A 53949-nucleotide genomic window follows, 5' to 3' on the forward strand; every position below is an offset into this window, starting at 1 on the left:
AAAACGCGCATCGGGCAACGCGCGCACCCCACCGAACGTTGCTCAGCTAAGCTGCTCGAACGCCTCGAACGCCACCTGATCCAGCGCGATCCCATCAGGGTCTTCGTTGGTGATCACCACACCCACGATGTCGCGCTGATCGCCTTGCCGCCGAAACGCATAGGAGATTTCGGCCAGCGGTCCGACCAAATGCGTGTCAATCACCTCGCCCCCTCGGTTGAGGAAAACCACTGTCGCATAGCCGCCCTCACCGCCGCGCAGGTCGAAACCGATACCGGGCTGACCCTCATCGAACATCACCGCAATCGCCCCTTCGCCGGTGGCGGAATGATTGGGGTAGCCGGTGGGGCCATAGCCGCTCAGTACATTGGTATCAGCCAACCGGATTATCGTGAGATTCTGGGATGTTACGCCGGGCCTGATTGTCAGTGGCTCAAGCGCCCGCCCGGTCACCCGGTCGAAATCATCCACCCGGTCAAGCGTTTGCCCAGCGAAATGTTCACCAAATGACACGCCATCCATGCGGATCACATCCGGCGCAGGTCGGCCCGGGCCATAGCCGCTTGCCTGATCGTCAAAGGTGACGATACGGGCAAACGCAACAGTCTCTGCCCCGACCTCGCAAACCGGTCGATCGCAGGCCTGCGCCGCCATGGGCAGGAACATAAAGACAAGCCGCCACATAAGTCGCAGCTTATCACAGGTTTTTCAGGATGCGCGAATTATTGAATCCGGAAAGAGGCGGAATCGCCCGCGCCCTGATCGACAGTAAAGCGGATGCTGTCGCCGCGCACCTCGACCAACTGGCAGTTATAGGGGATCGGGTCACCGCCCCAAGCCAGTTCACGGCAGAAATAGCCATCCTGCCAGGACCAGGTCCCGACGATATCCCAGCCGATCGCAGATCCCTGAATCTGCCCATTATTCAAGACGTTAAGGCGTACGCCATAAAGGCGGTTGCGCAGCAGTTTCCCATCGACCAACGACAGAAACGTCGTTTGATCGGCGACGGGCACATAGCTGTCAGCCGCCGCAGGGGCCGCCGAAAGCGCAAGGGTAAGAGCAAGAACGAGCCGTTTCATAAGGCACCTCCGTTGTCCAAGATTACCCTATATACGCGCCAACCACTGTTTTGGTTCAATCCGTGAGCGGCTAAAGGCCCAGCACATCCATCATGTCATACTCACCCGGCGCCTTGTCTTGCCCCCATAGCGCGGCCTTCAACGCCCCGCGCGCAAAGATGGACCTGTCGGTCGCCATATGCCGCAGCACGATCCGTTCGCCGGGGGCAGCAAAAAGTACGTCATGTTCGCCCACGATGTCGCCCGCGCGGATCGCCGTGAAGCCGATATCGCCCTTCTTGCGGGCGCCGGTGATGCCATCGCGCCCGCTGTCGCGCACGTCTTTGAGTGTCACGCCACGGCCCTCTGCGGCGGCCTCGCCCAGCATCAGCGCGGTGCCGGATGGGGCATCGACCTTGTGGTGATGATGCGCCTCGATCACTTCGATATCAAAATCCTCGTCCAATGCGGCGGCCACCTTTTTTGTCAACTGCACCAGCAGGTTGACGCCCAGCGACATGTTCCCGGCCCGCACGATCACCGCATGACGGGCCGCGGCGTTGATGGCTTTCAAATCGGCCTCGGTCAGGCCAGTTGTGCCAATGACATGGACAGCACGCGCCTGTGCGGCGAGCCCTGCAAAATCGACGCTTGCGGCGGGCGAGGTGAAATCAATCACCGCCTGCGCCTTGGCAAAGACCTCAACCGCGTCATCGGTGACATGCAGGCCAGCAGGCTGACCGCCCATCATGGTGCCGACATCCTGCCCGATCCAACCGTGCCCTGGCCGTTCCAGCACGCCAACCAGCCTGCATTTGTCGGATGCCAGCACCGATTTGATCAGCATCTGCCCCATTCTGCCTGATCCGCCAGTGATCACGATGCCGGGTAAATCTTTCATGGGACTGTCCTTTCACTTCCGCGACGTTCTTAGCGGGGGTTTGCCCCGCGCGCAAAGCCTTGCTTGGCATCAGGGCCAACGGGGCGTAAATGGAAGGCATGGCAAAGAATTCAAACCGTGACGGCAAGGCCCCCACCCAGCGTATGCTGCGTGTGGGCGAACAGTTCCGTCGTATCCTGTCAGAGGTGTTGCAGCGCGGCGACGTGCATGACGACGATCTGGCGCGCATGTCCATCACCGTGGGCGAGGTGCGGATGACCCCGGACCTGCGCATCGCGACGGCCTTTGTGCTGCCGCTTGGTGGGCAGGGGAAAGAGGAGGCGCTGGAGGCATTGCGCCGCAACCGTCACGAGATCAGACATCTGGTGGTCAAGGGTGGCACGATGAAATTCGCCCCCGAATTGCGTTTTGAGATCGACGGAACCTTTGATCAGATGGATGCGACCCGCGCCCTTCTGGCGGAGGATCATGTAAGGCAGGACCTCGACGACTGATGCGCTGGCTTTTCGTTGTACTGCTTTGGGCGTCGCCCGCCGCTGCCGTCACCTGCGCGGATGTGGATTACGAAGGTAATAGCTACACAACCTGCACTGTGAACCTGGACACTGATGCGCTGCGCCTGTTTCATACCGATGATGATGGCAATGTGCTGGGCAGCTTCAGCGCAATTGAGGCAACGCTGGATGTCGAAACACTGACCTTTGCGATGAACGCAGGCATGTACCACGATGATCGGGCACCGGTGGGCCATTACATTGAAAACGGTGTTGAGAAGATGCGGGTCATCACCAATGCCGGGCCGGGCAATTTCGGGCTACTGCCCAATGGTGTGCTTTGCATCAACGAAGGCAGCGCCCGCGTTTACGAAACACTGGCCTATGTTGACCAGGCGCCTGTATGCCGGGATGCGACCCAATCCGGCCCCATGCTGGTGATCGACGGGGCGCTGCACCCCCGGTTTCTGCCGGATGGCACATCGCGCTTTGTGCGCAACGGGGTGGGCACAACGGCGGATGGCAAGACGGCCATCTTTGCAATTTCAAACGACCGGGTGACGTTCCACGAATTCGGCAGTTTCTTTCGGGATCATCTGAAGATGCCCAATGCGCTTTACTTCGACGGCAAGGTGTCGCGGCTGCACGCGCCCGCGCTGGGCCGGTCCGATATAGGGTTTCAGCTGGGACCGATTGTGGGTGTGATCGAATAGGGGCGATGGGTTAAAACCCATCTGACGTCGTGGCCAGGTCGATCATCTCCTCGACATGTTCGCTACGGTCCAACGTGGCGACCCTCGCAATCTCAATCCATTCCGCATGGCTGACATCATCCGATGGCACAGGTGTGCCGCGTTCATAGCGACACAATACCGCCACCAGAAGAAAGTGATGCGCGACCACGCCGTCCCCGTCCCGCATGATGATATCAAGGTTTGTCAGATATCGTTCCGGCGTCGCCACCACGCCCGTTTCCTCGTGCAACTCTCTCGCCGCTGCGGCCAGCGCCGTTTCACCCCGTTCCACATGACCGCCCGCAAAGCCCCATTTACCGGCGTCCGGCTCTTTCTTGCGGCGGACCAACAGGACACGCCCTTCGTGAACCACAACGGCAATCGCGCCAAGCACGGGTCGGGTGGGGAGTGTCTTGCTCATGGCTGGAGGCTAGGGGCCCCTGCGGCGACGGTAAAGCGCGAATACCCCTTGGCGTCGGCCCCTGTTGCGCACATATAGGGGCCAAGCTCAAAGAGGAGATGACAATGCTGGAACTTGGCGAAACCCAATCCACCCCCGCCGCTGATCTGGTCATTGATGGAACAGACGGCACCTTTGCAACCGACGTGATCGAGGCATCGCAGACCGTGCCTGTGATCGTGGATTTCTGGGCGCAGTGGTGCGGCCCGTGCAAAACACTTGGCCCCGCGCTTGAGGCGGCCGTGCAAAAGGCTGGTGGCCGCGTCAAGATGGTCAAGATCGACGTGGATGCCAACCAGATCTATGCAGGGCAACTGCAGGTACAGTCGATCCCCACCGTCTATGCCTTTTACCAGGGGCGTCCCGTCGACGGTTTTCAGGGCGCGCTGCCCCCGTCCGAGATCGGCGCCTTTGTCGAAAAAATCGCGGCCCTTGGCGGTGATACCGAAGCCGAAGGGTTGAGTGCGGCAATCGAAGCCGCCAATCAGATGCTGGACGAAGGGGCGGCCACGGACGCCGCCGAAACCTTTGCCGCTATTCTGCAGGAAGAACCGGACAACGCCGCCGCCTATGCCGGTTTGGTCCGGTCCTATCTGGCCTTGGACGACGTGGATCAGGCCGAGGCAATCCTGAATGGCGCTCCAGCCGAAATTTCAACCGATCCGCTGCTGGAAGCAGTGCACGCCCAGATCACACTGGCGCGCGAGGCGGCCAATGCTGGCCCCGTAGCTGAATTGCAAGCCACGGTCGAGGCCGAGCCGGATAACCATCAGGCCCGGTTTGATCTGGCGATTGCCCTGCACGCCAATGGCAAGGCCGAAGAGGCGGTGGGTGAACTGCTGGAACTGTTCCGGCGTGATCGGGAATGGAACGATGGCGCCGCCAAGACCCAGCTTTTCACGATTTTCGACGCGCATGATCCAAAGGATCCGCTGGTCCTGAATGGCCGCAGAAAACTGTCGTCACTGATATTTGCCTGATCGCCGTGGCGGGCTAGATCGTTGGTCATGATATCATCCACCGACCTGCCAGACACCATTCCGGTGTTTCCCCTGCCGGGCGCGCTGCTTTTGCCGCGCTCGCGGCTGCCGCTGCATCTGTTTGAACCGCGCTATCTGGCGATGCTGGATGATGTGCTGAAAACCTCGAACCGGTTGATCGGCATGGTGCAGCCCTATGATGCGCCGGGGGCGTCCGGCAAGCTGCACAGCATCGGCTGCGCGGGCAAGCTGACAGCATTTTCAGAAACCGAGGATGGGCGCTATATGATAACCCTGTCCGGCGCGTCCCGCTTCCGGATCGTGGAAGAGGTCGAAGGGTTCACACCCTACCGTCGGTGCAAGGTCAACTGGCAGGGGTTCGAACGCGATCTGGGAGCCGTCGAAAAGGATCCGCATTTTGACCGGCCTGCCTTCATGGACGCCCTCAACCGGTTTTTTGAGGATCGGGGCCTGTCCACCGATTGGGACAGTCTCGGCGAGGCCGAGGATGAATTGCTGATTAATTCGCTCTCCATGCTCTGCCCGTTTGATCCCGAAGACAAGCAAGCGCTGCTCGAGGCCCCATCGCTCGCCACGCGGCGCGAGACGCTGACCACCCTGATCGAATTCGCCCTGCGTGGTGGCAATGGCGAAGAGGTCATGCAATGAGCGAAACAGCTTTCGACCCCAAAATGCTCGAAGCGTTGGTCTGCCCGATGACGCAGGCGATCCTCAGCTATGACGCTGAAAAGCAGGAGCTGATCTCAAAACCCGGCAACGTGGCCTTCCCCATCCGCAACGGCATACCAGTGATGCTGATGGACGAGGCGCGTCAACTGGACTGATCAGTTGCGGGAACAGGCTTTCGGCGGCGCAGGCTCAGCAAGACAAAGATAAGGCCGATGGCGAGCGCAATGATAGGGACGCTGCTCAACGCGCTGCCAAAAATGACCGAGCCCAACTTTTCCATACTTTGGGCCTCTGCATAGCTCGATTGGAACCCTCCCCAAATCCCGACCAGTACAAGGGACCCACCCGCCACCAGCAACAGGCCGGACAGGAACAGGCCGCGAAACAGCCCGCCCTTTGATTTCGGTGTAAAAAGTACGGCCAGAAAAACGACAGCGGCGACGACAAGAAGGGCCTGAACCATCTCCGCATCGGTCCTGTCCCGGCTGACGGCCCAGTCGCGCCAGGTTGATTTCTTCACCGAAGTCGATTGGCACGAGCAACATACATTGCTGAAGGCCGCCTTCAGCCCTTGTGCGCGTGGGAAAAAAGGGATCAGGGGCTGGATTGGGCTAATGATCAAATCAAAAGCACACTATGGCATGACTGTAGAACTTCGTCTTTCGTATATAGCAATCAACTCAAAGAGTTATGAGCATGCCGAATGCGGCCGTTGTAATAGTTGCCGCGAACGACAGCAGTGTCAGCTTGTGAGTCTGTGATCATCGCATGCCTGGCAGGCGCGCGAACGTCCGGTTCGACGGACGCACTGCTGGATCGCTTTAGAAGGGTGAAGGTCCGATTTGGGCCGTCCCCGGCTGGGCAGATATTGCACACTCGGTGCATGCTGTACCAGCGTTGATGGTGGCTCTGGGCCCAAACTCGCAAATGCAGCGAAGGTCCTGAAGGGCAGCTTTGGCGTGCCCTTATCCTCCGACATAAAGAACGACGGAAATACCCTTCGCGCCCGTTAAACGCTTATCCAAGCACCAGGAGGGTATCATGAAGACACTCGGCACCACGCTCGCTCTGACGCTTTTGACCGCCGGTGCGGTTCAAGCGCATGTTACGATCACAGTGGATGGGGATCAGCGCTGTATTACATCCGATGGCGTGCCCGATCACGATACCGGCCCATGGCGGGCCGGCGCTACTGTGCAAGAGCAGGAACATAGTTTTTGTATGGATGCGACGCCCGAACTCACGGAAACCATCACCCGGCGTGTCCGTATTTCGGGAATTACGCTAACCGGCATTCCACTGCGTCCGGGCACTGCGGAATACTTTGATCCGTCTACTGAGCGGGGGTATTCGCGCGATCCGTCTTCGGGATGGAATGTGGAAGGCGTTGGCGGGCTTATCATGGACGCGCAGAATGCGCATGTGGACGGTGACGGGATGTATCACTATCACGGCATTCCGTCTGCAGTGACAGGCGAGCTTGACGGTACACTCTTTGGCTATGCCGCGGACGGGTTCGAAATCCACTATGTAGGTGACCAGGCACAATCGTCCTGGCAGTTGAAAAGTGGTGCGCGCGCATCCGGTCCAGGTGGCGCACATGACGGGACTTATGTGCAGGATTACGAATTTGTTGCAGGCTCTGGAACTCTGGATGAATGCAACGGGGCCATGATCGACGGGCAATACGTCTACTTCGCGACCGATACCTACCCGTTCTTCCCGCGCTGTTTCAAAGGAACAGTGTCTAACGACTTTATCGGCGGGCGGCCCCCACCCCCGGCCGGGTGACGACGGCTGATCTGAAATAAACCGAAATTCAGAAAGCTGCCTGTGGTTTTTTCGAGGTCGTGCGATACCCTCAGCGTATGACTGCAACAAACCCTAAACACCGCATTCACACATTAACCGTGCGCTGCCTTAACCCCGCAAATCGCCGCTCAGGGGTCCGACGCAAGTCCGACGTTTTGCCGATGCGATGCCGACCGCGCATTTCCCAGTAAAATAAGCTGTTAACCCACGATTCGTCCCGAACAACAGAAACCACCGTACGGTGGGGGGCACGCAACACCCTTTGGCCTGACCAAAAAGCCACATTATTGCCGCCCCCGTTCCCTTGTTCTGGACAGCGCACCACCCTGCGCGCTAGTTTGATCAAAAGCGGGGCGAAATGATCCCGCGAATTGAGGCAGTTATGGTGTTTCCCGAGCGGTTTTCGAACCTCCCGGTTGCGACGTGGCCACGTCTGCGTGCGTTACTCAACGTACCCAGCAAGGCGTCGGACGTGATCAATATGACGATTGGCGAACCGCGCCATGCGTTTCCTGCCTTCGTGGGCGATATCCTTGCGGCCAATCTGGCCGGTTTCAACAGCTATCCGAGCAATGAGGGGCTGGACGATCTGCTGACCGCGATGGGCGGATTTCTTAATCGTCGCTATGGGTTAGACGTGTCCAACGACCGGATCATCGCGCTGAACGGCACGCGCGAGGGGCTGTATAACGCGGCCATGGCGCTGTGCCCGGAAACCAAGAACGGCAAGCAGCCCGTCGTGCTGACGCCAAACCCGTTTTACCCTGTTTATGCGGTTGCGGCCTTGTCCGTGGGCGCCGAACCGGTCTATGTGCCCGCGACCGAAGCCACCGGCCATCTGCCTGATTTTGCTTCACTTTCCAGCGAAACCCTGGACCGCACTACCATCGCCTATCTCTGCTCGCCTGCCAACCCGCAAGGCGCTGTGGCTAATGAGGCCTATTGGCGCGACCTGATCACACTTGCCGAAAAGCATGATTTCAAGATTTTCGCCGACGAATGCTATTCCGAGATCTACCGCGACACACCACCCCCCGGCGGGCTTGAGATCGCGACCCGGATGGGCGCGGATCCGGACCGGGTTCTGATTTTCCAATCACTCTCGAAACGCTCCAACCTGCCCGGCCTGCGCTGTGGTTTTGCTGCGGGTGGTGCGAAATCCATCGCCCGGTTGCGCCAGTTGCGCGCCTTTGCAGGTGCGCCGTTACCTGGCCCCTTGCAAGTAGTCGCAACAAAAGTCTGGGCGGATGAAGGCCATGTGGAAGAAAACCGCAGCCTCTATCATCGCAAATACGACATCGCCGACGATATTCTGGGGCATGTGCCCGGCTATATGTCCCCGCAAGCCGGATTTTTCCTTTGGTTGCAGGTGGATGACGGCGAACAGGCGGCGCTGAAACTCTGGCAGGACACCGGCGTGCGCACGCTGCCGGGCGCCTATCTCAGCCGCGACGTGGCGGGTGAAAACCCCGGCAAAGGTTACATCCGGGTCGCCATGGTGGCCCCAACACAAGAAATGCAGCGCGGTCTGACCCTGATCCGCGACTGTCTCTACGGTTAAGGAACGAGCAGAATGGCATCATATCAGACACGGCAGCGCGATCCGCTTTTGGACAGCACGACCCAAGCCGCCATCGAAAAACGCGGCAAGGAATTGCTGGGGATCGGTCTGGTCTTTGCGGGCCTGCTGATTGCGGCGATGGTGGGCAGCTATTCCCCAGATGATCCCAGCTGGATCTCGGCCACGGATGCCCCGGTGCAGAACTGGCTTGGACATATGGGTGCGTCACTGGCGGCCCCGTTGATGATGATCATCGGTCTTGGCATCTGGGTTTTGCCCGTCATCCTGATCACATGGGGCGCACGTTTCATCACCCATCGCGGGCAGGAACGTGCCATCGGGCGGCTGGTCTTCGCGCCCGTCGCCATCGTGCTGGCCTCGGTTCATGCCGCAACGCTCACACCGGGGGCCGACTGGCCAGCCAATTTCGGTCTTGGCGGATTGTTTGGCGATACCGTGCTTGCCGTCATCCTGACCATTGTGCCCTTCGGGACGATCTTTGGTGTCAAACTGCTATCGCTTCTGTCCTTCGGGGCGCTGTTGGTGCTGATGGCCTTTGTGCTGGGCTTCACCAAGCCAGAGGTCAGGACCGCCCTGCGTTTTGTCATGCTGGGCACCATCATGCTCTATGCGCTGATCCTGAAAATTCTGGGCCGCGGTGCGGCTCTGTCGGCCCATGCGGCCCAGGGTCTGACCGAAACTGTGCAAACGCGCCGGGCAAAAGCGGCCGATGCACGATCCGCCCGTGACGCCGTTTTGACGGAAGAGGCGCAGGCCGAACGCGCCGTGCCGGTGCCGGATTTCAAGGCAAGGGCCGCCGCTGTTGTGCGCGCAAACCCGGCTGTGCCCACGCAGGAACCACCCCTGACCGCGCCCAAAATGCCACCGGCTCCGCCGCTCGCCGCGCCCGCCCGTGCAGCGGCAGAGCCGCAACAAAGCGGCGGCTTCCTGTCCGGCCTGCTCAAGCGGAACGAGATGCCGGAACCGGAACTGGTCACACCGGAGCCAACGGCAGAAGAACCACCCACCGGCAGTAGCGACCGTGTCAGCGCGCGCATTGCCGACGCGATCAAGAACCGGTCCGTGCCGCCATCACCGACTGGCGTACGCATCGAACCCTCATTAACTGCCGGGCGCGGCCCCAAACCGCTGATCTTTGATCCGGTTGATGATGTGGCCAGCGATATCGATGCGGTGTTCGAGGATCCGAATGCGCCGCGCATGGCCGAACCACACATGCCGATCCCTGCGCCGCACATACCCACCGCCCCCACGCCAGAGCCGCGGAGCGTCGTAAGACACCCGCCGAAAAAGGCCCCGCAGCCCTCCACTCAGGCCAAGGCAGAGGCGCAACCGACGCTGAAATTCGAGGACCAATATCCCGGCTACGAACATCCGCCGCTGGGCCTGCTGATGAACCCGATCGAAATCCAGCGGCATCATCTGAGCGATGAAGCACTGGAAGAAAACGCGCGCATGCTGGAAAGCGTGCTGGACGACTATGGCGTCAAGGGTGACATCGTATCGGTCCGCCCTGGCCCTGTTGTCACGATGTACGAGCTTGAGCCGGCACCGGGCCTCAAGGCCAGCCGCGTGATCGGCCTGTCGGATGATATCGCCCGGTCCATGTCGGCGCTGTCGGCCCGTGTGTCCACCGTGCCGGGCCGGTCGGTCATCGGGATCGAACTGCCTAACGAGAACCGCGAAAAGGTCGTGCTGCGCGAAATCCTCAGCCACCGCGACTTCGGCGACGGCAACCACAAGTTGCCGCTTGCATTGGGTAAGGATATCGGGGGCGAGCCAATCATCGCGAACCTTGCCAAGATGCCCCACCTGCTGATCGCAGGGACCACCGGGTCCGGTAAATCCGTGGCGATCAACACGATGATCCTGTCGCTGCTTTACAAGCTGACACCGGAGGAATGCCGGATGATCATGATCGACCCCAAGATGCTGGAACTCAGCGTCTATGACGGCATTCCGCACCTTCTCTCCCCCGTTGTGACCGACCCGAAAAAGGCGGTCGTCGCCCTGAAATGGGTCGTGGGCGAGATGGAGGAACGCTATCGCAAGATGTCCAAGATGGGCGTGCGCAACATTGATGGCTATAACGGCAGGGTCAAGGATGCCCTGTCCAAGAACGAGATGTTCAGCCGCACTGTGCAGACCGGGTTTGACGATGAAACCGGCGATCCGATTTTCGAGACCGAGGAGTTCCAGCCAGAGGTGCTGCCCTATATCGTCGTGATCGTCGATGAGATGGCCGACCTTATGATGGTCGCGGGTAAGGAGATCGAGGCTTGCATTCAGCGCCTGGCCCAGATGGCGCGTGCGTCCGGTATTCACCTGATCATGGCCACACAGCGCCCGTCGGTGGACGTGATCACCGGCACGATCAAGGCGAACTTTCCCACCCGGATTTCGTTTCAGGTGACATCGAAGATCGACAGCCGCACGATCCTGGGTGAAATGGGGGCCGAACAGCTCCTGGGCATGGGGGATATGCTTTACATGGCAGGCGGGTCCAAAATTACCCGTGTCCATGGCCCCTTCGTGAGCGATGAAGAGGTTGAGGAAATCGTCAACCACCTAAAAGGGTTTGGCCCGCCCGAATACATGTCCGGTGTCGTTGAAGGGCCTTCTGATGATGCCGAAAGCAGCATCGATCTGGTGCTAGGTCTGGGTGATGGATCAGACGCCGAAAATGCGCTTTATGACACGGCGGTCGCCATCGTGATCAAGGATCGCAAATGTTCGACCAGCTATATCCAGCGCAAACTGGCCATCGGCTATAACAAGGCCGCGCGTCTGGTTGAGCAGATGGAGGAAGAAGGCGTGGTGAGCAGCGCCAACCACGTGGGCAAGCGCGAGATCCTGGTGCCGGAACAGCATTGAGGCCCAGCGGCCGGCAACCAGACTACAACAAGGCGTCAAGTAATGATCGTGGATAGCCAACGCGCCAATCAAGCTTTTGCATCTCGGTATCGCATTTCACCTTAGCAATGATACGCTTTTCGGAGTATTTCTTGCTTATCTGTCGTAGCACACGCTTGACACCAGAGTTCGGCCTAGCCGATCGATTGTAAAACTCTGCGAACAAGTGAGGATCAGCCGCAGGTTTCCGGTGTCGTTTCTCCCATTCTTCTTTGAATTTGAAATCTGTCGAGATTAGAATGCCGAATAAATGGTGGAGCCAGAAGTATGGGTAGGGGCGTGCAAGCTGCGGCTCGAACGGCGCCATGATCGCAGAAGGGTCATCTGGCACAAACAATGGTTGTCCTGGCTCTTGCAGGGGATCCCTTTTTACTGACCAATAATGCAGTGTTGCCTCATACCATTTGCGAATAATTAGAGCATCGTGTTTCGCGGCCAAGAACCATGAGGACATAGGAAGGACAACCCCTTCTCGTTCATATGCAAAAAAGTCAGATTTGTCTGCCGCTTCCGGGAGCCAAGAGCTGAGCGGCTTGATTGGAAATACGGATGCATCCACCCAGATGCCGCCATGCCGTCGCAAGATGCATAGTCGGATGATGTCGGATTGAGCCTGTAATGACAGGCTTGCAGGATCAATCGCTAAATCATCCAGGTATGTTGCCGAAGTTTTGGCATCAAGAGTGATGACGTCATAGTCGGGATTGAGTTCAATCCACCGTGTCAGATTCCACCGAACCAAACACGGCGCATTCTCGACTCCTTGAAACCAAAGAAAATAGATTTTTCTTGGAAATGCGACCAGATCAGTCATATCTAACCTTGCTCAAGCGCGTCTCGCAAAGAGCATGAAAAACCGTCGCCGACAATCATAACCATTTTTTTCAAGAGCCTTTTGAAGATCATCAATTGGGCTTTCGCCATTTCTTTCAGGACTCGCGTCAATTGCAATTTGCCGCGGGCGCAGATCGCCTAATCCTTCAAGCACTTCAAGTTCTACTCCTTCCGCCTCAATCTTCACAAAGTCGGGAGATGCTTTCTGGCCGTTGAAGTAGGTATCCAACCGTCGGACCTTGATGGTCAGGCTTTCTATGATGCCGCCTTCATCTGGTTGCAACAGAGAATGCTCTACGGCAGAGGAAGACAGGTTCAGCACCATCTCCTTGTCCTCCGAGAAGAGCCCACATTCATTGACGACTATATTGGTACTTTGTGAAAAGTTTTGTCGGATTGCTGACGCGTTGGCGGCGCTTGGTTCAAATAAGTGAACTTCTTCGGCTATTCTGGCCGCGCTCAGGCTGAAACCGCCCACGAAGGCACCACAATCCACAACAATGTCATTCGACGCAACTTCGACGAAACCTGGTAAAGAATATTTACGCTTGAGAATTTCTTCATAGCCAAACGCCACATGCGAATATTTGATTAACGGCATTGGTCGGGGAAAAGCAATTGTCCGACCTCTTTGGACAACGTCGACAGTCTGGCCGTTTAGGGCAAAACGACTTGGTTCCAGGCCAGGCATCCATCTCGTAAAATGACCGTAGACCGCCTGAAGCTTTTCTTCGGGTAGGTTGGCGCAGCGTTTTCGCAAGCTGTTTTCGATACGTCTCAGCCGTCGGGAGCCCATCGGGAAATAGTCGTGTTGCACTAAACGTTCCCTTGTCTCGGTCCCTCTTTCCAAAGGACCGACGTGGCGGCTCAAGAAAGCAGTACTTTACTGTGCAGGAAAAGCGATATCTGATCAACAGCGCTACAGTTATATCCGGCTCAAATCCGCGTTGTATTCCTCGTAAATCGTCGGATTGAAGATCGAGTTCACTTCCAACTCCCGCCTTGGCTTGAGGTCCGTGGTAAAACTCTGGGCGGCGGCGAAGCTTTCGGGTGTCAGCGAACGCAGCCCGTCGGGTAGTGGCCCGAGCGTGCCGTCAGGCTGTTTGCTGGCCATGTGGAACCCCCAGATGCCGAAAGATGGGATCGGGGTGTTGTAGCTGATCACATCCGGAAACAGCTCTTCCAGTGTAAGTGCGACCGTCCAGTAGGAATGCGGCGCGAAGAAGGGAGAGGAGCTTTGGGTGACCAGCGTCCCCCCGTCCTCCATGATGGCGGATACCATGGCGTAAAATTCGACGGAATATAGCTTGGACAAAGCCTCGTTATGCGGATCGGGGAAATCGATGATGATCCGGTCATATTTTTGCTCGGCGTCTTTGACGAACACAAAAGCATCCTGATTGTAGACGGTCAGGATATCGGACTGCATGCTGCCGCCATTCAGACGCACCAGCGGGGCAAACTCCGACCCCAGCCGCGTCATTTCCGGGTCCAGATCGACCAGATCAATTTGGGTCACCGATGGATGCTTGAGGACCTCGCGGATCGCCAGACCGTCACCGCCGCCCAGGATCAGCACACTTTCTGGCGCATCCCCCCAGGCCAGCACGGGATGCACCAGCGCCTCGTGATAGCGGTATTCATCAGTTTCGGCGAATTGCAGATGGCCGTCGATGAACAGACGGATGTCGTTCGTTTTCCAGGTATTTGTGACGACAAGGTTCTGATATTGGGATTGATCGCGCCAGACGACCCGGTCGAAATACAAGTGATCCTGCGCAAAGCCGGTGATCTTGGACGCGGACAAGGTCAGCACGAAAAGCAAAACGATCGTGGCAATCGCATAACCCAGCATCCGGTGGAAGTTATCCAAATAGGCCCGCAGCCAGAAGATGTTCAGCAGTGCGACGGCCGCGTTGGTCAGGCCGATGGCGAAGGACGCGGTGATCAGGCCGAGCGATGGCAGCAGCAGGATGGGAAAGGCGACAGAGCCGACGAGCGCGCCAATATAGTCCAGCGACAGCACGTCAGAGATGGACTGCCGGGTGGTGGAGCGTTCCGACAGGATGCGCGTCAGGATCGGAATTTCGAGGCCGACCAGAAAGCCGATGGTCGAGATGAAGGTGAACATGCCCACCTGATAGAACCACGGGGCATAGGGAAAGAGCATGAAAAGCGAGATGCTGCACATGCCGCCCACAAAGGCGAGGATCAGTTCGACCCAGACAAAGGCCTGGACCAGATTGCCTTCGATAAAGCGGGACACGTAAGATCCCACGCCCATCGCGAACATGAAAAAGCCGATGGTCAGCGAAAACTGATAGACCGAATTGCCCAGAAGATAGCTGGATACGGTCCCGATGATCAGTTCGTAAACGATGCCGCACAGGGCCACGACCAGGATGGACCCCAACAGGACGACCGCCTGTTTCTGTGGAAGATCGGTGTAGCTGTATTCGCGTTTTGCCACGGGAAACCTATTGAGTTGAAACAATAAAAAAGGCCCAGCACGCGCTTGGCGTCACTGGGCCCTGATTGTCTATGCAGGCTTACTTGCCAGAGCGTGGACCACCTGTGCGCGCGCTGGATGGCGGGCGGTAGTTGCTGCGTGGCGTCGCCGTGCGGTTATTGAAGCTGGCAGCACTGATGCCTGCGCCGCGCTGGCGGCTGATCAGATTGCCGATCAGCGCACCCGCCAGGAAACCGGTGCCCGAGAATTGCAGGCCAGAGGCGTTGCCGGCAACGTCAGTGGCGATCAGGCGACGGTTCGCCTCATCGATTTCAACGGTAAAGACCTTGCCTTCGTCAGTGTCCTGTACGCCATTTGCGTTTTCGTCCGCAAATCCAAGGAATGTGGCGTCTGGCATGACCTCAAGACCAAGGGTCTTGCCATAAAAACGCGGTTCGCTGTTCAGAACGATTGTATAGAATTCTGTGAATTCAGCCATTTGCTGGTCGGTCACATCGGTAATCCCGCTTTCGCCCAGATAGCCCTGATACTCGGTCAGGACGAATTCGGTGCGGTCAAGAACCTGCCCCAAGTCTGCGGTCTGCTCAGACGCGGAACCGGACACAACGGAATAGCCAATAAAGCCAACGACGGCGATTGCGCCGATCAATTTAATGTTTTGAAGCATAAGCCTCTCCTTTGACGTACGCAAAAAACGCACTAGCTGATTATGCCCCCAACAAACATACCCACCATACCTGATGCAATGCAGGATTGTAGTAATTTTTGAGCATCCCACATCTTTTGAAATTGTGCGCTTCTAATGCAACTGCATTGGCATCTGACAGGTCGCTGGGGATGGCCAGAACGACCATCCGCGCGCCTTTGTCAGCTGCTTTTCCAAGCGCATATTCCATGCCCGCCAGCCCCACTGGCCGTTCTTCCCAGCGCAGGCCCATGACCTTTTTCGTCTCGGGTTCCTTGCCGATGTCGGCAACGGCCAACCCGGTTTGTGGGCTTGGCGGTGGCGGTGGGGGCGCAACAAATTCTGGATTATCAAGGCCATAGACGATCTTGGCCTCGCCGACGTCATGATAGTCCGGAACGGTCAACTCGACCTGCGCACCGAAATCCTCATACATCTTGTGGGCGTTGGCATAGATCGGGCGGCCAAAGGCGGCGTAGTCGCTGGTCGCCATAAAGATCTTGCGAACCCCGAAATCCTTCAGCTTGCCCAGAAGCCCGTTCAGCATCTCGCCGCCCAGCCCCTGACCGGTCTGTTTCTGGTCCAGATAGGTCCAGGAAAGCCACGCGACGTCATCTACCTGATCATCGAGACTGTAGCCGGTGACGCCCAGGATTTCGCCCTTTTGCATCAGGACGAACATGCCCTCCAGACCGTCCTCGAGAAAGCCTGATTCGGCTTCTTCGGCGTCGTCGTCATCGGTCTGGCCGATGATTTCGACAACCCGCGCGATATGGCTCGCCTGCATGGGTTTCAGTGTCGGGGTCTTGCTTCCGAAAAGGGATTCAAACACGGCCAGACTTCCTCCAATCAGAGCGCCCGCGATATGGACGTAGACGGCAACGGATTGCGACAGATAAATCACTTCGAGGACCAGCAGCACCAGCACGGCCAGACCTGCCAGCGCCATGCCCGACGGGGGCCGGGCCATCATCACCCCGTAAGCCAGCAACCCGTAGGATATTCCCGACGCCCCGATGAACCGGGGCCCGGCGATGTAATACTGGGCCAGCGTGCCGCCGATGGCGCAGGCCAGCATCAGTGCAAGCAGCCGAGCCGCGCCCAGACGCTGCTCCGCGATCAGACCACCAAAGAAGATTACCAGTATATTGCCCGACAGGTGCAACAGGCTGCCATGGCGTAAAACGCCAGCAAACGCTTCGGGTAACGTGTCGAGATAGCTGGCGTTCAGCGTCGGCCCGTTCAGGGCGTAGGCCACCAGAAAGAGCGCGCAGGTACTGAATGTGATGTAGCAACTGCGCAGCTCACTCATGACATGGTTTGCGGGTCACGCGGATGCCGCAGCCAGGGCAAGCTGCGCCATATTTCCGCGCTGCAGGATATCCACCTGCTCGCGACCGGGTGTAAAATACTGGCGCAGCACATCAAGGCTGCGCATCGGTTCGGCATCGCCGCACATAAAGATATCAATCGCGGCATAGTCGTTTTCCGGCCAAGTGTGGATCGAGATATGGGACTCGGCCAACACAGCAACGCCTGTAAACCCGCAGCGATCGCCGAAATCATGCATATTGACCTCAAGCACGGTGGCCTTGGCGGCCAAAGCAGCCTGACGCAGGATCTCGCCCGCCGGGGCACATTCGAACAACCGCGATGCATCATAAAAATCTGCAATCAGATGTTTGCCCAATGCCGTTGGGCGCATTCCATCAACTGTCAGCTTATTCACGTCTCAATGACCTTTTACTATTTGTTCGGACCTTGGCGGGCAATCTTGGCAAAATTCTGACCAGTATGGTTTTTCGTGGGGTCATGTTACGGCGACCCGAATGCGCGTCAGGTCTAATGGCAGCATTTGCGCAACACCACCCCTGATTGCGGATGCCGACCACGTCACAGATTGTGTGGCCTTCACGTCGCACTGTGTGCGAACGCACTGACATGTCATCACCAAGACATACTTATGCCCGTATCCCGGTTTTGTTTGCGTGGGTAAGTCTGTGATCGGAACGAGTGAAATGGTGGATGATGTCCCTGAGAATGGGCCAAATCTTGACGTGTCTGCGTGGCAGCTAATCGACCCGCGGCCCATCCAGCAGGAAAACCCCTATACATTCTTTGTCCCGTCCGACGCTGAAAAGGCGGCACTTGTCCCCGGTGATCTGGTCAAGCTGATGTTCCGCAGCCTGTCACCACACAACGGAACCGAACGGATGTGGGTCACCTTCCAGGGGCGTGATGAGGTCGGCGCCTTTGGCCAGCTTGATAATCAGCCGCTGGATATTCCGGGCCTGACAGCGGGTGACATCATCCGGTTTCAGGACCACCATATTGTCAGCGTGTGGGAACCGAAGGTTGATGACATCAGCCATGAAGACCGGATGTTCGCCCGGTGCCATGTCGATCCGCGCATCCTGAACGGTGGCGTACGGATCGGTCGGATCGAACGTCGATCAGCGTGGCGAACGTGGCGGCCATGGCGCAAGGATCGCTGGCCGGATACCGGCTGGTACATTTATGCCGACGACAATACCCGACCGCGATCACGCGACATGCGCTATGTGGCCGTTGGTGTTGTACTGAACCGGGATGACAGCATCCTGCGTCATCTGTCCGCCGCACCCGGTACCCGCATGATCCGCGATGGCGACAGATTCCGCGATATCTAGCGCCGGCTGTCTCTTTCCTTCGCCAGCACCGTTCCCTAAACCCGATCCCATGCAGCAAGATCGTACCACGCTTATTGCCACAGTGCTGGTTGTCGTCACCGGCACGATTTGGGGGCTCTACTGGGTGCCGGTGCGCAAGCTGGCCGAACTGGGGTTGCCTGGGGCGTGGGGGACGCTAGCCATCGTGGCAACGGCGGCCGTTCTGCTTGCGCCTGTGGCGATCCGGCGGCGGCATCATCTGGCGCGATCCAACCCCATTGCACTGGCGTCGATCGCGCTGGGTGGGGCGGCCTTTGTCCTTTATTCGATTGGCCTGCTTTACGGGCGGGTCGCGATTATCGTGATCCTGTTCTTCCTGACCCCGGTCTGGAGCACGCTGATCGGGCGCTACGTCATGGGCTGGCCCACCACGCGGCTACGGATTGCGGCACTGTTTCTGGGGTTTGCTGGTCTGGCCTTGATGCTGGGCGCTGATGGACAGGTGCCCGTTCCGCGCGGGATGGGCGAATGGCTGGGCCTGATCTCCGGGTTTTTCTGGGCTGTCGCCACAACCGGGATCAGGGCCAAGGCAGATACCGGCCCGGGCGAAACCGCCTTTGTCTTCGCGGCGGGCGCGACCATCAGCGCCCTGATCCTTGCGCCGCTCTTACCTCCTGCGACCGATCCTGAGCCAATCCGGAACATCCCGGCCATCATCGGGTGGAGCCTGCTGGCGGGCGGCATCTGGTGGGGGCTGTCGATGTGCGCGCTGATGTGGGCGACAGCACGGCTAGAACCGGCGCGGGTCGGCATCCTGCTGATGGTCGAGGTACTGACTGGCGCCATTTCCGCGGCATTGATGGCAGGCGAACATCTGGGGATATTGGAAATCGCCGGAGGCGCGCTGGTCCTCTGCGCCGGCCTGTGCGAAGTCTGGCCCAGCCGTGTTGCTGAGCCAGAACGCGCATAGCGAAGGATCAATGGGTCCTGAGCCTCGTCACATGATCAGAACTTGAACGAAGCGCGCAGTTCAAACGCATTCACATCCAGATCGATATCGACCGGTTCTTCAAAAACATCCTCGGGCAATGCCCCTTCGACCTGACGTCTGGTGAATTCCGCGCCCAGCACGATATTGTCCGTCATCAGATAATCGACACCAACGCCGACGATAAAGCCATCGGCATCGGCCTCACCATCCACGCCGCCAACATCAAATTCCGTGGTCAACTGGGTGAAACCCGCGGTGCCGTAGGCGAGGAAACGATCCTCAAAGACGTAACCCACCCGGCCCTTGATATCGACAGCCGTGGTTTCCAGGCCATCGATTGATGCGTCCGGTGCGCCGCCGTCAGACGCCTGGCCCAGAACAATCTCGCCGCCGTAAACCAGATTGCCGTCCTGCATTTGATAACCAGCGAACCCGGAAAAGCTGGTATCGTCATTGAGGTCAAATGTCCCCAAACCGAAGTCAAAGCCATCTGACTCAGCGGCGACCTTGCCGTCGCCGCTAATAGCGCCGATGGCGATCCCCGCATAACCACCGGTAAAATCGGCAAGCCCGACGGTGGGCAGAAAGCCCATGACAGCCGCCAGGGACGATTTCGTGAAAATGTGCATCTGTGTTCCTTGTGCATGTTTTGGCGTTGGACGCGTTAAAATTGCGGGCAAGCACATCACTAACGGACAGGGCAGATGGTCCGGCTTTGCCGGAGGTCTGACCTGTTCGATTCGCTCACCCCGGTCCGGGCTTAAACGGCGACCGTTGTCAGCGGCGTGTGAAATTGTAGTTGGAAAGCGTGGTATTTACGCGGGGTCAGCCGGAAAGACCGACGCCTTTGCGCAAAACAAAACCCCCGCCTGATCGCTCAGCCGGGGGTTCCTTGATCGTCACGTCGAAGGGTCGCTTTACAGCATACCTTCGCGCTGGAGCTTCTTCCGAGCCAGCTTGCGCTGACGGCGAATGGCTTCGGCCTTTTCGCGCGCCTTGCGCACGGACGGCTTTTCGAAATGCTGCTTGAGCTTCATTTCACGAAAAACGCCCTCACGCTGGAGCTTCTTCTTCAAAGCACGCAACGCCTGATCGACGTTGTTATCACGAACACTAACCTGCATGTGGTTTACACCACCTTTCTAAGTTGGATTTGCAAAAATTGCAGGAAGTGGGCATTTAGCAAAGGCGTGCTAGTTTGTCTAGTGCCACCGACATGGAGGACGACAGATGATGACCGCCCCGATTGACCCCGCCAAAGATAAACTGATCGATGCCATCTTGCCCCATGTGGCCTTTGACGGCTGGGCACCAGTTGCCTTCAACGCAGCCGTGGCCGAGGTCGGGCTGGACCCGGCCCATGCCAAAACACTCTGCCCACGCGGTGCCGTCGATCTGGCGGTTGCCTATCATCAGCGTGGCGATGGGGCGATGGTCGCAGCACTCAAGCAGGCGGACATGTCCGACATGCGCTTTCGCGACAAGGTCGCTCATGCGTTACGGCTGCGCATCCGTGCCATTGATGACAAAGAGGCCGTGCGCCGGGGCACCGCGCTTTTTGCGCTGCCCCATATGGCACCTGACGGAACCAAGCTGATCTGGGGGACCGCTGACGCCATCTGGGACGCGCTGGGCGACACCTCGCGTGACATCAACTGGTATACCAAGCGGATGACGCTGTCGGGCGTCTATGGCTCCGTCGTGCTTTACTGGCTCGGTGATGACAGCCTTGATGGTCAGGCCACGGACGCCTTCATCGACCGGCGGATCGATGATGTGATGCAGTTTGAAAAGGTGAAGGCGCAGGTCAAGCAGAACCCGCTGTTGAAACCTGTGACCGGACCGCTGTCGCGGATGCTGGGTGCGATCAAGGCACCGACAAAGGTGCCGCCGGTCGATCTGCCCGGTATGTGGCGGGATCAGACCTGAAGAACTGGCCAAGGCTGGCGTAATGGCCCATATCTTGCCTCGAACGAATAGGGGGCAAGCAGATGCAAGCAGTTGAAATCACCAAACCCGGCGGACCAGAGGTTCTGGCGCTGACTGAACGCTCCATGCCCGAACCGGCACATGATCAGGTGGTGATCAAGGTCGCCTATGCTGGCGTGAACCGTCCCGATGCATTGCAGCGTGCAGGCCTCTACAACCCGCCGCCCGGCGCCAGCGATCTTCCCGGCCTCGAAGCTGCGGGCGAAATCACGGCAATCGGGACGGGTGTCACAGATCTTTCAGTGGGCGATCAGGTCTGCGCCCTTCTGCCGGGCGGCGGCTATGCCGAATATGTCGCCACACCCGCGGCCCATTGCCTGCCCGTACCGGATGGGCTGACCCTGAAACAGGCGGCTTGCCTGCCGGAAACCTTCTACACCGTCTGGTCCAATGTCTTCATGCGCGGCGGGCTGCAGGCGGGCGAGCGGTTTCTGGTCCATGGCGGAAGCTCCGGTATCGGAACAACCGCGATCCAGCTGGCCAAGGCCAAAGGCGCGCGGGTTTTTACCACCGCCGGGTCGGACGAAAAATGCGCCGCTTGCGTGGACTTGGGTGCCGAACAGGCGATCAACTATCGCGAGGCTGACTTTGTCGAGACCATGAAAGCAGAAGGCGGGGCCGATCTGATCCTCGACATGGTTGGCGGCCCTTACATCCAGCGCAACCTGCAAGCACTGGCAGATGATGGCCGATTGGTGCAGATCGCGTTCCTGCAAGGGCCCAAAGTGGAATTGAACCTCGTCCAGCTCATGCCGCGGCGGCTGACCATGACCGGATCAACGCTGCGCCCGCAGTCCGACCTTGCCAAGGCGCGGATCGCCGACCAGCTGCGCGAACATGTCTGGCCTTTGCTGAACGTAGGCACCATCGCCCCGGTGATGGATCAGGAATTCGCGCTCGCAGATGCCGCAGCGGCCCATGCACGCATGGAAAGCAGCGCCCATATCGGAAAGATCGTCCTGAAAGTCGCCTGACGCCCAAATTCTTCCAAGAATTTGGCTACAAACTTTCGGCGAAAGTTTGTCTGCCCTAGTTGCGTCCGTTGACCGGAGGGGATCGCCAAGGCGTCGTTGTATAGAATGTCGATTGCTGCCGCCAGTATTGGGTCCGCACCTGCTCTGACGTCTGATCCTCGGCCATGGCCGCAGATGTGTCCTCCATCGCACGGGTATGGCTGTTGCCAAACATGCAGGCTGACAGAAGCAGGGGCAAAAGGATGATGAGGCGGCGCATATCTTAAACGGTCCAATGGTAATCTATCCATCGACCTTGCACGTCAAAAATGACCTTAACGGGGCGTCACCGTGACGAACCTTCGTTCAATAACAGGCAAAGGGTCGCGGTCAATCTACCTTTTCCCAAAGATGCGACCGGTGTTCCAGCAGCGATGCGGATTATCACTCTTGGGGTAATACGCCGCTTGGCTGGCCCGGTCTTCGCGCAGTAAAGTCACCGACTCCTCATAGTGATGCGCGGCAATGATCGTGTCCATCACAGGCACCAGAATGCCGCGGCCGCCGTAAACGCTCGAATGGCAAACAGCGCAAATATCGAAAAATCGTGTTGAAGGCAGCTAGCGCCCCAAACCTTCCGAAGTCGTCAACAGCCGATCCGACCCGGCCTACGTCTTTCGCACGTCTCACCAGTCAGCGTGTCGCGGAAGTATGCGTCGCTGAAATCCCCGTCCGGTGTCGGATCGACAATCTCGAGGCGCGACTTCTCTAGGCTTTCCTCAAGTGAAGTGCTGCAACCGGTCACAACCATCAGCAAGCAGGCTGCTATTAGCAGTCTATTCATGGTTTCTCCTACGTCCTTGCTTTTTCAAATTCTGCCCAAGCCTCCAGCAGCGTGTCCAGATCGAAATCAGCCTGCTTCGCCGGTCCCAGAATAATCTGCTCGCCCGCCCACATTTTCTCAATCGCATCTTTCAGATCGGGGATCACCTCTGGCGGGATCACCAGCCCGCCATGCCGGTCTGCATGTACCAGATCACCCTGCTGCACTCTCATCCCAAACACATTCACCGGCGTACCCAGCTCGCGCACATGCACGAATGCATGGCTTGGCCCGATGGAGCCTGCCACAACGGGAAACCCCTCGGCCAGATCACCCAGATCGCGCATCACCCCGTTGGTCAGGGCGCCATTCAGCCCCAACCCCTTATGCACATTGGTGTGGACCTCGCCCCACCACGCGCTGACGCAATTGGGGTAATCGACATCCTCCAGCACCGCGATGGCGGGGCGGGGGCCTGCGGCCATATTCCGGAAATAATCCAGCCTGCGGGCGCGGATCACATCCGGCGCTTCGGTGGGCGGTTCGCGGCCCGCAATCTTCGCCGTCCGGGCAAACCCCACCATGGACTGGCCGGGGGCCGAACATTGCATCGTGCCCTTGGTATAGGCATCAAAACCGCGCTTGCCCTGGGCCACCTCAATCGCGTTGCAGACGGTAGGGGTATCGACCCGCTGCAGCAGCGCAAGCAGATCGTCGGGGATCACCGGTTCAGCCATTGCGCCAATGCCTCATTTGTTGCGTCGGGTTGTTCCAAGGTAGGCAAATGGCCGGCCCCCTTGATGACGGTCAGCGTCGACCCGGGGACAAGATCATGCATCAGTTCATGCCGGTGCAGAGGGCAAAGCACATCATCCTCACCACACAGGATCAGGGTCGGTACAGTCACGTGCCGTAACGTGTCCTGCTGATCGGGTCGGGACTGCAAAGCGCGGGATTGGGCGACAAACGCGGCAGGCCCAACCGTTTCCGCCATCGCCATACACAGATCAAGGATCTGACCCATCTGCGGCCCATCGGTCAGGTAATTCGGCTTCATTTCATCCCGCATCACCGCGCGCAGCCGGCCATCCTGCACCTTGGCGATCTGCGGCTCTCGGCGGGCTGCAATCGCCTCGGCCTCCGCCTTGGGGTTTGTATCCAGCAAGGCCAGCCTTGTGATACGGTCAGGCGCCTGGCGGATCACCTCCATCGCGACAATCCCGCCCATGGACAGGCCAGCAAGGGCAAAGCGAGGAGGCGCCTGTGCCAGCACATCCGTCGCAATCGCCTGCACCGTCTCATGCAGACCAAAGGGCGCGACCATCACGGGCCGTTCATGCGAAAAGGCAGCGATCTGCGGACCATAAAGCCGGGCATCACACATCATGCCGGGCAGAAAAAGCAGCGGTTCCATCATGGCTTGAACGGGGCCATGCCCGCGCGGGCCAGTTCGTCGGCACGCTCATTTTCAGGGTGGCCCGCATGGCCCTTGACCCATTCCCACGTCACATCATGGCGGGCAGCGGCGGCATCAAGGCGCTGCCACAGGTCGACATTCTTCAGTCCACCCTTTTTCTTCCATCCATTGCGTTTCCAGCTATGGATCCACTTGGTGATCCCGTCTTTGACATAGGCGCTGTCGGTCACCACGGTCACTTTTGTAGGTTTGCTCAGCGTTTCAAGTGCGGTGATGGCGGCCAGTAGTTCCATCCGGTTGTTGGTCGTCTCCGGGGCACCGCCATGCAATTCCCGCTCCTTGACCACCCGGTCACCTTCGCGGGCAATCAGCAAGGCACCCCAGCCGCCGGGGCCGGGATTTCCTGAACAGGCCCCGTCCGTGTAGGCGTAAAGATCAGGCATGTTTGCCCCCCCGCATGATCACAAACGGGTCCATCGTGCCTGCCATCCCCTTTTCGCGCCCTTCCTTGGTAAAGGTGACAGTGAACCCGGCACCTGTCAGCAGGCACTGCAGTTCCGCCACGGTCACATAGGTATAAAACCGATCAATACCATCACGGCCCGCGCCCTCACCGGTTTTCATACCCACATGAATGATGCCACCAGATTCAAGCGCGCGATGAAGCGCGGCCAGATAACGGGGCAGGGCGTCGCGCGGGGCGTGCAGCAGGCTAAAATTGGCCCAGACGCCTGCATATGCGGCCTCAGCGTCGATATCATCGAAGGTGGCCAGCCGCGCGCTGATCTCATGGGTCTGGTTGGCCAGATCAACCATGCCTTGCGATGCATCCACCGGGTCCGGGTCCAGCCCCGCCGCGCGCATATGGGCCGAGGCAGCGGCGGGCCCGCAGCCAAGGTCCAGCACACGACCACCCGCAGGGATCAGATCAATGAAGGCCTGCAGGCTGGCATCAGGTGTGTCCATCGTAACCAGCCGGGCATAATCAGCGGCCTTAACATCATAGATGGCGATGGTTTTCTCATCCGCCATTCAGAACACCACAGGCAGGAAGGACAGAACGACAATCGCGGTCAGCAGTACCCGCAGATGCATCCACCAGGAAGGGGCCAGTTCAAGCCGCCAGAAATGCCAGTCCAGCAACAGCAAGGCCAGAAAGCCCACGATCAGATTGACCGCAGCCGCAACCGGGCCGCCGCCGGTCATGAAAAACGCCCAAAGGGCGGGGATGACAGAAAGAACGTAACCGGCTGTCGCGGTCCGGCCCGTCGCTTTGGTCGCAAAACCCCACAACACGCCAGACATGAATGACAAAATGACGGCGCCATAGAACAACTGCACATAAGGTCCGACAAACCGCCCGCCCAGGTTCATCTGGCCCCACAGGCCAAGCTCGGGGCGCAGCACGGTCAACGCACCCCAAAGAAACGGCAGCAGGCCGGCAAGGCCAAGGATCAGGGCAGAGCGGGGGATGGCGTTCATGCGATTTCTGCGATCAGTCTGTCAGGTCTCGCCTCGTTTACCTTCATTCCCCCGCCGCAGCAAATGCCGATGCCGCCTAAGCCTTCTCAAACGCCAGACGCAGCCCCAATCCGGCAAAGATCGCCGCAAAGGACCGGTTCAGCCAGCGCATGACCACCTTGCTTTGCAACAGCCACATGCGGGCAAAGGTGGCAAAGACTCCGTAAAGTACGAAGATGACAAATGTCAGCACCATGAAGATACCGCCCAGCAGGATCATCTCTGCCGTCACCGTGGTTGGATTGCCCGACAGAAACGGCGGCAGCAAGGCCAAGAAAAAGATCGACAGTTTCGGGTTCAGGATATTGATCAGGGCACCGCGCAACGCGATGCGCGTAACGGGCTGTGCCACTGCGTCCCCTTTGACCGACAGCGCACCATCCGATTTCAGCGCCTGCCAGGCGAGGTACAGCAAATAGGCGACACCTGCGAATTTGACGATCTGGAACAGGACCGCGCTGGAATGTAGCAGGGCGGCCAGCCCCAGTGTCGCAGCAGCAAGGTGCGGAACAATCCCCAGGGTGCATCCAACCGCGGCAGCAATCGCTGCCCGGCGGCCCTGACCCAGCCCCAAGGCCAGAGTGTAGATGACCCCCGTACCTGGGGCGATGCAGACCACAATCGCGGTCAAAATGAATTGCAGGCTGATCATTGGGAAGGCTCCATCATATCGCAAACACCCGGATAGTGGGTGACCCATCCTTCGGCGTCCACGGACAAAAACGCGCGAAAGCCCGAGTCTCGGTTTTCGTAAAGATACCCGTCCGCCTGTCGGGTATAGCACTGGCGGACAATGGCCGGTTCCAGTGCAGGTACCGGAATGTACAAAACGTCAATTTCCGCTGTCGCGCCGATGGCCAGACCCAACCGTCTGATTGGCAGGGTGTTGGTCAGCGCAGTGCAGGCAATGTCGGGGTCAAGCGCATTGGCACTGCCTGCGATCAACCTGCCGTCAGGATACCACCAGCCCTGGCTGCCGCGGCGCAGGGTCAATTCCTGCGTTGTGTTGACGTTCAGCTTGGTTGCGGCGCCGGATGCATCGGTTGTGATCCGGTAGCGGGTTGCGCCGTTTGCGCCGGAAATCTGCCATCCATCGGGGTTGCGGACGATTTCGGCATGGTCCGCGCCGTCCGCGCCCCAATCCCATGCGATCTTCGTGATGCGATCCGGTGTCACGACGGCGCGCAGACAAGAACTGCGGGCAAGGCGATGTGCAGACTGATCATGAATATCCCCGGTTGATCGGCTTGTGCAGATCATTCTGTGTTCTCGAATATCTGTCCAGTGTCGTTGTAGGAGGTCAAGCTGTGACGGTGGCGGGGCGGTTCGGGCCAAGCGATGCATGGCGTAGAACTTGTGTCAGAATGATCAGAACGGCAAGCTGGCCGGACAAAACAGCAGGCCAGATCAGCGCATACTGCGCATCAAAGTATTTCTGTGGCCCGGTTCAGCGCCACCGCCCGCTCGCCCAGCAGCAGATCCAAGCGGTGAATTAGGGGCAGTCATCTCGCAACAGGGGCGCGAAACCGTCGGGCCGCTGATAGGGCAGGTTCTTTTGCAGGCGCGTGCCCGGGGACAGTTGCACTTTGACAGCGTTAACGATGCGCTAGAGCTTTACCTGGGGCTTCTGGTTGGTGACCTGCAGATCAGGCGGGTCATCGGATGGGTGCCCCAACCCACGCAGGCGCAAATGGCGCAGCGCAACGCACAGGCTGTTGCGCATCTGACGACGCTGCTGAGGGACTAGGGTTCAGGCGCATCAGCCCGCGCAATGACGCGGATTTCGACCAGTGCACCAGCGCGCCGCAATCCAGCCACCTCGACCGCGGTCCAGGCCGGGTAGGGCGGGCGGACATAGTCGCCATGCACCATTTCAAATACGTCAAAATGTCTGGCCATGTCGATGTGATAGCTTGTCATCTCAACCACAGCACCAAAATCCGCGCCGATTGTGGCAAGCAGACCGCTGATCTTATCAAATGCAGCGCGAAACTGGGTTTCAGGGTCGCTTGACATGGTGCCATCGGGCGCGCTGCCTGTCATACCGGTGAGAAACAGATGCCCATGCGAAATGACGCCCGGCGACAGCTTCAGCGGTATGTCAGCGGCGCTTACACCGTCGGGATAAATCGCGCGCTGGCTCACGCCGGTTCGCGCAACACGCGCGGTACCTTGAACTCCACGTTCTCCTCGGCGGTGACGACCTGTTCGACAGTCACGTCGAACCGGGCGCGAAAGGCGCCGATCACCTCGTTGATCAGCACTTCCGGGGCCGATGCACCTGCCGTGATACCCATTGACGTGATCCCGTCGAGTGCGCGCCAGTCGATATCGGTGGCACGCTGCACCAGCTGGGCATAGTTGCAACCGGCCCGCGCGCCTACCTCGACCAGTCGCTTGGAATTTGATGAGTTGGGGGCACCAACAACCAGCATGGCATCGCATTTCGGTGCCATCGCCTTGACCGCCTCCTGGCGGTTGGTGGTGGCGTAGCAGATATCTTCCTTATGCGGCCCGACGATGGCCGGAAAGCGCGCCTGCAGGGCGGCCACGATATCGGCCGTATCATCAACCGAAAGGGTCGTCTGCGTGACAAAGGCCAACTTGGCCGGGTCGCGCACCTGCACCTCCGCTACATCCTCCACTGTTTCAACCAGCAGCACCTCGCCCTCGGGCAATTGCCCCATCGTGCCCACGGTTTCCGGGTGACCTGCATGACCGATCATGATCATCTGCAACCCGTTATCGGCATGGCGCTGCGCCTCGATATGGACCTTGCTGACCAGCGGACAGGTGGCATCGACATAGATCATTTCGCGCTTGGCAGCGGCCGCGGGGACCGCCTTTGGAACACCATGCGCGGAAAAGATAACGGGGCGATCATCGGGGCACTGATCCAGTTCCTCGACAAAGACAGCCCCCTTGTCGCGCAAGCCATCCACGACGAACTTGTTATGCACGATCTCGTGGCGGACATAGACAGGCGCGCCCCATTTTTCCAACGCCATCTCGACAATCTTGATCGCCCGGTCAACACCGGCGCAAAACCCGCGCGGGGCGGCAAGATACAAGGTCAGGAGTGGTTTGGACATCTGGATCCTCCGGTGTTGCTTACAGAGGTAATCCGTCAGCGGGCCGAGGTCCAGCATAGCGGGGTGTGACGAATAGGCCTGCAGTGGCGGCGACAACGGGCGACGCTCCATACATTTTTGCATGCCCGCGATACGAATTCAGACAATTCTCATTGAAATGCGCATGGTTGATAAGGCGTCGAAAGGAGCATGACCATGCATATTCGCGCCACACTCGACCGTTACCCACCGACCTGGCTTATCGTGTTCGGAATTTTGGCTTTTGGCTATGGAATGATCCGCATCACGCAGATCGGTCTTGCCCCGCTCTGGCTGATGGCACAGCGCGTAGTGCGCTTACCTCTGTCCGGACGGCGTTGGCCGGTTCTCCCTTTCCTCAATCGGAACATGCCGTTCCGGCGATGAATTGTTCGGCGGGTCACTTGTCCCGCGCGTAATCTGAAAAGACAAACCGATGAAATCTGAATCCACTTGCTCTGTGTTGGGGCCGGCCGATCACGTCATCCCTGTATATCAGCGATGGTTTGGCACCTGGCAGATTGCCATCGGCCGACGACCGTTGGATCCCACACAACTGGCCACGCTCTATGACAAACATGCGGCGACATGGGACGCAAAGCTCAGGCGGCTTGGCGTGGTGAACGCCTATGCGACCCTGCTGCAGCAAGCCTTCCCGTGCCGCACCTTTGATCAGGACAGGCCGCGGGTTTTGGATGCCGGGATCGGCACCGGCGCGATGTCTCTTGCGCTGGGCCAAATTGTGCGCGGCCCGCTGCGGCTCAGCGGCATCGACCTGTCCAATCGCATGCTGGTCGAAGCGGGTCAGCGCTTGGCTGACACCGGATTTCACCTTGATCTTAGGCAGGGGGATATCACTGCGCTACCTTATGAAGATGACAGTTTCGATGTGGTTATGACCGCGCACACGGTCGAGCATTTGGGTCGACCGGCCAAAGCACTGGCCGAGTTCCGGCGCGTCCTGAAGCCGGGCGGTTGCCTGATTGCCTGCGTGACCACGCGCTCGGCATTGGCCACATACATCCAGATCCGCTGGCAGACGCATCGGATTGCGGCCACGGATATGCAGCCTTTGCTGTTGTCGGTCGGCTTTGAAAACCCGCATGCGTTGCGGTTTGACAAAGGCACCTCATTGCGCAGGATCAGTGTGCCTTACATCGCGCATAAGCCGCGCAGGTGATCGCTCCGTTACATCACGCACACCGCTGATGCATTGACAAATGTCAATGCCCGAGAGTCAGAAACATCCTATAAAACAAGGTATTACCGGACCGGGCAGATGCGCATCGTCGCCGCTCGATCCAAAAAGATTTTGTGGGGAAGGGTATTTGAACAGATCGGCGGCATCATTCTGTGCAATGATGCCGCCTATTTGTATTCTGCAGAAAATGCCTTCACCAAGGAGGCGTCAGCTTTCCTCGGCGACCTCTTCCGCCGGTTCCGGACGTGGTTCGCGTGCGGGTCGTCCCACCACGTCACGCAATTCGTCCAGTTCGATAAAATTATCCGCCTGACGGCGCAGTTCGTCGGCGATCATGGGCGGCTGGCTGCGGATGGTGGACACCACTGACACACGCACGCCCTTGCGTTGCAGCGCTTCGATCAACGGCCGGAAATCGCCATCGCCCGAAAACAACACAACATGATCCACATGGGGGGCAAGCTCCATGGCATCGACGGCAAGTTCGATATCCATGTTCCCTTTGACCTTACGCCGGCCCATGCTGTCGGTGTATTCCTTGGCCGGTTTGGTGACCATGGTAAACCCGTTATAGTGCAACCAATCCACGAGTGGGCGGATCGGAGAGTATTCGTCATTTTCAAGCAGAGCGGTGTAATAGAATGCCCGAAGCATCTTACCGCGCCGCATGAATTCCTGACGAAGCAGTTTGTAATCGATGTCAAACCCGAGTGACTTAGCCGCTGCGTATAGATTTGATCCATCGATGAAGAGCGCCAATCGCTCGTCCCGATAAAACATAAATTGTCCTTCCAAATTGTATGTCTTGCAGTGTTGTCCCTGTGTGAGTGGTATGTGTGCGCAAGATGAAATTAATGTACGGCTTTATCACCATGTGGCAAGTAGAGAAAAATGGCGTCGGCGGGGGTTTGGCGCTTATTACATTAGGAAGTAATAATATTTCCCCGTGGGGTGACGCAACGGCAACTGTCCAAAAAGCCATGGCAGCGGTATCCAAGGCCGCGCAAGTCACCGCAAAATATAGCGGATTGTACCAGACGCCGGCCTTTCCGCCGGGGTCCGGTCCCGATTTCGTGAACGCGGCATTGGCCTTTGTCACAGCTCTGTCACCTCACGATTTGCTGGCTCTTTTGCACGGGGTTGAGGCCGAAGCAGGGCGCGCACGAACCGTCCGCTGGGGGCCGCGAACCCTCGACATAGACCTGATCGGATTGGGCGATGCGATCTGCCCCGATGTGCAAACACAGACGCATTGGCGCAACCTGCCGCCTGACGCCCAGACCCAGGCAACCCCCGATCAACTGATCCTGCCGCATCCGCGGGTACAGGACCGCGCGTTTGCCTTGGTGCCGCTGGCAGATGTCGCGCCGGACTGGCGGCATCCGGTTCTGGACCAGACGATCACGCAAATGCTCGGCAAGCGACCAGCCGAAGAAAGGCGCTCTATCGTGCCACATTGATTTTCTGCGAGGTATCCTTAGAGTTTATCCAAGTTATTGTGATACTCATATTTCTAGGGACTATCTAATATGGATAGTGGCTCAGTTCTAACCTATCTTGCCAACAACTGGGCTTGGGCCTTGGGTCTCGCGACCTTCATGTTCGGGCTGACATCCTTGGCCAGCCTGCTCAATCAGGACCGGCGGGACGATGTGGCACTGTGGCTTATGGGTGCGCATTCCGAAACACGTTGGAGCGACAGTTTCATTGGCCTTTTTGATGCGGTCTTTGGGCAGAACCACTTCTCAGTCCGCTGCTTTCTGCGATCAGTGGCCGCCACCCTTATTGCTGTCGTGCTGATCTGGTTGTTGATGGGCAGCGCAAACACAATCGGCCTGCGCATGCAAAGCGACACGACGCTGGGGTCGTTGCTAATCATAGGGATGATCGTCAACATCGCGGCCGACTATGTGTCGCTGCTGGAAACACGCTGGCTGCTGGGACGCATGCCACGCCGGGTGTTGGCGCAGATCGGGGTGCTTATCCTCGATCTTATGATCTCGGCCCTGATCATCTGGATCGCTATCTTCGGATATATCAACAGCCCGCTGCATGACGGAGAAATCGAAACATTCGCCGAAATCCTCGGCGTCTTTTCCATCTTTTCAGTGTTCTTCTATTCGACCTTCCTGACGTCGGTCTGGACATGGGCCTACATCGGGTCGACCTGGCTGATGCGTTTGGCGACGCGATTGCGGGTGTCGTATTGGCTGGATGTTGAAGGGAAGCCGATAAAGGTGCTGTTTCTGCTTTTGGCGGGCAGCGTTGGTGTTGTTACATTCGCTGGGTCGATTGCATTCAGCAGCACATTTGTGAGGCAACAGGATGGAGTCAGTTTTGCGGACCGTGCACTTTGTGCGTTATTTAAAGGTCGAGTATGCCTTGACGTGGCAGAATTGACGTCCGCAGAGCACGCGCAATTGGATTTCATCACTCTCGCTTGTGAAGGTGGAGTGACTGGTGAATGTCTAAGACGTGGACTTGCGGTTTGGGAACTCGATGCGGAAGCAGCGTGGCGCTTGTGGTATGCAGCCTGCGAGGGTGAGGACATCGCAGCCTGCACCAATTTGGGTTTTTTGCATGCAAGAGGCCTTGGAACAGATGTCAACTATGCTGAAGCTGCGCGTCTGTATCGGCAGGGATGTGATGGCGGTCATGCTGGTGGTTGCTCTTATTTGGGTCAGTTGTATCAAGATGGACTTGGGGTCGACGCAAGTTACCGCAACGCCACACGTCTGTATCAGCAAGGATGTGATGGCGGTCATGCTTGGGGCTGCACTAATCTGGGAATATTGCACGATGAAGGACTTGGGATGGACGTAAACTATGCCGAGGCCGCACGTCTATATCGACGGGCTTGCGATGGTGGACATGCCGATGGGTGTTCTTTCTTGGGTTATTTGCACCGCGATGGTCTTGGCATGGCCGTAAACTACAGCGAGGCTGCGCGTCTATATCGGCAAGGTTGCGATGGTGGACATGCTTGGGGCTGTACGTTTTTGGGCGCTTTGCATTCTCAAGGGCTTGGAATGGACGTGGACTATGTCAAGGCTGCTGAGTTGTATCAGCGAGGTTGTGATGGCGGGCATGCCGCCAGCTGCACTAATTTGGGCAATCTTCTTAGTGTGGGGCTTGGGACGGATGTGAATCAAACGGAGGCGGCACTCCTTTATCGGCAGGGATGCAATGATGGGCACGCTATCAGCTGCGTGAATTTGGGCAGCTTTCACCAAAATGGTGTTGTTGTGGATCAAGACCTTGTGGAGGCGGAACGTCTTTATCAGCGGGGCTGCGATTTGGGCAAGGCGGTGGCTTGTGATTGGGCGGAGGCACTAAGGCGAGAAGACTAATAGCGGCCGAGTCTCGAACCGATCAAATTCGCATCCCCCTTGCCAACACGTCGCAAACCGCCTAAAGACCGCGTCTTAACTTCTGTCAGATTCCCAATGGAGATCGCAAATGGCCCGCGTCACCGTCGAAGATTGCGTCGATAAAGTTCCCAACCGGTTTGAGCTTGTGATGCTTGCGGCCCATCGCGCCCGCGAAATTTCCGCCGGTGCGCCGATCACGGTGAACCGCGACAACGACAAGAACCCTGTCGTGTCCCTGCGCGAGATTGCAGAAGAAACCCAGCAGGCCGACGATCTGCGCGAACGCATGATCGAAGCCAACCAGACCCAGATCGAGGTTGATGAGCCGGAAGAAGACAGCATGTCGCTACTGATGGGTGCCGAAACCGACAAACCTGTCGAAGACGACATGTCAGAAGAGAAATTGCTGCGTGCGCTGATGGAGGCGCAAGGGCAGCGTTAAGTGCGCCAAGCTGCGGCGTCATTCCGACGTCGTACCGAAATTTTCAACCCCGATAAGCATGGCCCTTATCGGGGTTTTCTTTTGCCTTGCGATGGTCAGGTTACATCCAGACGGGGCGGTTTCGCCAAGCCCGACCGCGTTGACGGAAGTTTGTTCTTCATGATCATCGTTCATTTCCCCAAAACGACGTGAGTTGCAAAACGCTGTCGCCCATACATGTCTGGTTGGTGAATCTCCCGGAAATCAGGTGCCGATTGTGTATAATCTGGCCGGAATGGTGGCATTGCTCAGCGCGACGCGGCATGGCTTGCCCACGACTCTCTGATGGCGGGAACTCTCGGCGCCACGAATGACGTGAATGCTGGGTCACGCGGCGGACAATAATGTCGTTGTGGGCGTGGTCAGACCCGCAGTCCAAAGCAAATCTGCAGGAAATGCTGATTTCTGCGCCAACGACGTTAGAAATAGCCTATTCCTTTGTCGTTCAATTGCTTAGAAACGAGCGATTGTGAACAGAAACATGTGGCAAGCCGTATCAGGCAACGCCACCAGATGCCGTAGACCGGCCGTGCAATGAAAGGCGCAGACCCAGATGACGACGGCGGACGATCTCATTGCACTGGTCCGTACCTATAACCCGCGCTCGAACGAATCCCTGCTGCGCGATGCATTTGTCTTTGGTGAGCAAATGCATGAGGGCCAGTTTCGTCATTCTGGCGAACCCTATTTCTCGCATCCTGTCGCGGTCGCGGGTATCCTTGCTGAACAGCAGATGGATGACGCAACCCTCGTGACCGCCTTGCTGCACGACACGATCGAAGACACCAAAGCGTCTTTTGCAGTCGTGGAAAAAAGGTTCGGGCGCGAAATTGCGGAACTGGTCGATGGGGTCACAAAACTGACCAACCTGCAACTCAACTCGACCGAAACCAAACAGGCCGAAAACTTCCGCAAACTCTTCATGGCCACGTCGCGCGACCTGCGGGTGACGCTGGTCAAACTCGCCGACCGTTTGCACAATATGCGCACCATCAAATCTATGCGCCCCGAAAAGCAGGCGCAAAAGGCGCGCGAGACGATGGATATTTTCGCCCCACTCGCTGGCCGCATGGGGATGCAATGGATGCGTGAAGAGCTTGAGGATCTGTCATTCCGCGTCCTCAACCCCGAAGGGCGCAACTCGATCATCCGGCGGTTCATCACGCTGCAGCGTGAAGCAGGCGATGTGGTGCAAAAGATCACGGCTGATATGCGCGTTGAGCTGGAAAAGGCCAACATTCAGGCCGATGTTGTCGGTCGGGCCAAGAAACCCTATTCGATCTGGCGCAAGATGCAGGAAAAGGATCAGGGGTTCAGCCGCCTGTCCGACATCTACGGTTTCCGCATCATCACCGCGACCGAAGCCGATTGCTACCGCGTCCTTGGTGCGATCCACCAACGCTGGCGCGCGGTGCCGGGACGGTTCAAGGATTATATCAGCCAACCGAAATCCAACGGCTACCGGTCGATCCACACCACCGTGTCCGGGCGCGACGGCAAACGGGTGGAGGTCCAGATTCGCACCCGCGAAATGCACGAGGTCGCGGAAACCGGGGTCGCCGCCCACTGGTCCTACAAGAACGGGGAGCGGGTCGAAAACCGGTTCGCCGTCGATCCGGTCCACTGGATTTCATCCCTGACCGAACGTCTGGACGAAGACCAGGACCACGATGAATTCCTCGAAGCGGTCAAGCTTGAGATGTATGTCGACCAGGTGTTCTGCTTCACCCCCAAGGGCGACGTGATCAAACTGCCGCGCGGGGCCACCCCCATCGATTTTGCCTACGCGATCCACACCCGGATCGGGTCGGCCTGCGTGGGGGCCAAGGTTGACGGGTTGCGCGTCCCGCTCTGGACCCGGCTGAAAAACGGACAATCGGTCGATATCATCACTGCCGAAGGGCAAACGCCTCAGGCGACATGGATCGACATCGCTGTCACCGGACGGGCGAAAACAGCCATCCGGCGTAGCCTGAAAGAGGAAGACCGGGAAAGGTTCATCCGGCTGGGGCGGGAACTGGCGCGGGTAGCGTTTGAGAATGTGGGCAAGCGATCAACCGAAAAGGCCTTGCGCACAGCGGCCAAGGCGCTGGCCATCGACACGGTCAGTGATCTTCTGTCACAACTCGGCAGCGCCGAAATCACCGGGCGCGACGTCGTGCGCGCGATCTATCCCGAATTGGAAAACAAACAAGGGGACGAGATTGACCAGGGCCGCGCTGTCGTGGGCCTCGCCGCAGATCAGGTCCAGCAGCGCAGCCCCTGCTGTCAGCCTGTGCCGGGTGAACGGATCGTCGGGATCACCTATCGCGGTCACGGTGTCAAAATCCATGCCATCGATTGTGAGGCGCTGGCCGATTACGAAGACCAGCCCGAACGCTGGATTGACCTGCGCTGGCATGAAGGAACGCACAGCCCGGTCAATACTGTTACCTTTGATGCAACAATCACAAATGATTCCGGTGTGCTGGGGCGGGTTTGTACGTTGATCGGGGAACAGAACGCCAATATCTCTGACCTGCGATTCATTGACCGGAAACCGGACTATTTTAGGTTGCTGATTGACGTGGATCTGCGCGACGCAGAGCATCTGCATCGCGTCATCACCGCGCTCGAGGCTGAAAGCAACGTGTCCTCCATCGCGCGGTATCGGGACCCCGGTCTCGCCAGTACGGGAAGGAAGACGAGTCTTGGTGTTCAAACGCAGGGATAGACGGCCGATCTGGCGGATTGTCGTCGACTTCTTCTATCCCCGTGGCGGTTGGACAAGGGCGGCGCATTACGTCAAACACCGGATCCGGCGTTTGCCCGACACGCCGGAAAAAATCTCGCGCGGGATCGCGGCAGGCGTGTTTACCACCTTTACCCCGTTCTACGGCCTGCATTTTGTCATCGCCGCCGGATTATCGCTGCTGATGCGTGGCAACGTTTTTGCTTCACTACTGGCGACATTCTTTGGCAACCCCTTGACCTACATCCCCATCGGCTATGCCTCGCTCGGCACCGGGTATCTGCTGCTGGGGCGGCCGTTCGACGCCAAACTGATCGGCATCGGCGAAGACATCCCCGAAGACTTCTGCGCCCTTGGCTGCCAGTTTGCCAATGCGTTTTCTGACCTGTGGCATAATTTCATGGCGATGTTCACACCAGCCACCGCCGACTGGCGCGGGTTGATCGATTTCTATCACGAGGTGTTCTACCCCTACATGATCGGCGGGATCATCCCGGGCCTCATCTGTGGGACGGTGGCTTATTACTTTGCCGTGCCCCTGATCACCGCCTACCAAAAGCGGCGCAAAAAGGCGCTGCGCGCCAAGCTCGAGCAGCTGACGAAAAAGACACCATCTGCGGATGACGCGGGTCAGTGACCGCGCTAGGTTGGCCGTAAAAGGGGAACGCCGATGACCGAAAAACTGCGACTTGGGATAAATATCGACCACGTGGCAACCGTGCGGAACGCACGCGGCGGGGCCGTGCCGGACCCGATCCGCGCCGCCATCATGGCGGAAGAGGCCGGGGCCGATGGAATCACCGCCCATCTGCGCGAAGACCGGCGGCACATCTCTGACACCGATATCGAAGGGTTGATGGACGCCCTTAAGGGTCCGCTGAATTTCGAAATGGCCGCGACTGCGGAAATGCAGAAAATTGCCCTGCGCCACAAACCCCACGCGGTCTGCATCGTGCCGGAAAAACGCGAGGAACGGACAACCGAAGGCGGGCTCGAAGTCGCCCGCGAAGAGAATTCGCTCGCCCATTACATCGCCCCTCTGCGCGACGCCGGTTGCCGGGTGTCGATCTTCATCGCCGCCGACCAGCGCCAGATCGAAGCGGCGCACAGGATCGGCGCGCAGGTCATCGAACTGCACACCGGCGCCTATTGTGACGCCCATGCCGAAGGGCGGTTCGACGAACGGGATGAGGAACTCAAGAAACTCACCGACATGGCCGCTTTCGCCGACAGCCTCGGGCTAGAGGTGCATGCAGGCCATGGCCTGACCTACGATTGCGTCGGCCCCGTCGCGGCCCTGCCGCAGGTGGTCGAACTCAACATCGGTCACTTCCTGATCGGCGAAGCGATCTTTCGCGGCCTGACCCCCGCCATCACCGAAATGCGGCGGATCATGGACGAGGCGCGGAGTGGAGTCTAAATGAACTTTCTGCGATACGCTGCCGTTGTATTCGTGCTTACGTTCGGTCTGCCGATAGTTCTGGGGCTCATTAAGCGAGTGTTGGGGGTAAATCTTACGACTGCATTTATCTTGATCGTACCCGCGATGATCGCCGCCGGGATTGAAGGGCCCAAGCACGCAGCCAAATACAAACGGATGCCCACGGGATCGGAAACGGTCACTTTTACGCTGATTGGCACGCTTCTCGCTGTCGGCGCGCAGGGCATTTTTCTGGTCATGCTCGTCGCATTTGAGCCTGAATTCAATGGGTGGCTCTATTCGGCTGGTGCGGGAGGACTGGCTATTGGAGCTTTCCTGTTCATCACGGTGGCGATTGCATTTAGCAATTTGGTGTCCTTTAGAATGGGGGCCACCGACCAACTGAAGCGGAACAATCCGTCAGATGTCTTCAAGTGATCGGTAGCAAGTCGCAACAAGTTGGAGCCAAGGGAGCCTCGTCGTTGTTTGAACCAACCGCGATAGAAAAGAGCGCCATGCGCGCTGTCACCGATCATGCCTGCGACCTCAAACGCCAGGGCAATTCCATCATCTTCACCGCCGCCATCGTCATGGATGATCAGGTCGTGGCGACCGCCCGGAACGAGGCCGCGGATACCAACGATGTCAGCCGCCATGCAGAGGTTGTGGCCATCGCCCGCGCCACCGAGGCGCTGGGCACGCGCGATCTGTCAGGGGCCACCCTCATCGCGTCCTGCCAGCCCTGCGAAATGTGCCTGTCGACGATGCGCTGGGCGCGGATCGACCGGGTGATCTTTGCCGCCCAGCAGGCCAATACCAAACCCGAATATTTCCGCTTTCCAAAACTGACGATCACGGATTTCCACGCCGCCTGCGACGGGGCCTTTGAATGGCACGGCGGGCTGGACGAAGACCGGGTGGCCCATATCTACGCGGCAGAGGATGACACATGATCCGACACATCGTTCTTCTGGCGCTGACCCCCGATCACGATGCAGGCGAACTGGCCGACATCATGCAGCAGCTTGCGGAGCTGGTCGGTCACCTGCCGGGGTTCACCGATTTCGAACACGGACCCAACCGGGATTTCGAAAACAAATCCGCGCAATACCCGTATGGTTTTGTCGGGACGTTTGGGGATGCCGACGCGCTGAACACATATGCCAACGACGCGCAGCACAGTGCGCTGGGCGCACGTCTTGTGGCGCTTTGCCAGGGCGGGGCGGACGGGATCATGGTGATTGATCTGGACATGGGCGCGTGATGACTGCCACAAAATCCTCTTGGAAAGCTTACAGAACCATAACGATGGGGTCCGACGTTTTGCCGACGCAAATCCGACGCGATGCCGACCGCGTTTTTTCGGGGTTTTCATGATCCTCGGCGTCGGTACCGATCTTGCAAATATCGACCGGATCGCGGGCACGCTCGAGCGGTTCGGCGACCGTTTCCGCAACCGTGTTTTCACCGAAATCGAACAGGCCAAGGCCGAACGGCGCCGCGATGTCGCCGGCACCTACGCCAAACGCTGGGCCGCGAAAGAGGCGTGTTCCAAGGCCCTCGGCACCGGCCTCGCCATGGGCATCGCCTGGAAGGACATGTCAGTCACCAACCTGCGCAGCGGCCAGCCCATCATGCACGTCACCGGCTGGGCCAAGGAACGACTGGACAAGATGACCCCGCCCGGCCACGAGGCGATTATTCACGTGACTTTGACCGATGATCACCCCTGGGCGCAGGCCTTTGTGGTGATCGAGGCGCGGCCCATCGCTTGACAGTGCAGGCGCGCAGCCTCATGTAGCCCCAAACGTTCAAAGGATATCAAAATGGCCGAGAAAAAAGGCTTTATCGGTGGCATTATCGAGACGATCAAGACAGTGTTCTGGGCGCTGGTGATCGCCGGTATCTTCCGCACCGTCTTTTTCCAGCCATTCTGGATCCCGTCCGGTTCGATGAAAGATACGTTGCTGATCGGCGATTTTTTATTCGTGAATAAAATGGCTTACGGGTATTCCTATGCCTCCTGTCCATCAATCCGCATTCCCCAGATCGGGGTCGATCTTGGGGCGGAAGATTTCTGCGGCTGGTTTGAAGGCTATGACGACCGGCTGTTCGGCTCTGATCCGGAACGGGGCGATATCGTTGTGTTCCGCCATCCCGTCGATGGGCGTGACTTCATCAAGCGTCTGATCGGCCTGCCGGGTGATCGCATCCAGATGAAAGACGGGCGGCTCCACATCAACGATGAGCCGGTTCAGCTCGAAGATGCAGGTGTGTTCGTGGAAACCTATGAACCACAGGGGCCGCTGGGCGGGTTGCCGGGCTGCGCAAACGGTGCCGTGGGCCTTGGGGCCGTATGTGAAAAGGAACGCCAGATCGAAACCCTGCCGAACGGGGTCAGCCACGCCATCCTGAATATCGGCGACCGCCGGACGGATAACACCGGTGTTTTCACCGTGCCGGAAGGGCAGTTTTTCTTCATGGGCGACAACCGCGACAACTCCACCGACAGCCGCGTGGCCCAGGCCAGCCGTGGTGTCGGCTTTGTCGAACGCAAGGATATCGTCGGGCGGGCCGACCGCGTCATGTTCTCGTCCGCCGGACGGTCCATGCTTGCCTTCTGGACATGGCGCAGCGACCGGTTCTTCAAGGCATTGGACTGATCCATGCGGCACGTGATCATCGGATTGCCACTGGCCATCGCGTTGATCGGTGCCGTGTTTTACTGGAGACCGTACTGGATCCCCAGCGGATCGATGAAACCGACCTTGCTGGTAGGAGATTACGTCGTTGCCACCCCGTTGTGGGGCGCGCCAGAGCGTGGCGATGTCCTCGTCTACCGTCACCCGACCAATGACGCCATTTTTATCGCCCGACTGATCGGCCTGCCGGGTGACCGGGTGCAGATGGTGGATGGGGGGCTAACGCTCAACGATCAACCCGTTGATCTGCAGAGTGACGGAAGTTTTATCGATGTTATGGAACCGCAAGGTCCCGTCGGTGGGTGGCCCGCATGCGCCAATGACCCAGTCGGCATAGGCGGGGATTGCGAGAAACAGCAGCAGATCGAGACGCTGCCGAATGACATCAGTTATGCCATATTGAATATCGGGGATCGCGCCACCGACAATACCGGCGTGTTCACAGTGCCAGAAGGCCAATATTTTATGCTTGGCGACAACCGCGACAACTCCGTTGACAGCCGCATCGACCGGTTGCGCGGTGGCGTCGGCTTTGTACCCGCCGAAAATGTCCGCCGCCGCGTGGCCCGCGTAGTATTTTCATCGGCGGGCCGGTCTTTGGCCGATGTTTCAAACTGGCGTTCTGACCGCTACTTCAGGCCAGTGCAATGAAACTGTCCGCAGACCTCAATACGTTTTCCGAACGGCTTGGCTATCAGTTCCGCCAGCCTGAACATCTGGTACGTGCTGTCACGCATTCCTCCATGGTCAGCCCGCACCGGGACGACAATCAGCGACTGGAATTCCTCGGCGACCGTGTGCTGGGGCTTGTCATGGCCGAGGCGCTGCTGAAGGCCGACCCATCCGCCCCCGAAGGCCTGTTGGCACCGCGTTACAACGCCCTTGTCCGGCGCGAGGCTTGCGCCGATGTGGCGCGTCAGATTGATCTGGGCAAGGTCCTCAAGCTGGGCCGCTCCGAAATGAAATCAGGCGGTCGCCGGAAAGAGGCGCTATTGGCTGACGCGATGGAGGCGGTGCTTGCCGCAATCTATATCGATGGCGGCTTTGACGCGGCCCGCGACGCCATCCTGCGGCTTTGGGGCAGGCGTATTCACAATGTGGCCGAAGATGCCCGCGATGCCAAAACCGCCTTGCAGGAATGGGCGCAGGCGCGCGGCGAGGTGCCGCCACAATATGTGGAAGTCGACCGCACTGGACCTGATCACCAGCCTGTCTTTACAATCGAAGTACGGCTCGCCTCCGGCCCTGCCGAACAGGCCACGGCCGGGTCCAAACGGCAGGCTGAACAGGCCGCCGCCAGCGCGTTATTAAAGAAAGTCGATACATGACCGATGCCCCGACCAAAGCAGGTTTTGTCGCCCTGATTGGTGAACCGAACGCCGGCAAATCCACCCTGCTCAACCGTATGGTCGGGGCCAAGGTGTCGATCGTGACGCATAAGGTGCAAACGACGCGCGCGCGCATTCGCGGCGTGGCGATGGCCGAGAACGCGCAGCTGATCTTTATCGACACGCCGGGCCTGTTCAAACCGCGCCGAAGGCTGGACCGGGCGATGGTCGCCGCCGCCTGGGGCGGGGCGGCCGATGCCGATGTGGTTGTTCTGATGGTCGAGGCGCATCGCGGCATGACCGACGGCGTAAAAACGATCCTTGAAACACTGGCAGATCGGGCCGGTAAAAGCCCCGTAGCACTGGCCATCAACAAGATCGACAAGGTGAAATCAGAGGTGCTGCTGGCCCTGACAAAGGACATGAACGACGCTTATCCCTTTGCCGAAACCTTCATGATCTCGGCAGAGCGTGGGCATGGCTGCGACGCCTTGCGGGACTGGTTGGTGACCCAAGTACCCGAAGGCCCGTATCTCTATCCCGAAGACCAGATCGCCGATCTGCCGATGCGCATGATCGCCGCCGAAATGACCCGCGAAAAACTGACATTGCGCCTGCATCAGGAACTGCCCTACGAACTGACGGTCGAGACCGAAAATTGGGAAGAACGCCCCGATGGATCGGCCCGGATCGACCAATTGATCTATGTCGCCCGCGACGGACACAAGGGCATCGTGCTGGGCAAGGGCGGTGAGACGATCAAGGCGGTCAGCAAGGCCGCAAGGCTGGAACTGGAGGAGTTTCTGGGGCGGCGCGTGCATCTGTTCCTGCAGGTCAAGGTGCGGCCAAACTGGCTGGAAGATGCGGAACGCTATTCCGAAATGGGCCTCGATTTCAAAGATGGCAATGCATAGACCACCTGTCCCGGGCTTGACCCGGGACCTCGACCGGGACCGACGTGGAGGTCCCAGGTCAGGCCCGGGACGGGGCCACCCATGAAACTGACGGCCGACATTTGGGTGTCCGCTTACCTGACGCGGTTGCGCTTGCAGGATATCCCGGCCTTTGTGGTCAAACGCGGTGATGGGACCGCCGGGGCCGTGCTGGTTAAGCTCAACACGCTCGACGGACAGGCCCGCTGTTATCAGCGAAGCTTCGATCTGATGAGCGGCGAGCGTAAATGGATCGTTCTGACCGAAGGGGACGAGGGTGAGGTGGATGCCTCCATCACCAAACAGCGCAGTTTTGACCCGGATCTGTGGGTGATTGAGGTTGAGGATCGCGCAGGCCGTCACCTGCTCGATGAACCGGGGTTGTCATGATCGAATGGTCCGATGAAGGGGCCATTCTGGCCACCCGGCCCTTTGGCGAGACATCTGTGATTGTCGAGCTTTTCAGCGCGACCCATGGCCGGCATGCGGGCGTCGTGCGGGGCGGCACCAGCCGCAAGATCGCCCCGACGCTGCAGCCCGGCGCACAGGTTTCGGCCACATGGAAGGCGCGGCTCGACAGCCATCTGGGTAGCTTCACTATCGAACCGGTCCGCAGCCGTGCGGCGGCCGCCATGGCGGATCGACTGGCGCTGGCAGGCTTGAACGCGGTCTGCGCGATCCTGTCCCATGTCCTGCCCGAACGCGAGGCACATGCGCCGCTTTATGACCGCACGATTGCTTTGCTTGATCTGCTGGGGCAGGCCGAGGTCTGGCCGCTGGCTTACTTGCGGTGGGAACAGGCGCTGCTGGACGAAATGGGTTTTGGCATGGATCTGTCCCAATGCGCCGTGCATGGGGTGAACGAAGAACTGATCTATGTCTCACCCAAATCGGGCCGCGCCGTGAGCCGCACTGCCGCTGGGGAGTGGGCCGACCGTTTGCTGCCACTGCCGCCCGTCTTGGCAGGGCAGGGCGATGCGTCCAACGCCGAGATTGTGACAGCGCTTGGCACAACAGGTTACTTCATCGAACACCGCCTGATCAAAAGCCTTGGTGACCGTCCAATGCCAGTGGCACGGGGGCGGCTGATCGACGCGATCAGCCGTTCAGCCTAAACGATCTTGTTCTCGATCAAATAGGTGGCCGTCGCGACAACCGCCTTCGGGGCCTGCCGCATACCCCGCCCCAGCGTCGCAACTGCGCGGCTGTTATCTACCTTTTCGCGCTTGCCCAAAGCAGGAATGATCGACCGGATTGCCGGGTCAAAAAGCCCTAGAAACTTGACGACAAAATCAGGGGCCACCCGCGTGACAACCTTTCGGCCCGGATGGGCGGCCTTGATCACCTTTGCCATATCGGCGAACCACATGAACTGATCGACGGTCATGATCCGCTGGCCATGGGTCCCGGGCTTGTCGATGACGGCGACATGCATCTCGGCCACGTCTTGCACATCCACCGCCGTGAAGCCGAACCCCGGTACCATCGGATCCTTGGCGCGGAGAATGCGTTCAATCACTGCGACAGATGTGCCAAAGCCACGGCCCAAAGGCGCACCAACAACAAAGCCCGGATTGATGACTGTCAGCTCTATCTCTGGTGCATGATCGCGCACATAATCCCAGGCGGCCAATTCCGCCAGCGTCTTGGACTTGGCATAAGGCGTGATGTTCTGATCATCCGGTTCGGTCCAGTTGGTTTCATCATACGCCGTGTCATCCGCTGGCAATGGTGAGCCGGAAATCGCAGCGGTCGATGATGTCATGACCACCCGCGTGATGCCCGCAGCCTTTGCCGCCCGCAATGCGCGCAACGCACCGTCCACCGCGGGGCCGATCACCTCGTCCTCATTCTTGGGCTGCACCATGGGGAAAGGTGACGCGGTGTGCATCAGCACATCCACACCCTCCATGGCAGCATCCCAACCGTCATCGCTGGCCAAATCCAGCGCAACAAATCGCAACCGGCCCTCAAGATCGCTGGCATTGTTCAAATGCGGCTGCACCGCATCTGTCACCTCTGATGCCCGCGACAGGCTGCGAAGGGTGCCGCGCACGTGGTAGCCCGCGTTCAGCAATTGCAAAGCTATGTGTTTGGCGATGTAACCGGACGCGCCGGTCAGAAGGACGGTTGTTGGCATGTGGGGCGTTATCTCTTTGTCTGCATCTGAAGGTGGGCTGCGGTCAGCGAAGGTCAATGGAACGAAGGCAGCAGATCGCGTGTTATCGTAATGAAAAACGGAGCATCGCCATGATCGATATCATCGAAATTCTATGGCGCGTCAGTGTCACACTCGGTCTGATCATCCTGCTCACAAGGCTGGCAGGTCTTAGGTCATTTTCCAAGATGTCCGGCTTTGATTTTGCCGTGACGGTCGCAATGGGATCGGTTCTGGCAGCCGTCGCCACCACACCTGATGCACCGATCACCGACGGTCTGTTCGCGCTTTTGGCGTTGTTTGCGGTTCAGATGACCATTGCAATGGCGCGCAGCCGGTCAGCAAAGGTGCAGGACACGGTTGATAACGAACCACTTCTCATTATGGAGAATGGGAGCGTCCTGCACAAAAATCTTCGATCGGCAGGCATGACGCTTGGTGATCTGCACGGCAAGCTTCGCGAGGCGAATGCATTTGACCTCGATCAGGTTCATGCGGTGATCTTTGAGGCCACCGGCGATGTCAGCGTGCTGCACGGTGCAGGACAGGTCACACCAGCGCTGCTGGAGGGCGTGCGACGCTAATTGCGGTCCGGGCAGCCTGTCCTTGCCATCAATCCAGCAAACGCCGCGCGATCACCTGCGCCTGAATCTCTGCCGCCCCTTCAAAGATATTCAGGATGCGCGCATCGCACAGGATCCGGCTGATCTTGTATTCCAGCGCAAAACCGTTGCCGCCATGGATCTGCAAGGCGTTATCCGCACAGGCCCAGGCGACCCTCGCACCCAGCAGCTTGGCCATCCCGGCCTCCAGATCGCAACGGCGATCATGGTCTTTTTCGTGCGCGCTGAAATAGGTCAGTTGCCGCGCCACCATGATTTCCACAGCCATCATGGCCAGCTTGCCGGACACACGCGGAAAATCGATCAGGGCCTTGCCGAATTGCTTGCGGTCCTGCGCATACCGCATCCCTTCATCCAGCGCCGATTGGGCCACACCGATGGCGCGGGCGGCGGTCTGGATGCGGGCATTCTCGAACGTCTGCATCAGCTGCTTGAACCCCTGACCTTCGCGCTCGCCCAGCAGGTTCTCACCCTTCACTTTGAAATCGTCAAAGTTCAGCGTGTATTCCTTCATCCCGCGATAACCCAGCACCTCGATCTCGCCCCCGGAAATCCCCGGATCCAAAAAGGGCTCCTCATCCGTGCCCGGCGTCTTTTCCGCCAGGAACATCGACAATCCCTTGTAGTTGTCAGTGTCCGGGATCGTGCGCGCCAGCACCGTCATCACATGGGTACGGGCGGCGTGGGTGATCCAGGTCTTGTTGCCGGTGATGATCCAGTCGTCGCCTTCCTTGCGGGCGCGGGTCCGCAAAGACCCCAGATCGGACCCGGTATTGGGTTCGGTAAAGACGGCCGTTGGCAAGATCTCTGCGCTTGCCAGTCCGGGCAACCATTTTTCCTTCTGCGCATCGGTCCCGCCGCACAGGATCAGTTCCGCCGCAATCTCTGACCGGGTGCCGAGCGACCCGACACCGATATAGCCACGCGACAATTCCTCGCTCACCACACACATCGACGCTTTCGACAGGCCAAAGCCGCCATATTCCTCGGGGATCGTCAGACCAAAGACACCCAGTTCGGCCATCTCGTTGATGACCTCCAGCGGGATCAACTCGTCCTTCAGGTGCCAGTCATGGGCATGGGGTTCCACCTTTTCCACGCTGAAGCGGCGGAACTGTTCGCGGATCATCTCCAACTCATCATCCAGACCGGACGCACCGACCGTGATGTTGGCGGCCTGTTCCTGCATCAGTTCCACAAGCCGGATCCGGGCTCCTTGTGTGTTGCCGGACTGGGTCAGCGTCATGACCGCAGGTGCCATCAGGGCGCGCATGTCGTCCTGTGTCAGGCCCATATCCTGCAGGCGCACCATCTCGCCCTGGTTCATCTGGATGCCGCCATAGATCTGCCACAGGTATTCACCAAAGGCGATCTGGTGGATCAACTGCTCCACCTCGCCAAACTTGCCATCTTCCTCAAGACGCATCGCCCAGTTCTGCATCTGGCGCAGCGCCTGGGCATAAGTGGCCAGCCAGGCAAAGCCATGTGCGGCGGTCTGGTGCGCCTCAATCAACTGACCCGAAACACGCCCATCCTCACTGACCAGCCCGGCGACCGCCGCCTTGGCGCGGGACAGAACATCATCCACCGCAGGCAGGGTCGCACCGGTCAGCGTCAGCAAGTCAGCCAATACCGGGCCTTGTGTTATGGGCATGTCCTGTCCGTCATGGGGCATGTGTCGATTCCTCATTTTTGCACATGCAGAGATAAAGTGTTCGCAACTGCAGCGCAATAATAATTCAAGCTGATGTAGTAGTAAGCACAAAAATGTCGCAACGGAATTCGCACTATTATCCGCAAATGCAAATGCGTAAGAGAGATTATGCCTGAATTCCTGAGCATCCTGCCTCCTGCCATTCTCGCCTTTGCCTTTATCGTCACCTTGCTGGGCGGCTTTGTCAAAGGGGCGGTGGGCTTTGCGATGCCGCTGGTCATGATCTCTGGCATGGGGATCCTGATCGAGCCGCAACTGGTCGTGGCGGGGATTATTATCCCGATCCTCACGACAAATATCCTGCAAGTGGCAAGGGCCGGATTGGGTAAAGCCCGGGACGCACTGGCCGAACACTGGCGCTATATCAGCCTTGTCTGCATCATGATCCTGATCTCGGCGCAGTTTTTGCGCAGTATCCCGACCAACGGCATGTTCATCGTTCTAGGTGTACCAGTTGTGGTGCTCTGCGCGATCCAGTTGGCCGGGTGGCGGCCCCGGATCGGGCCCAGGTGGCGGCGGCCCTTCGAATGGGTGGCGGGCACGCTGGCCGGTATCCTGGGTGGCCTTGCAGGAACATGGGGGCCACCCACGGTGTTGTACCTGCTGGCGCTCAACACACCGCGCGACCGGCAGATGGCGGTGCAGGGGGTCATCTACGGGCTGGGGTCCGTGATGTTGCTGGCCGGGCATTTGCGGTCCGGCGTATTGAATGCGGAAACATGGCCCTTTTCCGCGTCGCTGGTCGTGCCCGCGCTGATTGGCATGTGGCTGGGGTTCAAGCTTGGTGACCGGTTCGATCAGGAACGGTTTCGCAAGGTGACCCTGCTTGTTCTGGTGGTTGCAGGTGCAAACCTGATCCGGCGCGGCCTGATGGGTTAGGGCCTGACCTTAGGACAGCAGGTTTTCGAACCCGCAGACGCTGGCCAGTTCTGGCACCAGCTGTGGGGGGACGACCTCAAAACTGGTCTGGTACAGCACCTCACCATCCCGCGTGGCAACCATTTGCCATGGACCCGTGACAAGCTCATAGGCAAAATCGAATTGATAGAATGTCAGCGATGGTGCGATCCCGCTGATACTGGTGATATAGCTTTGGGTCTGCACCTGCGCATCACCCATAGGCGGATGGGTGACCACCATCACAACATCTTCCAGCCCCAACGCATCTGCAGCCATCGCCTTGACCCCGAACCCAATCCCCATAACAGCCGGGACGCGCCGGGCGGTCGAGACAAAGGGCGGGTCCACGTCGATGATATGAGTTTCACCGGCCAGCGTGCCGGGTGCGGGCGAGGTCCCGACCGATTCCGGCGGGCAGATGATCCCCGCCTCGAAACTGGCGATGTCGGGCGATGTCCGGCTCGGCTCCAACGCGGCTTGCGCCCAGGCGAAAACCGGCACGATCAGGATGAGAGGGGTCAGGCGATACATGCCACCAATCTATGGGCCTGATCCATAATGTCGAGAGCCGGTAGATCACAAATCATAGCCGCGCGACGGTGGGGCCATCGCGCGGCAGAAGTCTCATGTAAGATGGGTCTTGACCCATCTTGCCCGGAACGGATCAGCCGATGGCGGCGGCCTTCACGTCGTCATCAATGAACGGCACGTATTTCTCGAAATTATCGCTGAACATGGTCACCAGTTTCGCGGCCTGCGCATCATAGGCGTCCTTGTCCGCCCATGTATCACGCGGGTTCAGCAGACCATCATCCACCCCATCGACCGAGATCGGCACTTCAAAGCCGAAATGCGGGTCCTTGCGGAACGCACTTTCGATCAGGGTGCCATCCAGGGCCGCACTCAGCAGCGCACGGGTCGCCTTGATCGGCATGCGCGATCCGGTGCCATAGGCGCCCCCGGTCCAACCCGTATTGACTAGCCAGCATGTGGCACCGTGGCTTGCAATCTTGCTGCGCAACAGGTTGCCATAGGCCTCGGGACGGCGCGGCATGAAGGGCGCGCCGAAACACGTGCTGAATGTCGGTTCTGGTTCGGTCACACCACGTTCGGTGCCGGCAACCTTCGATGTGAAGCCCGACAGGAAGTGATACATCGCCTGCGCCGGTGTCAGCCGGGCGATAGGCGGCAAGACACCAAAGGCATCACATGTTAGCATGATGATGTTCTTGGGATGCCCACCCAGTGCGCGCTCCGATGCGTTCGAGATGTAGTTCAGCGGATAGGCACAGCGCATATTGGCGGTCAGGCTGTCATCGTTGAAATCCAACTCCAGCGTGTCGGGATCAAACACCATGTTTTCGATGACCGTGTACGGCATCGAACAGGTGGCGTAAATCTCCGGCTCTGCCTCTGGGTCAAGACCGATGGTTTTGGCATAACAACCACCTTCAAAGTTGAAGGTACCGCGCTCCGACCAGCCATGTTCATCGTCGCCGATCAGAACACGGGTCGGGTCCGCCGACAGGGTGGTCTTGCCCGTTCCGGACAGGCCAAAGAACACAGCCGTATCGACCGGATTGCCGGGGGCGTGGTTGGCCGAACAATGCATCGGCATGATGCCCTTTTCGGGCAACAGATAGTTCAACAGCGTAAAGACCGATTTCTTGTTTTCGCCCGCATATTCAGTGCCACCGATCAGGATCAACTTGGCATCCATGTTCAGGGCAATCACCGTGTCCGACCGGCAGCCATGCTTTTCAGGATCGGCCTTGAAGGTCGGGCAATTGATGATCGTGAAATCGGGTACGAAAGTCGCCAGTTCCGATTGTTCAGGGCGACGCAACAGGTGCCGGATGAACAAACCATGCCAGGCCAGTTCGGTCACCACGCGCACGTCCAGACGATGCGCCGGATCGGCCCCGCCATACAGGTCCTGCACGTTATAGGTGCCGCCCTTCATATGGGCGAGCATGTCAGCGTACAGCACATCGAATTTCGCCGGGTCCATCGGCGGGTTGTTTTCCCACCAGATTGTGTCTTCCACAGATGGTGTGCGCACGACAAATTTGTCCTTGGGCGACCGGCCTGTGTGCTTACCGGTCGTCACCAGAAACGTGCCGCCTTTCCCGGTGACACCTTCACCTGCCGCGACGGCAGCATCATGCAACTCGGCCTCAGAGCGGTTGTAATAAACGTAACCCAGCCCTGTGATGCCTTGATCCTCAAGCCTCATCTTCGGGTTGACCGTACCTTGGTCCATGGGTTCGCTCCTCAAATACCGGGCCGGGATGGCCCGCGATACACACTCATTAACACCATGTTTCAAAGGGCTGGTAGTGCGCTTTGCCACAGTTAGCGCAACCAAATGAGTGTTAGCGCAACCAAATGGTCCCGTGATGATCGCCGATGCCTGGCAATCAGGCCGAATGACAAAATTGAACCAATTAAGGCGATATTGTGGCGGGCTGGGACTTTGGGATTGATTCGTCTATATAAAAAGATGAAGAGTGGACGCGAGCGAGCGACAAACATTTCAGTAATTAGGGGAACGATCCCATGTCCAGAATAGCTTTGGTTGACGATGATCGGAATATCCTGACCTCGGTCTCCATGACGCTCGAGGCCGAAGGCTTCGAAGTGGAAACCTACAATGATGGTCAGGCAGCGCTTGAGGCCTTCAACAAACGGATGCCGGAACTGGCCGTTCTTGACATCAAGATGCCGCGAATGGATGGCATGGACCTGCTGCAGCGGCTCCGTCAGAAGACCTCAATGCCGGTGATCTTCCTGACGTCCAAGGATGATGAAATCGACGAGGTGCTGGGCCTGCGCATGGGCGCTGACGATTATGTAAAAAAGCCGTTCTCGCAACGTTTGTTGGTCGAACGCATCCGCGCGCTGTTGCGCCGTCAGGATGCGATTGCAGGCGAAGAGATCGAAGAGACAGAAGAAACCAAGGTGATGGTCCGTGGCGAGTTGGTGATGGACCCGCTGCGTCATGCAGTGAAATGGAAAGGTCAGGACGTTTCCCTGACCGTGACAGAGTTTCTGTTGCTGCAGGCCTTGGCGCAGCGCCCCGGTTTTGTGAAAAGTCGTGATCAGTTAATGGATGTAGCTTATGATGATCAGGTCTATGTTGATGACCGCACCATCGACAGCCACATCAAACGACTGCGCAAAAAGATGCGTAACACTGATAACGAATTTTCCGCGATCGAGACGCTTTATGGCATCGGGTACCGCTACAACGAAGAGTAAGGCATGACATCAGCCCCAAAGGTTGACGTACGTGACCTGAAGTCCGTGCGCGCAGCGGCGCGCGAACCCGACCTTGTGCTGGGCGACGATTGGCTGTCCCCGGAAATGATGGGCATGGAAGATGCCACTCCGCAGTCGCGGCGCGGGCTTTTGTCTCTGCGCAGTTCGCCGATTGCGCGTAAGATCATCACGTTCAACCTGATCGCTTTGATCCTGCTTATCGCCGGTGTACTCTATCTCAACCCCTCGCGGGATAACCTAGCCTATCAGCGGGCCAAGGGCCTGGTCAATGAAGCCCAGCTAATCGCGAACGTGTTCGAAGCACAATTGCCTTCGGTGGCTCCCATTAACCTTATTGCCGCGGACGGAATAGACCCCGCAGCAGCCTTGGCGGGCCTAAACCTGCGCGGCGGGGTCGAGGTGTCACTGTTCACGCCTGATGCGACCTTGGTTGCGTCAGCAACGGGCAGTCTGGGAGCCAATGAGATTGCCGAGCTGGTGCAGACGACAGGTGGGACATTCCTGATCGACTTTCTTGGCGGGACTTGGAACCGGGTAGTGAGCCTGTTCTGGATTGATCCTGATTTGCGCACAGCCGAAGAACAACTCTTTGAACTCGCGCAGAATAACGTGATCGAGTCAATTCAAAGCGGCACGCTGCTGGATGCTACCGATATTGGTGGTGTGATCAGCTTCATCGTCACAACGCCTATCTTGCGCGACGACAATATCGTCGGCGTCATCGCGGTCACCACCGCTGCAGGTGAGGTGGACAGCCTTGTTCGTCGCGAACGTGAACAAGTGCTGCGCCTTTTTCTTGTCGGCATCATGGTCAGCGTGGGGCTCAGCCTTGTGTTGGCATCCACCATCGCCAACCCCTTGGCCGATCTGGCCGCAGCTGCGGAAAGCAGCCATGAAAAGAACGCGCGCCGCATGTCACCGGTCAAGGTCCGCATTCCAGACCTGACCGCACGGCCCGACGAAATCGGCAGATTATCGGGTGCCTTGCGGGGCATGGTGTCTGCGCTTTACGAACGGATTGAAGGCAACGAACAGTTTGCCGCTGATGTCGCCCACGAAATCAAGAACCCGCTGGCCTCGCTGCGGTCCGCTGTTGGCACGATGCGGGTGGCAAAGCGGGCAGACCAGCGCGAGCGGCTGTTGGAAGTCATCGAACATGACGTGAAACGCCTTGATCGTCTGGTCAGTGATATCTCGAACGCATCGCGGCTCGACAGTGAACTGGTCAAGGAAGAGGAAGAAACCTTCGACCTGCTCAATATGCTGGGCAATATCATCGAATTCCTCAGCACCGACGCCACCCAGCGCGGGATCGACTTTATCGCCGATATGCCCGAAGAACCGATACATGTTCAGGGGCTCGAAGGGCGGCTTGCACAGGTTTTCGTCAATCTGATCACCAATGCCGTATCGTTCTGTGATACGGGTGATGCGATCCGGGTCTGGGCGCGGCGGCGGCAAAACCGCGTGCTGGTTGTGGTCGAGGATACTGGCCCCGGCATCCCGGATGAGGCACTGACAAAGATCTTCCAGCGGTTCTACTCCGAGCGGCCAGAAGGGCAATTCGGCAACAACTCCGGCCTCGGTCTCGCCATCTCAAAACAGATTGTCGAGGCGCATGGCGGCGTGATCTGGGCAGAAAACATCCGGCCCACCGACTCTGATCCTACATCCGAACCGCTTGGCGCACGCTTTGTCGTCGGCCTGCCGGTCTGACGGTGCACCTTGACGCAATCGCAGACGATCCACGCCACCTGTGTTGCATGGAATGATCGTGCCGTTCTGATCAGGGGGGGATCGGGGTCGGGCAAATCGACCTTGGGTTTGGTGCTGATGGGCATGGGGTGCAGCCTTGTGGCCGATGACAGGGTTATCGTCATGCGAAATGACGACAGGTTACTCGCCCGGGCTCCGGACACGATTCGCGGATTGATCGAGGCGCGGGGCATCGGTGTGCTGAATGCGGACCCAACTGCACAGGCGCAGGTTGTGCTGGTTGTGGATCTTGACGAAACAGAAAGTGAACGCCTGCCACCCC

65 protein-coding genes (1 of these 65 cut by a window edge) are annotated in these 53949 nt (G+C 58.6%); 36 read left to right on the forward strand and 29 right to left on the reverse strand.

The annotated features are described in order from the left end of the window. Positions 1-42: 42 nt before the first annotated feature. From ACFWW2_RS22960 to dapB, 3 genes are all read right to left on the reverse strand, one after another. Positions 43-684 (reverse strand): hypothetical protein, encoded by a 642-nt coding sequence (locus ACFWW2_RS22960; protein WP_393932261.1) that lies wholly within the window; start codon positions 682-684, stop codon positions 43-45. Positions 685-722: 38 nt separating this feature from the next. Beyond that, the gene (locus tag ACFWW2_RS22965; protein ID WP_393932263.1) at positions 723-1082 is read right to left on the reverse strand and encodes a dihydrodipicolinate reductase; all 360 of its coding nucleotides are present in this window, start codon (positions 1080-1082) and stop codon (positions 723-725) included. Positions 1083-1152: 70 nt separating this feature from the next. Beyond that, entirely contained in the window at positions 1153-1962 is an 810-nt protein-coding gene (dapB, locus tag ACFWW2_RS22970) for a 4-hydroxy-tetrahydrodipicolinate reductase (protein ID WP_393932265.1), read from the reverse strand. Between the two features lie 98 nt (positions 1963-2060). Between dapB and rbfA the strand changes: the two genes are divergently transcribed. Together rbfA and ACFWW2_RS22980 are read left to right on the forward strand one after the other, a co-directional pair. Next, a complete protein-coding gene (gene rbfA, locus ACFWW2_RS22975) occupies positions 2061-2456 on the forward strand; it encodes a 30S ribosome-binding factor RbfA (protein ID WP_393932267.1) in 396 nt (131 codons plus the stop codon). Further along, entirely contained in the window at positions 2456-3169 is a 714-nt protein-coding gene (locus ACFWW2_RS22980) for a phosphodiester glycosidase family protein (protein ID WP_393932269.1), read from the forward strand. The genes rbfA and ACFWW2_RS22980 overlap by 1 nt, the downstream gene beginning before the upstream one ends. Before the next feature lie 10 nt (positions 3170-3179). Here the strand turns inward: ACFWW2_RS22980 and ACFWW2_RS22985 are convergent, their stop codons facing one another. Further along, positions 3180-3611, reverse strand: a complete 432-nt coding sequence (locus ACFWW2_RS22985) for an NUDIX hydrolase (protein ID WP_393932271.1) — start codon at positions 3609-3611, stop codon at positions 3180-3182. 104 nt (positions 3612-3715) lie between these two features. Between ACFWW2_RS22985 and ACFWW2_RS22990 the strand changes: the two genes are divergently transcribed. From ACFWW2_RS22990 to ACFWW2_RS23000, 3 genes are read left to right on the forward strand one after another with little or no spacing between them, the layout of a single operon-like run. Further along, positions 3716-4630 (forward strand): tetratricopeptide repeat protein, encoded by a 915-nt coding sequence (locus tag ACFWW2_RS22990; RefSeq protein ID WP_393932273.1) that lies wholly within the window; start codon positions 3716-3718, stop codon positions 4628-4630. A 27-nt stretch (positions 4631-4657) separates the two neighbouring features. Further along, entirely contained in the window at positions 4658-5299 is a 642-nt protein-coding gene (locus ACFWW2_RS22995; protein WP_393932275.1) for an LON peptidase substrate-binding domain-containing protein, read from the forward strand. Further along, the gene (locus ACFWW2_RS23000) at positions 5296-5475 is read left to right on the forward strand and encodes a Trm112 family protein (protein ID WP_393932277.1); all 180 of its coding nucleotides are present in this window, start codon (positions 5296-5298) and stop codon (positions 5473-5475) included. The genes ACFWW2_RS22995 and ACFWW2_RS23000 overlap by 4 nt, the downstream gene beginning before the upstream one ends. Here ACFWW2_RS23000 and ACFWW2_RS23005 read toward each other — a convergent pair. Beyond that, a complete protein-coding gene (locus ACFWW2_RS23005) occupies positions 5463-5840 on the reverse strand; it encodes a hypothetical protein (protein WP_393932279.1) in 378 nt (125 codons plus the stop codon). The genes ACFWW2_RS23000 and ACFWW2_RS23005 overlap by 13 nt on opposite strands. A gap of 521 nt (positions 5841-6361) precedes the next feature. Here ACFWW2_RS23005 and ACFWW2_RS23010 point away from each other — a divergent pair. The 3 genes from ACFWW2_RS23010 to ACFWW2_RS23020 all read left to right on the forward strand — a co-directional run bounded on the left by ACFWW2_RS23010 (position 6362) and on the right by ACFWW2_RS23020 (position 11588). After that, positions 6362-7111: a YHYH protein gene (locus ACFWW2_RS23010; protein WP_393932281.1), complete on the forward strand. Its 750-nt coding sequence runs from the start codon at positions 6362-6364 to the stop codon at positions 7109-7111. 403 nt (positions 7112-7514) lie between these two features. Further along, entirely contained in the window at positions 7515-8693 is a 1179-nt protein-coding gene (locus ACFWW2_RS23015) for an aminotransferase class I/II-fold pyridoxal phosphate-dependent enzyme (protein WP_393932446.1), read from the forward strand. Positions 8694-8705: 12 nt separating this feature from the next. After that, on the forward strand, positions 8706-11588 hold the full coding sequence (locus ACFWW2_RS23020) for a DNA translocase FtsK 4TM domain-containing protein (RefSeq protein WP_393932283.1): 2883 nt from the start codon (positions 8706-8708) through the stop codon (positions 11586-11588). A gap of 22 nt (positions 11589-11610) precedes the next feature. Here ACFWW2_RS23020 and ACFWW2_RS23025 read toward each other — a convergent pair whose 3' ends face one another. From ACFWW2_RS23025 to speD, 6 genes are all read right to left on the reverse strand, one after another. Next, complete coding sequence (locus ACFWW2_RS23025) at positions 11611-12441, reverse strand: capsular polysaccharide synthesis protein (RefSeq protein ID WP_393932285.1); 831 nt, start codon at positions 12439-12441, stop codon at positions 11611-11613. A gap of 12 nt (positions 12442-12453) precedes the next feature. After that, complete coding sequence (locus tag ACFWW2_RS23030) at positions 12454-13278, reverse strand: FkbM family methyltransferase (protein ID WP_393932287.1); 825 nt, start codon at positions 13276-13278, stop codon at positions 12454-12456. A 108-nt stretch (positions 13279-13386) separates the two neighbouring features. Further along, positions 13387-14931, reverse strand: coding sequence for a polyamine aminopropyltransferase (locus tag ACFWW2_RS23035; RefSeq protein ID WP_393932289.1), 1545 nt, complete (start codon positions 14929-14931; stop codon positions 13387-13389). Between the two features lie 79 nt (positions 14932-15010). Next, complete coding sequence (locus ACFWW2_RS23040; protein WP_393932291.1) at positions 15011-15598, reverse strand: hypothetical protein; 588 nt, start codon at positions 15596-15598, stop codon at positions 15011-15013. 40 nt (positions 15599-15638) lie between these two features. After that, positions 15639-16928 (reverse strand): rhomboid family intramembrane serine protease, encoded by a 1290-nt coding sequence (locus ACFWW2_RS23045; RefSeq protein WP_393932293.1) that lies wholly within the window; start codon positions 16926-16928, stop codon positions 15639-15641. Between the two features lie 15 nt (positions 16929-16943). After that, positions 16944-17345 carry an adenosylmethionine decarboxylase gene (speD, locus tag ACFWW2_RS23050; protein ID WP_393932295.1) on the reverse strand — a complete coding sequence of 134 codons (402 nt, stop codon included), beginning with the start codon at positions 17343-17345 and terminating at the stop codon, positions 16944-16946. A gap of 289 nt (positions 17346-17634) precedes the next feature. On the opposite strand from speD, the gene ACFWW2_RS23055 reads away from it, so the two are divergent. Next, positions 17635-18285: a hypothetical protein gene (locus ACFWW2_RS23055; protein ID WP_393932297.1), complete on the forward strand. Its 651-nt coding sequence runs from the start codon at positions 17635-17637 to the stop codon at positions 18283-18285. A 49-nt stretch (positions 18286-18334) separates the two neighbouring features. Further along, positions 18335-19234 (forward strand): DMT family transporter, encoded by a 900-nt coding sequence (locus tag ACFWW2_RS23060; protein ID WP_393932299.1) that lies wholly within the window; start codon positions 18335-18337, stop codon positions 19232-19234. 35 nt (positions 19235-19269) lie between these two features. Here the strand turns inward: ACFWW2_RS23060 and ACFWW2_RS23065 are convergent, their stop codons facing one another. Both ACFWW2_RS23065 and rpsU read right to left on the reverse strand, forming a co-directional pair. Beyond that, a complete protein-coding gene (locus ACFWW2_RS23065; protein WP_393932301.1) occupies positions 19270-19884 on the reverse strand; it encodes an outer membrane protein in 615 nt (204 codons plus the stop codon). 288 nt (positions 19885-20172) lie between these two features. Next, positions 20173-20379, reverse strand: a complete 207-nt coding sequence (rpsU, locus tag ACFWW2_RS23070) for a 30S ribosomal protein S21 (protein WP_100367708.1) — start codon at positions 20377-20379, stop codon at positions 20173-20175. Between the two features lie 106 nt (positions 20380-20485). Here rpsU and ACFWW2_RS23075 point away from each other — a divergent pair, with 106 nt between their 5' ends. Beyond that, the gene (locus ACFWW2_RS23075) at positions 20486-21184 is read left to right on the forward strand and encodes a COQ9 family protein (RefSeq protein WP_393932304.1); all 699 of its coding nucleotides are present in this window, start codon (positions 20486-20488) and stop codon (positions 21182-21184) included. A 62-nt stretch (positions 21185-21246) separates the two neighbouring features. Continuing rightward, complete coding sequence (locus ACFWW2_RS23080; protein WP_393932306.1) at positions 21247-22218, forward strand: NAD(P)H-quinone oxidoreductase; 972 nt, start codon at positions 21247-21249, stop codon at positions 22216-22218. A gap of 55 nt (positions 22219-22273) precedes the next feature. Here ACFWW2_RS23080 and ACFWW2_RS23085 read toward each other — a convergent pair whose 3' ends face one another. From ACFWW2_RS23085 to ACFWW2_RS23125, 9 genes are all read right to left on the reverse strand, one after another. Continuing rightward, positions 22274-22477, reverse strand: a complete 204-nt coding sequence (locus ACFWW2_RS23085) for a hypothetical protein (RefSeq protein ID WP_393932308.1) — start codon at positions 22475-22477, stop codon at positions 22274-22276. 366 nt (positions 22478-22843) lie between these two features. Then, on the reverse strand, positions 22844-23041 hold the full coding sequence (locus ACFWW2_RS23090) for a hypothetical protein (RefSeq protein WP_393932310.1): 198 nt from the start codon (positions 23039-23041) through the stop codon (positions 22844-22846). An 8-nt stretch (positions 23042-23049) separates the two neighbouring features. Further along, positions 23050-23757: an RraA family protein gene (locus tag ACFWW2_RS23095; RefSeq protein WP_393932312.1), complete on the reverse strand. Its 708-nt coding sequence runs from the start codon at positions 23755-23757 to the stop codon at positions 23050-23052. Continuing rightward, positions 23742-24434, reverse strand: a complete 693-nt coding sequence (locus ACFWW2_RS23100) for an alpha/beta fold hydrolase (protein ID WP_393932314.1) — start codon at positions 24432-24434, stop codon at positions 23742-23744. Before ACFWW2_RS23100 ends, ACFWW2_RS23095 begins: the two co-directional genes overlap by 16 nt. After that, entirely contained in the window at positions 24434-24880 is a 447-nt protein-coding gene (gene rnhA, locus ACFWW2_RS23105) for a ribonuclease HI (protein ID WP_393932316.1), read from the reverse strand. The genes ACFWW2_RS23100 and rnhA overlap by 1 nt, the downstream gene beginning before the upstream one ends. Further along, a complete protein-coding gene (locus ACFWW2_RS23110) occupies positions 24873-25469 on the reverse strand; it encodes a methyltransferase domain-containing protein (protein WP_393932318.1) in 597 nt (198 codons plus the stop codon). The genes rnhA and ACFWW2_RS23110 overlap by 8 nt, the downstream gene beginning before the upstream one ends. Further along, complete coding sequence (locus ACFWW2_RS23115; RefSeq protein ID WP_393932320.1) at positions 25470-25919, reverse strand: DUF3429 domain-containing protein; 450 nt, start codon at positions 25917-25919, stop codon at positions 25470-25472. Positions 25920-25995: 76 nt separating this feature from the next. Further along, entirely contained in the window at positions 25996-26610 is a 615-nt protein-coding gene (locus tag ACFWW2_RS23120) for a LysE family translocator (protein ID WP_393932322.1), read from the reverse strand. Then, positions 26607-27218: a putative glycolipid-binding domain-containing protein gene (locus ACFWW2_RS23125; protein ID WP_393932324.1), complete on the reverse strand. Its 612-nt coding sequence runs from the start codon at positions 27216-27218 to the stop codon at positions 26607-26609. The genes ACFWW2_RS23120 and ACFWW2_RS23125 overlap by 4 nt, the downstream gene beginning before the upstream one ends. Before the next feature lie 94 nt (positions 27219-27312). Here ACFWW2_RS23125 and ACFWW2_RS23130 point away from each other — a divergent pair, with 94 nt between their 5' ends. Then, complete coding sequence (locus tag ACFWW2_RS23130; RefSeq protein ID WP_393932326.1) at positions 27313-27705, forward strand: TetR/AcrR family transcriptional regulator C-terminal domain-containing protein; 393 nt, start codon at positions 27313-27315, stop codon at positions 27703-27705. On the opposite strand, the gene ACFWW2_RS23135 is transcribed toward ACFWW2_RS23130, so the two are convergent. After that, entirely contained in the window at positions 27702-28103 is a 402-nt protein-coding gene (locus tag ACFWW2_RS23135; protein WP_393932328.1) for a RidA family protein, read from the reverse strand. The genes ACFWW2_RS23130 and ACFWW2_RS23135 overlap by 4 nt on opposite strands. Next, positions 28100-29050 (reverse strand): 4-hydroxy-3-methylbut-2-enyl diphosphate reductase, encoded by a 951-nt coding sequence (gene ispH / locus ACFWW2_RS23140; protein WP_393932330.1) that lies wholly within the window; start codon positions 29048-29050, stop codon positions 28100-28102. The genes ACFWW2_RS23135 and ispH overlap by 4 nt, the downstream gene beginning before the upstream one ends. Before the next feature lie 195 nt (positions 29051-29245). Between ispH and ACFWW2_RS23145 the strand changes: the two genes are divergently transcribed. Together ACFWW2_RS23145 and ACFWW2_RS23150 are read left to right on the forward strand one after the other, a co-directional pair. After that, positions 29246-29455 carry a hypothetical protein gene (locus ACFWW2_RS23145; RefSeq protein WP_393932332.1) on the forward strand — a complete coding sequence of 70 codons (210 nt, stop codon included), beginning with the start codon at positions 29246-29248 and terminating at the stop codon, positions 29453-29455. Between the two features lie 49 nt (positions 29456-29504). Then, positions 29505-30248 (forward strand): class I SAM-dependent methyltransferase, encoded by a 744-nt coding sequence (locus ACFWW2_RS23150; protein ID WP_393932334.1) that lies wholly within the window; start codon positions 29505-29507, stop codon positions 30246-30248. 228 nt (positions 30249-30476) lie between these two features. Here the strand turns inward: ACFWW2_RS23150 and ACFWW2_RS23155 are convergent, their stop codons facing one another. Then, positions 30477-31049, reverse strand: a complete 573-nt coding sequence (locus tag ACFWW2_RS23155) for an NYN domain-containing protein (protein WP_393932336.1) — start codon at positions 31047-31049, stop codon at positions 30477-30479. A gap of 92 nt (positions 31050-31141) precedes the next feature. Here ACFWW2_RS23155 and folK point away from each other — a divergent pair, with 92 nt between their 5' ends. The 16 genes from folK to recO all read left to right on the forward strand — a co-directional run bounded on the left by folK (position 31142) and on the right by recO (position 44349). Then, complete coding sequence (gene folK / locus ACFWW2_RS23160) at positions 31142-31729, forward strand: 2-amino-4-hydroxy-6-hydroxymethyldihydropteridine diphosphokinase (RefSeq protein WP_393932448.1); 588 nt, start codon at positions 31142-31144, stop codon at positions 31727-31729. 120 nt (positions 31730-31849) lie between these two features. After that, positions 31850-33619 (forward strand): SEL1-like repeat protein, encoded by a 1770-nt coding sequence (locus tag ACFWW2_RS23165; RefSeq protein ID WP_393932338.1) that lies wholly within the window; start codon positions 31850-31852, stop codon positions 33617-33619. A gap of 109 nt (positions 33620-33728) precedes the next feature. Further along, positions 33729-34082: a DNA-directed RNA polymerase subunit omega gene (gene rpoZ / locus ACFWW2_RS23170; protein WP_393932340.1), complete on the forward strand. Its 354-nt coding sequence runs from the start codon at positions 33729-33731 to the stop codon at positions 34080-34082. 592 nt (positions 34083-34674) lie between these two features. After that, the gene (locus ACFWW2_RS23175) at positions 34675-36834 is read left to right on the forward strand and encodes a RelA/SpoT family protein (RefSeq protein WP_393932342.1); all 2160 of its coding nucleotides are present in this window, start codon (positions 34675-34677) and stop codon (positions 36832-36834) included. After that, positions 36812-37489, forward strand: a complete 678-nt coding sequence (locus ACFWW2_RS23180; protein WP_393932344.1) for a DUF2062 domain-containing protein — start codon at positions 36812-36814, stop codon at positions 37487-37489. The genes ACFWW2_RS23175 and ACFWW2_RS23180 overlap by 23 nt, the downstream gene beginning before the upstream one ends. Positions 37490-37522: 33 nt before the next feature. Continuing rightward, the gene (locus ACFWW2_RS23185) at positions 37523-38272 is read left to right on the forward strand and encodes a pyridoxine 5'-phosphate synthase (RefSeq protein ID WP_393932346.1); all 750 of its coding nucleotides are present in this window, start codon (positions 37523-37525) and stop codon (positions 38270-38272) included. Further along, on the forward strand, positions 38273-38710 hold the full coding sequence (locus ACFWW2_RS23190) for an ABZJ_00895 family protein (RefSeq protein ID WP_393932348.1): 438 nt from the start codon (positions 38273-38275) through the stop codon (positions 38708-38710). It abuts the gene before it with no gap. Between the two features lie 77 nt (positions 38711-38787). After that, complete coding sequence (locus ACFWW2_RS23195; protein WP_393932350.1) at positions 38788-39225, forward strand: nucleoside deaminase; 438 nt, start codon at positions 38788-38790, stop codon at positions 39223-39225. Next, positions 39222-39536 (forward strand): Dabb family protein, encoded by a 315-nt coding sequence (locus ACFWW2_RS23200; protein ID WP_393932352.1) that lies wholly within the window; start codon positions 39222-39224, stop codon positions 39534-39536. Before ACFWW2_RS23195 ends, ACFWW2_RS23200 begins: the two co-directional genes overlap by 4 nt. Positions 39537-39645: 109 nt before the next feature. After that, positions 39646-40047 (forward strand): holo-ACP synthase, encoded by a 402-nt coding sequence (acpS, locus tag ACFWW2_RS23205; protein WP_393932354.1) that lies wholly within the window; start codon positions 39646-39648, stop codon positions 40045-40047. A 51-nt stretch (positions 40048-40098) separates the two neighbouring features. Beyond that, positions 40099-40935 (forward strand): signal peptidase I, encoded by an 837-nt coding sequence (lepB, locus tag ACFWW2_RS23210; RefSeq protein WP_393932356.1) that lies wholly within the window; start codon positions 40099-40101, stop codon positions 40933-40935. A gap of 3 nt (positions 40936-40938) precedes the next feature. After that, the gene (lepB, locus tag ACFWW2_RS23215; protein WP_393932358.1) at positions 40939-41625 is read left to right on the forward strand and encodes a signal peptidase I; all 687 of its coding nucleotides are present in this window, start codon (positions 40939-40941) and stop codon (positions 41623-41625) included. Continuing rightward, positions 41622-42302 carry a ribonuclease III gene (gene rnc, locus ACFWW2_RS23220; protein WP_393932360.1) on the forward strand — a complete coding sequence of 227 codons (681 nt, stop codon included), beginning with the start codon at positions 41622-41624 and terminating at the stop codon, positions 42300-42302. The genes lepB (ACFWW2_RS23215) and rnc overlap by 4 nt, the downstream gene beginning before the upstream one ends. Further along, a complete protein-coding gene (gene era, locus ACFWW2_RS23225; protein WP_393932362.1) occupies positions 42299-43216 on the forward strand; it encodes a GTPase Era in 918 nt (305 codons plus the stop codon). Before rnc ends, era begins: the two co-directional genes overlap by 4 nt. Positions 43217-43297: 81 nt before the next feature. Further along, positions 43298-43624 carry a DUF1491 family protein gene (locus ACFWW2_RS23230; protein WP_393932364.1) on the forward strand — a complete coding sequence of 109 codons (327 nt, stop codon included), beginning with the start codon at positions 43298-43300 and terminating at the stop codon, positions 43622-43624. Further along, on the forward strand, positions 43621-44349 hold the full coding sequence (recO, locus tag ACFWW2_RS23235) for a DNA repair protein RecO (RefSeq protein WP_393932366.1): 729 nt from the start codon (positions 43621-43623) through the stop codon (positions 44347-44349). The genes ACFWW2_RS23230 and recO overlap by 4 nt, the downstream gene beginning before the upstream one ends. On the opposite strand, the gene ACFWW2_RS23240 is transcribed toward recO, so the two are convergent. Then, entirely contained in the window at positions 44346-45374 is a 1029-nt protein-coding gene (locus ACFWW2_RS23240; protein ID WP_393932368.1) for an NAD-dependent epimerase/dehydratase family protein, read from the reverse strand. The two genes, recO and ACFWW2_RS23240, sit on opposite strands and share 4 nt — an antisense overlap. Positions 45375-45484: 110 nt before the next feature. Here ACFWW2_RS23240 and ACFWW2_RS23245 point away from each other — a divergent pair, with 110 nt between their 5' ends. Next, the gene (locus ACFWW2_RS23245) at positions 45485-45976 is read left to right on the forward strand and encodes a DUF421 domain-containing protein (protein WP_393932370.1); all 492 of its coding nucleotides are present in this window, start codon (positions 45485-45487) and stop codon (positions 45974-45976) included. A gap of 28 nt (positions 45977-46004) precedes the next feature. Here ACFWW2_RS23245 and ACFWW2_RS23250 read toward each other — a convergent pair whose 3' ends face one another. Beyond that, complete coding sequence (locus ACFWW2_RS23250) at positions 46005-47690, reverse strand: acyl-CoA dehydrogenase family protein (RefSeq protein WP_393932372.1); 1686 nt, start codon at positions 47688-47690, stop codon at positions 46005-46007. 147 nt (positions 47691-47837) lie between these two features. Between ACFWW2_RS23250 and ACFWW2_RS23255 the strand changes: the two genes are divergently transcribed. Continuing rightward, positions 47838-48608 (forward strand): sulfite exporter TauE/SafE family protein, encoded by a 771-nt coding sequence (locus ACFWW2_RS23255; protein ID WP_393932374.1) that lies wholly within the window; start codon positions 47838-47840, stop codon positions 48606-48608. Positions 48609-48617: 9 nt separating this feature from the next. On the opposite strand, the gene ACFWW2_RS23260 is transcribed toward ACFWW2_RS23255, so the two are convergent. Then, positions 48618-49160 carry a DUF3859 domain-containing protein gene (locus tag ACFWW2_RS23260; protein WP_393932376.1) on the reverse strand — a complete coding sequence of 181 codons (543 nt, stop codon included), beginning with the start codon at positions 49158-49160 and terminating at the stop codon, positions 48618-48620. 133 nt (positions 49161-49293) lie between these two features. After that, positions 49294-50892 carry a phosphoenolpyruvate carboxykinase gene (locus ACFWW2_RS23265; protein ID WP_393932378.1) on the reverse strand — a complete coding sequence of 533 codons (1599 nt, stop codon included), beginning with the start codon at positions 50890-50892 and terminating at the stop codon, positions 49294-49296. A 296-nt stretch (positions 50893-51188) separates the two neighbouring features. Between ACFWW2_RS23265 and ACFWW2_RS23270 the strand changes: the two genes are divergently transcribed. The 3 genes in view from ACFWW2_RS23270 to ACFWW2_RS23280 are tightly spaced (at most 9 nt apart) and all read left to right on the forward strand, a layout consistent with a single transcriptional unit that may run on beyond the window. Continuing rightward, on the forward strand, positions 51189-51890 hold the full coding sequence (locus tag ACFWW2_RS23270) for a response regulator transcription factor (protein ID WP_393932380.1): 702 nt from the start codon (positions 51189-51191) through the stop codon (positions 51888-51890). Positions 51891-51893: 3 nt separating this feature from the next. Continuing rightward, the gene (locus ACFWW2_RS23275) at positions 51894-53627 is read left to right on the forward strand and encodes a sensor N-terminal transmembrane domain-containing protein (protein ID WP_393932382.1); all 1734 of its coding nucleotides are present in this window, start codon (positions 51894-51896) and stop codon (positions 53625-53627) included. A 9-nt stretch (positions 53628-53636) separates the two neighbouring features. Further along, positions 53637-53949, forward strand: partial view of an HPr kinase/phosphorylase gene (locus ACFWW2_RS23280; protein ID WP_393932384.1) — the 5' portion only. Its footprint extends 113 nt past the window's final position; the window shows 313 of its 426 coding nt (coding positions 1-313); its start codon is at positions 53637-53639; its stop codon lies beyond the right edge, outside the window.

Origin of the sequence: Yoonia sp. R2-816, assembly GCF_046762905.1 — a bacterium.
Classification (GTDB): Bacteria; Pseudomonadota; Alphaproteobacteria; order Rhodobacterales; family Rhodobacteraceae; genus Yoonia.

Excerpts from the sequence above, each read along its gene's own strand:
- ACFWW2_RS22960 (WP_393932261.1), bottom strand. The coding sequence starts at position 684 with ATGTGGCGGCTTGTCTTTATGTTCCTGCCCATGGCGGCGCAGGCCTGC.
- ACFWW2_RS22965 (WP_393932263.1), bottom strand. The coding sequence starts at position 1,082 with ATGAAACGGCTCGTTCTTGCTCTTACCCTTGCGCTTTCGGCGGCCCCT.
- dapB (WP_393932265.1), bottom strand. The coding sequence starts at position 1,962 with ATGAAAGATTTACCCGGCATCGTGATCACTGGCGGATCAGGCAGAATG.
- rbfA (WP_393932267.1), top strand. The coding sequence starts at position 2,061 with ATGGCAAAGAATTCAAACCGTGACGGCAAGGCCCCCACCCAGCGTATG.
- ACFWW2_RS22980 (WP_393932269.1), top strand. The coding sequence starts at position 2,456 with ATGCGCTGGCTTTTCGTTGTACTGCTTTGGGCGTCGCCCGCCGCTGCC.
- ACFWW2_RS22985 (WP_393932271.1), bottom strand. The coding sequence starts at position 3,611 with ATGAGCAAGACACTCCCCACCCGACCCGTGCTTGGCGCGATTGCCGTT.
- ACFWW2_RS22990 (WP_393932273.1), top strand. The coding sequence starts at position 3,716 with ATGCTGGAACTTGGCGAAACCCAATCCACCCCCGCCGCTGATCTGGTC.
- ACFWW2_RS22995 (WP_393932275.1), top strand. The coding sequence starts at position 4,658 with ATGATATCATCCACCGACCTGCCAGACACCATTCCGGTGTTTCCCCTG.
- ACFWW2_RS23000 (WP_393932277.1), top strand. The coding sequence starts at position 5,296 with ATGAGCGAAACAGCTTTCGACCCCAAAATGCTCGAAGCGTTGGTCTGC.
- ACFWW2_RS23010 (WP_393932281.1), top strand. The coding sequence starts at position 6,362 with ATGAAGACACTCGGCACCACGCTCGCTCTGACGCTTTTGACCGCCGGT.
- ACFWW2_RS23015 (WP_393932446.1), top strand. The coding sequence starts at position 7,515 with ATGGTGTTTCCCGAGCGGTTTTCGAACCTCCCGGTTGCGACGTGGCCA.
- ACFWW2_RS23020 (WP_393932283.1), top strand. The coding sequence starts at position 8,706 with ATGGCATCATATCAGACACGGCAGCGCGATCCGCTTTTGGACAGCACG.
- ACFWW2_RS23025 (WP_393932285.1), bottom strand. The coding sequence starts at position 12,441 with ATGACTGATCTGGTCGCATTTCCAAGAAAAATCTATTTTCTTTGGTTT.
- ACFWW2_RS23040 (WP_393932291.1), bottom strand. The coding sequence starts at position 15,598 with ATGCTTCAAAACATTAAATTGATCGGCGCAATCGCCGTCGTTGGCTTT.
- ACFWW2_RS23045 (WP_393932293.1), bottom strand. The coding sequence starts at position 16,928 with ATGAGTGAGCTGCGCAGTTGCTACATCACATTCAGTACCTGCGCGCTC.
- ACFWW2_RS23055 (WP_393932297.1), top strand. The coding sequence starts at position 17,635 with ATGGTGGATGATGTCCCTGAGAATGGGCCAAATCTTGACGTGTCTGCG.
- ACFWW2_RS23060 (WP_393932299.1), top strand. The coding sequence starts at position 18,335 with ATGCAGCAAGATCGTACCACGCTTATTGCCACAGTGCTGGTTGTCGTC.
- ACFWW2_RS23065 (WP_393932301.1), bottom strand. The coding sequence starts at position 19,884 with ATGCACATTTTCACGAAATCGTCCCTGGCGGCTGTCATGGGCTTTCTG.
- rpsU (WP_100367708.1), bottom strand. The coding sequence starts at position 20,379 with ATGCAGGTTAGTGTTCGTGATAACAACGTCGATCAGGCGTTGCGTGCT.
- ACFWW2_RS23075 (WP_393932304.1), top strand. The coding sequence starts at position 20,486 with ATGATGACCGCCCCGATTGACCCCGCCAAAGATAAACTGATCGATGCC.
- ACFWW2_RS23080 (WP_393932306.1), top strand. The coding sequence starts at position 21,247 with ATGCAAGCAGTTGAAATCACCAAACCCGGCGGACCAGAGGTTCTGGCG.
- ACFWW2_RS23085 (WP_393932308.1), bottom strand. The coding sequence starts at position 22,477 with ATGCGCCGCCTCATCATCCTTTTGCCCCTGCTTCTGTCAGCCTGCATG.
- ACFWW2_RS23090 (WP_393932310.1), bottom strand. The coding sequence starts at position 23,041 with ATGAATAGACTGCTAATAGCAGCCTGCTTGCTGATGGTTGTGACCGGT.
- ACFWW2_RS23095 (WP_393932312.1), bottom strand. The coding sequence starts at position 23,757 with ATGGCTGAACCGGTGATCCCCGACGATCTGCTTGCGCTGCTGCAGCGG.
- ACFWW2_RS23100 (WP_393932314.1), bottom strand. The coding sequence starts at position 24,434 with ATGGAACCGCTGCTTTTTCTGCCCGGCATGATGTGTGATGCCCGGCTT.
- rnhA (WP_393932316.1), bottom strand. The coding sequence starts at position 24,880 with ATGCCTGATCTTTACGCCTACACGGACGGGGCCTGTTCAGGAAATCCC.
- ACFWW2_RS23110 (WP_393932318.1), bottom strand. The coding sequence starts at position 25,469 with ATGGCGGATGAGAAAACCATCGCCATCTATGATGTTAAGGCCGCTGAT.
- ACFWW2_RS23115 (WP_393932320.1), bottom strand. The coding sequence starts at position 25,919 with ATGAACGCCATCCCCCGCTCTGCCCTGATCCTTGGCCTTGCCGGCCTG.
- ACFWW2_RS23120 (WP_393932322.1), bottom strand. The coding sequence starts at position 26,610 with ATGATCAGCCTGCAATTCATTTTGACCGCGATTGTGGTCTGCATCGCC.
- ACFWW2_RS23125 (WP_393932324.1), bottom strand. The coding sequence starts at position 27,218 with ATGATCTGCACAAGCCGATCAACCGGGGATATTCATGATCAGTCTGCA.
- ispH (WP_393932330.1), bottom strand. The coding sequence starts at position 29,050 with ATGTCCAAACCACTCCTGACCTTGTATCTTGCCGCCCCGCGCGGGTTT.
- ACFWW2_RS23145 (WP_393932332.1), top strand. The coding sequence starts at position 29,246 with ATGCATATTCGCGCCACACTCGACCGTTACCCACCGACCTGGCTTATC.
- ACFWW2_RS23150 (WP_393932334.1), top strand. The coding sequence starts at position 29,505 with ATGAAATCTGAATCCACTTGCTCTGTGTTGGGGCCGGCCGATCACGTC.
- ACFWW2_RS23155 (WP_393932336.1), bottom strand. The coding sequence starts at position 31,049 with ATGTTTTATCGGGACGAGCGATTGGCGCTCTTCATCGATGGATCAAAT.
- folK (WP_393932448.1), top strand. The coding sequence starts at position 31,142 with ATGTGGCAAGTAGAGAAAAATGGCGTCGGCGGGGGTTTGGCGCTTATT.
- rpoZ (WP_393932340.1), top strand. The coding sequence starts at position 33,729 with ATGGCCCGCGTCACCGTCGAAGATTGCGTCGATAAAGTTCCCAACCGG.
- ACFWW2_RS23175 (WP_393932342.1), top strand. The coding sequence starts at position 34,675 with ATGACGACGGCGGACGATCTCATTGCACTGGTCCGTACCTATAACCCG.
- ACFWW2_RS23185 (WP_393932346.1), top strand. The coding sequence starts at position 37,523 with ATGACCGAAAAACTGCGACTTGGGATAAATATCGACCACGTGGCAACC.
- ACFWW2_RS23190 (WP_393932348.1), top strand. The coding sequence starts at position 38,273 with ATGAACTTTCTGCGATACGCTGCCGTTGTATTCGTGCTTACGTTCGGT.
- ACFWW2_RS23195 (WP_393932350.1), top strand. The coding sequence starts at position 38,788 with ATGCGCGCTGTCACCGATCATGCCTGCGACCTCAAACGCCAGGGCAAT.
- ACFWW2_RS23200 (WP_393932352.1), top strand. The coding sequence starts at position 39,222 with ATGATCCGACACATCGTTCTTCTGGCGCTGACCCCCGATCACGATGCA.
- acpS (WP_393932354.1), top strand. The coding sequence starts at position 39,646 with ATGATCCTCGGCGTCGGTACCGATCTTGCAAATATCGACCGGATCGCG.
- lepB (WP_393932356.1), top strand. The coding sequence starts at position 40,099 with ATGGCCGAGAAAAAAGGCTTTATCGGTGGCATTATCGAGACGATCAAG.
- lepB (WP_393932358.1), top strand. The coding sequence starts at position 40,939 with ATGCGGCACGTGATCATCGGATTGCCACTGGCCATCGCGTTGATCGGT.
- rnc (WP_393932360.1), top strand. The coding sequence starts at position 41,622 with ATGAAACTGTCCGCAGACCTCAATACGTTTTCCGAACGGCTTGGCTAT.
- era (WP_393932362.1), top strand. The coding sequence starts at position 42,299 with ATGACCGATGCCCCGACCAAAGCAGGTTTTGTCGCCCTGATTGGTGAA.
- ACFWW2_RS23230 (WP_393932364.1), top strand. The coding sequence starts at position 43,298 with ATGAAACTGACGGCCGACATTTGGGTGTCCGCTTACCTGACGCGGTTG.
- recO (WP_393932366.1), top strand. The coding sequence starts at position 43,621 with ATGATCGAATGGTCCGATGAAGGGGCCATTCTGGCCACCCGGCCCTTT.
- ACFWW2_RS23240 (WP_393932368.1), bottom strand. The coding sequence starts at position 45,374 with ATGCCAACAACCGTCCTTCTGACCGGCGCGTCCGGTTACATCGCCAAA.
- ACFWW2_RS23245 (WP_393932370.1), top strand. The coding sequence starts at position 45,485 with ATGATCGATATCATCGAAATTCTATGGCGCGTCAGTGTCACACTCGGT.
- ACFWW2_RS23250 (WP_393932372.1), bottom strand. The coding sequence starts at position 47,690 with ATGCCCCATGACGGACAGGACATGCCCATAACACAAGGCCCGGTATTG.
- ACFWW2_RS23255 (WP_393932374.1), top strand. The coding sequence starts at position 47,838 with ATGCCTGAATTCCTGAGCATCCTGCCTCCTGCCATTCTCGCCTTTGCC.
- ACFWW2_RS23260 (WP_393932376.1), bottom strand. The coding sequence starts at position 49,160 with ATGTATCGCCTGACCCCTCTCATCCTGATCGTGCCGGTTTTCGCCTGG.
- ACFWW2_RS23265 (WP_393932378.1), bottom strand. The coding sequence starts at position 50,892 with ATGGACCAAGGTACGGTCAACCCGAAGATGAGGCTTGAGGATCAAGGC.
- ACFWW2_RS23270 (WP_393932380.1), top strand. The coding sequence starts at position 51,189 with ATGTCCAGAATAGCTTTGGTTGACGATGATCGGAATATCCTGACCTCG.
- ACFWW2_RS23275 (WP_393932382.1), top strand. The coding sequence starts at position 51,894 with ATGACATCAGCCCCAAAGGTTGACGTACGTGACCTGAAGTCCGTGCGC.